This window comes from Caldicellulosiruptor morganii (assembly GCF_026810225.1).
In the GTDB taxonomy this organism is placed as follows: domain Bacteria; phylum Bacillota; class Thermoanaerobacteria; order Caldicellulosiruptorales; family Caldicellulosiruptoraceae; genus Caldicellulosiruptor; species Caldicellulosiruptor morganii.
Window position 1 is genome coordinate 2,410,515 of record NZ_CP113865.1, and the last position, 57,671, is coordinate 2,468,185.

General features: G+C 36.6%; 47 protein-coding genes, 2 tRNA genes and 1 pseudogene (2 of these 50 cut by a window edge). 9 read left to right on the forward strand and 41 right to left on the reverse strand.

Going from position 1 to position 57,671, the window contains the following annotated elements:
• The 11 genes from OTK00_RS11790 to OTK00_RS11840 all read right to left on the reverse strand — a co-directional run.
• On the reverse strand, positions 1–564 hold the start of the coding sequence (locus OTK00_RS11790; RefSeq protein WP_045168666.1) for a carbohydrate binding domain-containing protein. The gene continues 4,629 nt to the left of window position 1, outside the view; only the first 564 of its 5,193 coding nucleotides appear in the window; the start codon lies at positions 562–564; the stop codon falls past the left edge of the window.
• Between the two features lie 165 nt (positions 565–729).
• The gene (locus tag OTK00_RS11795) at positions 730–2,277 is read right to left on the reverse strand and encodes a response regulator (RefSeq protein WP_045168665.1); all 1,548 of its coding nucleotides are present in this window, start codon (positions 2,275–2,277) and stop codon (positions 730–732) included.
• Between the two features lie 38 nt (positions 2,278–2,315).
• Positions 2,316–4,139 carry a sensor histidine kinase gene (locus OTK00_RS11800; protein ID WP_045168664.1) on the reverse strand — a complete coding sequence of 608 codons (1,824 nt, stop codon included), beginning with the start codon at positions 4,137–4,139 and terminating at the stop codon, positions 2,316–2,318.
• A 137-nt stretch (positions 4,140–4,276) separates the two neighbouring features.
• Entirely contained in the window at positions 4,277–5,890 is a 1,614-nt protein-coding gene (locus OTK00_RS11805; RefSeq protein WP_045168663.1) for an extracellular solute-binding protein, read from the reverse strand.
• A 90-nt stretch (positions 5,891–5,980) separates the two neighbouring features.
• Positions 5,981–6,865: a carbohydrate ABC transporter permease gene (locus OTK00_RS11810; protein WP_045168662.1), complete on the reverse strand. Its 885-nt coding sequence runs from the start codon at positions 6,863–6,865 to the stop codon at positions 5,981–5,983.
• Positions 6,866–6,904: 39 nt separating this feature from the next.
• Positions 6,905–7,882, reverse strand: coding sequence for an ABC transporter permease (locus OTK00_RS11815; protein ID WP_045168661.1), 978 nt, complete (start codon positions 7,880–7,882; stop codon positions 6,905–6,907).
• 218 nt (positions 7,883–8,100) lie between these two features.
• Positions 8,101–8,829 (reverse strand): two-component system regulatory protein YycI, encoded by a 729-nt coding sequence (locus tag OTK00_RS11820; protein ID WP_045168660.1) that lies wholly within the window; start codon positions 8,827–8,829, stop codon positions 8,101–8,103.
• Between the two features lie 21 nt (positions 8,830–8,850).
• Positions 8,851–10,146, reverse strand: coding sequence for a hypothetical protein (locus OTK00_RS11825; protein WP_045168659.1), 1,296 nt, complete (start codon positions 10,144–10,146; stop codon positions 8,851–8,853).
• 15 nt (positions 10,147–10,161) lie between these two features.
• Positions 10,162–10,650, reverse strand: a complete 489-nt coding sequence (locus OTK00_RS11830; protein WP_052670800.1) for a hypothetical protein — start codon at positions 10,648–10,650, stop codon at positions 10,162–10,164.
• An 89-nt stretch (positions 10,651–10,739) separates the two neighbouring features.
• On the reverse strand, positions 10,740–12,452 hold the full coding sequence (locus OTK00_RS11835; protein ID WP_045168658.1) for an ATP-binding protein: 1,713 nt from the start codon (positions 12,450–12,452) through the stop codon (positions 10,740–10,742).
• Positions 12,453–12,518: 66 nt separating this feature from the next.
• Complete coding sequence (locus OTK00_RS11840; protein ID WP_045168657.1) at positions 12,519–13,211, reverse strand: response regulator; 693 nt, start codon at positions 13,209–13,211, stop codon at positions 12,519–12,521.
• Positions 13,212–13,374: 163 nt separating this feature from the next.
• Here OTK00_RS11840 and OTK00_RS11845 point away from each other — a divergent pair, with 163 nt between their 5' ends.
• Positions 13,375–13,869: a hypothetical protein gene (locus tag OTK00_RS11845; protein ID WP_045170052.1), complete on the forward strand. Its 495-nt coding sequence runs from the start codon at positions 13,375–13,377 to the stop codon at positions 13,867–13,869.
• Between the two features lie 52 nt (positions 13,870–13,921).
• On the opposite strand, the gene OTK00_RS11850 is transcribed toward OTK00_RS11845, so the two are convergent.
• From OTK00_RS11850 to OTK00_RS11870, 5 genes are all read right to left on the reverse strand, one after another.
• Positions 13,922–15,553, reverse strand: coding sequence for a CTP synthase (locus OTK00_RS11850; RefSeq protein ID WP_045168656.1), 1,632 nt, complete (start codon positions 15,551–15,553; stop codon positions 13,922–13,924).
• Between the two features lie 181 nt (positions 15,554–15,734).
• Positions 15,735–20,882, reverse strand: a complete 5,148-nt coding sequence (locus OTK00_RS11855) for an S-layer homology domain-containing protein (RefSeq protein WP_052670798.1) — start codon at positions 20,880–20,882, stop codon at positions 15,735–15,737.
• Positions 20,883–21,041: 159 nt separating this feature from the next.
• Positions 21,042–21,998 (reverse strand): CPBP family intramembrane glutamic endopeptidase, encoded by a 957-nt coding sequence (locus OTK00_RS11860; RefSeq protein ID WP_045168654.1) that lies wholly within the window; start codon positions 21,996–21,998, stop codon positions 21,042–21,044.
• A gap of 61 nt (positions 21,999–22,059) precedes the next feature.
• Entirely contained in the window at positions 22,060–23,046 is a 987-nt protein-coding gene (locus OTK00_RS11865) for a hypothetical protein (protein WP_241765429.1), read from the reverse strand.
• Between the two features lie 113 nt (positions 23,047–23,159).
• Positions 23,160–23,630 (reverse strand): hypothetical protein, encoded by a 471-nt coding sequence (locus tag OTK00_RS11870; protein ID WP_052670795.1) that lies wholly within the window; start codon positions 23,628–23,630, stop codon positions 23,160–23,162.
• Between the two features lie 391 nt (positions 23,631–24,021).
• On the opposite strand from OTK00_RS11870, the gene OTK00_RS11875 reads away from it, so the two are divergent.
• Entirely contained in the window at positions 24,022–24,570 is a 549-nt protein-coding gene (locus OTK00_RS11875; protein ID WP_045168653.1) for a macro domain-containing protein, read from the forward strand.
• Between the two features lie 80 nt (positions 24,571–24,650).
• On the opposite strand, the gene OTK00_RS11880 is transcribed toward OTK00_RS11875, so the two are convergent.
• From OTK00_RS11880 to OTK00_RS11920, 9 genes are all read right to left on the reverse strand, one after another.
• Positions 24,651–25,253 (reverse strand): coiled-coil domain-containing protein, encoded by a 603-nt coding sequence (locus OTK00_RS11880; protein WP_045168652.1) that lies wholly within the window; start codon positions 25,251–25,253, stop codon positions 24,651–24,653.
• Positions 25,254–25,333: 80 nt separating this feature from the next.
• Positions 25,334–26,710, reverse strand: coding sequence for an undecaprenyl-phosphate glucose phosphotransferase (locus tag OTK00_RS11885; RefSeq protein ID WP_045168651.1), 1,377 nt, complete (start codon positions 26,708–26,710; stop codon positions 25,334–25,336).
• A 62-nt stretch (positions 26,711–26,772) separates the two neighbouring features.
• Positions 26,773–27,867, reverse strand: a complete 1,095-nt coding sequence (locus OTK00_RS11890) for a glycosyltransferase (RefSeq protein ID WP_045168650.1) — start codon at positions 27,865–27,867, stop codon at positions 26,773–26,775.
• Positions 27,864–28,955 carry a glycosyltransferase family 4 protein gene (locus OTK00_RS11895; protein WP_045168649.1) on the reverse strand — a complete coding sequence of 364 codons (1,092 nt, stop codon included), beginning with the start codon at positions 28,953–28,955 and terminating at the stop codon, positions 27,864–27,866. Before OTK00_RS11895 ends, OTK00_RS11890 begins: the two co-directional genes overlap by 4 nt.
• On the reverse strand, positions 28,952–30,073 hold the full coding sequence (locus OTK00_RS11900) for a glycosyltransferase family 4 protein (RefSeq protein ID WP_045168648.1): 1,122 nt from the start codon (positions 30,071–30,073) through the stop codon (positions 28,952–28,954). The genes OTK00_RS11895 and OTK00_RS11900 overlap by 4 nt, the downstream gene beginning before the upstream one ends.
• 2 nt (positions 30,074–30,075) lie before the next feature.
• On the reverse strand, positions 30,076–31,401 hold the full coding sequence (locus OTK00_RS11905; protein WP_241765428.1) for a hypothetical protein: 1,326 nt from the start codon (positions 31,399–31,401) through the stop codon (positions 30,076–30,078).
• 44 nt (positions 31,402–31,445) lie between these two features.
• On the reverse strand, positions 31,446–32,522 hold the full coding sequence (locus tag OTK00_RS11910; RefSeq protein WP_045168647.1) for a glycosyltransferase family 4 protein: 1,077 nt from the start codon (positions 32,520–32,522) through the stop codon (positions 31,446–31,448).
• Between the two features lie 58 nt (positions 32,523–32,580).
• Positions 32,581–34,752 carry an O-antigen ligase family protein gene (locus tag OTK00_RS11915; protein ID WP_045168646.1) on the reverse strand — a complete coding sequence of 724 codons (2,172 nt, stop codon included), beginning with the start codon at positions 34,750–34,752 and terminating at the stop codon, positions 32,581–32,583.
• Between the two features lie 59 nt (positions 34,753–34,811).
• Entirely contained in the window at positions 34,812–35,444 is a 633-nt protein-coding gene (locus OTK00_RS11920; protein ID WP_045168645.1) for an MBL fold metallo-hydrolase, read from the reverse strand.
• Between the two features lie 172 nt (positions 35,445–35,616).
• Here OTK00_RS11920 and OTK00_RS11925 point away from each other — a divergent pair, with 172 nt between their 5' ends.
• The gene (locus OTK00_RS11925; protein WP_045168644.1) at positions 35,617–36,198 is read left to right on the forward strand and encodes a stage II sporulation protein M; all 582 of its coding nucleotides are present in this window, start codon (positions 35,617–35,619) and stop codon (positions 36,196–36,198) included.
• An 84-nt stretch (positions 36,199–36,282) separates the two neighbouring features.
• On the opposite strand, the gene OTK00_RS11930 is transcribed toward OTK00_RS11925, so the two are convergent.
• On the reverse strand, positions 36,283–37,416 hold the full coding sequence (locus OTK00_RS11930) for an aldo/keto reductase (RefSeq protein ID WP_045168643.1): 1,134 nt from the start codon (positions 37,414–37,416) through the stop codon (positions 36,283–36,285).
• Positions 37,417–37,810: 394 nt separating this feature from the next.
• On the opposite strand from OTK00_RS11930, the gene OTK00_RS11935 reads away from it, so the two are divergent.
• Positions 37,811–39,331 (forward strand): WG repeat-containing protein, encoded by a 1,521-nt coding sequence (locus OTK00_RS11935; RefSeq protein ID WP_045168642.1) that lies wholly within the window; start codon positions 37,811–37,813, stop codon positions 39,329–39,331.
• Positions 39,332–39,357: 26 nt separating this feature from the next.
• On the opposite strand, the gene OTK00_RS11940 is transcribed toward OTK00_RS11935, so the two are convergent.
• The 7 genes and pseudogenes from OTK00_RS11940 to OTK00_RS11965 all read right to left on the reverse strand — a co-directional run bounded on the left by OTK00_RS11940 (position 39,358) and on the right by OTK00_RS11965 (position 44,739).
• Positions 39,358–40,713, reverse strand: a complete 1,356-nt coding sequence (locus OTK00_RS11940; protein WP_045168641.1) for a TrpB-like pyridoxal phosphate-dependent enzyme — start codon at positions 40,711–40,713, stop codon at positions 39,358–39,360.
• Between the two features lie 277 nt (positions 40,714–40,990).
• Positions 40,991–41,149 (reverse strand): annotated as a pseudogene (locus OTK00_RS12270) (transposase); the annotation flags it as partial.
• A gap of 381 nt (positions 41,150–41,530) precedes the next feature.
• Positions 41,531–41,605, reverse strand: a tRNA-Glu gene (locus tag OTK00_RS11945).
• Positions 41,606–41,629: 24 nt separating this feature from the next.
• A tRNA-Lys gene (locus OTK00_RS11950) sits at positions 41,630–41,705 on the reverse strand.
• Positions 41,706–41,775: 70 nt separating this feature from the next.
• Positions 41,776–41,964, reverse strand: coding sequence for a hypothetical protein (locus OTK00_RS11955; protein WP_045168640.1), 189 nt, complete (start codon positions 41,962–41,964; stop codon positions 41,776–41,778).
• A 59-nt stretch (positions 41,965–42,023) separates the two neighbouring features.
• A complete protein-coding gene (locus OTK00_RS11960) occupies positions 42,024–43,307 on the reverse strand; it encodes an adenylosuccinate synthase (protein ID WP_045170048.1) in 1,284 nt (427 codons plus the stop codon).
• A 391-nt stretch (positions 43,308–43,698) separates the two neighbouring features.
• On the reverse strand, positions 43,699–44,739 hold the full coding sequence (locus OTK00_RS11965; RefSeq protein ID WP_052670792.1) for a WG repeat-containing protein: 1,041 nt from the start codon (positions 44,737–44,739) through the stop codon (positions 43,699–43,701).
• A 315-nt stretch (positions 44,740–45,054) separates the two neighbouring features.
• Here OTK00_RS11965 and OTK00_RS11970 point away from each other — a divergent pair, with 315 nt between their 5' ends.
• The 3 genes from OTK00_RS11970 (at position 45,055) to OTK00_RS11980 (ending at position 48,231) form a co-directional block, all read left to right on the forward strand.
• On the forward strand, positions 45,055–45,225 hold the full coding sequence (locus tag OTK00_RS11970) for a helix-turn-helix domain-containing protein (protein ID WP_241765427.1): 171 nt from the start codon (positions 45,055–45,057) through the stop codon (positions 45,223–45,225).
• Positions 45,226–46,371: 1,146 nt separating this feature from the next.
• Positions 46,372–47,019 carry an energy-coupled thiamine transporter ThiT gene (gene thiT / locus OTK00_RS11975; RefSeq protein ID WP_045168639.1) on the forward strand — a complete coding sequence of 216 codons (648 nt, stop codon included), beginning with the start codon at positions 46,372–46,374 and terminating at the stop codon, positions 47,017–47,019.
• 186 nt (positions 47,020–47,205) lie between these two features.
• Positions 47,206–48,231, forward strand: coding sequence for a CAP domain-containing protein (locus tag OTK00_RS11980; protein ID WP_045168638.1), 1,026 nt, complete (start codon positions 47,206–47,208; stop codon positions 48,229–48,231).
• On the opposite strand, the gene OTK00_RS11985 is transcribed toward OTK00_RS11980, so the two are convergent.
• The 7 genes from OTK00_RS11985 to OTK00_RS12015 all read right to left on the reverse strand — a co-directional run bounded on the left by OTK00_RS11985 (position 48,228) and on the right by OTK00_RS12015 (position 54,200).
• The gene (locus tag OTK00_RS11985) at positions 48,228–49,064 is read right to left on the reverse strand and encodes a fumarate hydratase (protein ID WP_045168637.1); all 837 of its coding nucleotides are present in this window, start codon (positions 49,062–49,064) and stop codon (positions 48,228–48,230) included. The two genes, OTK00_RS11980 and OTK00_RS11985, sit on opposite strands and share 4 nt — an antisense overlap.
• 39 nt (positions 49,065–49,103) lie before the next feature.
• On the reverse strand, positions 49,104–49,739 hold the full coding sequence (locus OTK00_RS11990) for a CvpA family protein (protein WP_045168636.1): 636 nt from the start codon (positions 49,737–49,739) through the stop codon (positions 49,104–49,106).
• 10 nt (positions 49,740–49,749) lie between these two features.
• Positions 49,750–50,790 carry a hypothetical protein gene (locus OTK00_RS11995; RefSeq protein WP_045168635.1) on the reverse strand — a complete coding sequence of 347 codons (1,041 nt, stop codon included), beginning with the start codon at positions 50,788–50,790 and terminating at the stop codon, positions 49,750–49,752.
• 23 nt (positions 50,791–50,813) lie between these two features.
• Complete coding sequence (locus OTK00_RS12000) at positions 50,814–51,911, reverse strand: PP2C family protein-serine/threonine phosphatase (protein WP_045168634.1); 1,098 nt, start codon at positions 51,909–51,911, stop codon at positions 50,814–50,816.
• Positions 51,912–51,998: 87 nt separating this feature from the next.
• Entirely contained in the window at positions 51,999–52,511 is a 513-nt protein-coding gene (locus OTK00_RS12005; protein WP_045168633.1) for a DUF4446 family protein, read from the reverse strand.
• Between the two features lie 45 nt (positions 52,512–52,556).
• Entirely contained in the window at positions 52,557–53,408 is an 852-nt protein-coding gene (locus OTK00_RS12010; protein WP_045168632.1) for a ParB/RepB/Spo0J family partition protein, read from the reverse strand.
• 6 nt (positions 53,409–53,414) lie between these two features.
• Entirely contained in the window at positions 53,415–54,200 is a 786-nt protein-coding gene (locus OTK00_RS12015; protein WP_045168631.1) for a ParA family protein, read from the reverse strand.
• 216 nt (positions 54,201–54,416) lie between these two features.
• On the opposite strand from OTK00_RS12015, the gene OTK00_RS12020 reads away from it, so the two are divergent.
• The gene (locus tag OTK00_RS12020) at positions 54,417–55,565 is read left to right on the forward strand and encodes a phosphate ABC transporter substrate-binding protein PstS family protein (RefSeq protein WP_052670789.1); all 1,149 of its coding nucleotides are present in this window, start codon (positions 54,417–54,419) and stop codon (positions 55,563–55,565) included.
• Between the two features lie 33 nt (positions 55,566–55,598).
• Complete coding sequence (locus OTK00_RS12025; protein ID WP_045168630.1) at positions 55,599–57,242, forward strand: alkaline phosphatase; 1,644 nt, start codon at positions 55,599–55,601, stop codon at positions 57,240–57,242.
• 356 nt (positions 57,243–57,598) lie between these two features.
• Here the strand turns inward: OTK00_RS12025 and rsmG are convergent, their stop codons facing one another.
• Positions 57,599–57,671 carry the 3' portion of a 16S rRNA (guanine(527)-N(7))-methyltransferase RsmG gene (gene rsmG, locus OTK00_RS12030; protein ID WP_045168629.1) on the reverse strand. The gene runs 641 nt beyond the window's last position, so the window shows 73 of its 714 coding nt (coding positions 642–714); the start codon falls outside the window, past its right edge; the stop codon is at positions 57,599–57,601.

Consider the following 57,671-nt stretch of genomic DNA (forward strand, 5'->3'; position numbering starts at 1 on the left):
AAAAGTCCCATCCGGATAGCCTTTTACAAATCCCAAACCTGTAAGTGCACTAACGCCCATTAAGTAATTCTTAGAGATTTCACTGGCATCTTTAAAATTGTTCAGCACATCAGGAGCAAAACCCTCAAGCTTTAAAGCAGTCGCCACAGCTGCAAATGCTTCCTGCCTTGTAACAGGTCTTGCAGGGTCAAGCCCACCATTTTCATTAACAAACACCTCCAAATACCCGGCTGCCTGAGCTTTCTTTAGCTCTGTAAAATACCACGCACGGGGGCTGATCTTCCAGCTTATATTAAGCATCCCTTCTGCAACAGCACCTGTATAGCTGTTCAGAATTTTACAAAACTCTGCAACAGAAATATTCCTGCCGGGTCTGAACATTCCATCAGGATACCCATTTACCAGTCCAAGTTCAAAAAATCTTTCTATATCCTCCTTTGCAAAATTGCCTTGAATATCCTTGAAGAGTGTGTTAGTCTCTGCCTTTGCCAGTCCTGCCGGCAAAATGCACATAATCAGAAACGCAAACAGCAAGACATTAGCAACAAGTCTTTTGATAAGCATAAAACTTTGCACCTCACAAAAATTTTAATTTTTTCATACTTTAGATTTATCAAACTCTTTGATCTAAAAAAAGGCTTCATTTTTTAGTTATAGTTACTATTTTTAAGTCTTTTAAAAATAAAAAATGCGTGCATATGTTATTATTACTGTTTTATAAACAATTCTCTATTCACTCAAATTTTTTTGGGCATCTCTGTATTCATTTGGAGTAAGTCCGGTGAGTTCTTTGAAAATCCTTGCAAAATGTTTGGGATTTTTATAGCCCACTTTTTCTGCTATTTCCCATATCTTCAAACTGGTGCCTGCAAGAAGTTGTTTTGCCTTTTCAACTCTCACCTTGTTCAGATAGTCCAGAAAACTCATTCCGGTTTTTTCTTTGAAAATGCTTGAAAAATAATAATAGTTCAGTGAAACGTGGTTTGCCACCATTGCCATATTTATGTCTTTATGATAGTTCTGGTTTATAAATTTTATAGCCTCATCAATCTCGTCTTTTACACTCAGGATTCCTTTGAGGGAGCTTACCATATCGGTTGCCTCATGCACAAACCTTTTGAAATGATCAATGTAATCATGTACTGTTTCAAAATTAAGAATGCTGTCAAGACTTTGATATTCATGAAATTCAAGCACTTTTTTGGGAATGTGGTGGCAAAACCAGTCTACAACATGAATATAGAGCCTTTCTGAAACTTCCAGTATGCTGTCTGCAGAATACCTTTCAAAAAATTCCGAATTGAATATACTATCCAAAACTGCAATTGCCTCTTTTTGTTTGCCGGCAAGAATGACTTCTTTCAATTTTTCAACCATATCAAGCCTTGTAAATTTTTCTTTTTCACGCCACGCAACCTGTGACCAGAACTCAATCTCTTTGCCCGAAATAAAGCCATAGAGTGCTGCTTTGTAAGCTCTTTCATATAAAAGCTTTAGGTTTTCAAAAGTCTTTTCTGCATCACAAACGCCCATATAAAACTTTCTACCGGTTAAAGATTCATAACTTTTCTTTATATCCTCAAAGCAAAAAGCTTCCTTTGTAAATACCAATATATCTTTTCTCTGGTTGTATATAGCACAAATATAACTTCCCTGCGGCAATATCTTCTCAAGTTTCAGTTTATCCTCTTCTGCCGAAAAATCATTCTGGTCAAAAGAGCTTCCTGCCCAGAGAAAGTATATAGATTTAACTTTTTCATCCGGAGAGATTTCTAAATCTTTAAGTCTTTCTTTAAATTTGCTCATATCAAGCCCTGAAAATATAATATTGTTAACTTCTGACTCAAACATCTTTGCCCTCATTATTCTCTGCAAAGAGACAAGCCTGAGATTATTTTCCTCCTTCTGAAGCTCACTTTTGACCCTTTCAACAATCTCAATTAACTCCTTTTTATCAATCGGCTTGAGTATGTATCCTTTTGCTCCATATTGCATACACTCTTTTGCATAGCTGAACTCATCATATCCACTGATTACAATAATCTTTGGTTTTTGAGGCAAATTTTGTATCTTTTTTAAAACAGAAATGCCATCAAGCTGAGGAAGTCTTATATCTATTATCAGAATGTCAAATTTTTTTGCAAAAAGAAGTTCCAGTGCTTCCTTGCCATTTGATGCCTCTTCAATCTGATCAATATCCGAAACATTTCTCTCCAGTATTGTCCTGATTCCTTTTCTAATAAGCTTTTCATCATCCACAACAAGTACTTTTCTCATGATACTCCCGCCTTTTATAAATTAAAGATAAAAAATCATTATCTTGCATATGGCAGTGTTATTGTCACCTTTGTAAATTCTCCAAACTTGCTCTCTACCTTGATTCCAAACTCCTTACCATAGGCAAGCTTTATTCTCTCGTTCACATTCTTCAAAGCTATCCCCTGTCCATGGTAGTACTCTGCTTCTGTGTCATTTTCAAGGGCTGCTTGCAGGGCTGAAAGCTTATCCTCTTCTATTCCCTGTCCATCATCTATTATCGAAATGACAGCAAAGTCACCAATTATACTCCCATCTATAAAAATATTTCCTCCACTGCCCTTTGGTTCTATTCCATAAGTTATCGAGTTTTCAATTATTGGCTGTAAAATTAATTTTGGAACTTCATAATTCAAAAGCTTTTCATTTACATTCACAAGCAGCTTTATCTCATTGTCATACCTGATATTCATAAGTGCTATATAGTTTTGAATATTTTCTATCTCTTCCTTCAATGTAACAAACTTTCTTTTCCAGTTCATATTGTATCTCATCATTTTGCCAAGTTTTGTGATTGCGTCTGAAACATCATAGTTCTCAGCATATTCAGCCATCATCTTTATATTCTCAAGAATGTTGTAAATGAAATGCGCATTTATCTGGGATTGCAGAGCCTTTATCTGGGCATCTTTCTGTGCAACCTCTCTTCTTACTGTTTCGCCTATTAATATCTTCAATTTCTCCACCATGTTCATAAAATGCATGGCAAGCTCATCTATTTCGTCATCACCTTTAACATCAATGGAAACATCAAAGTTGCCATTTTCAACAGCTCTCATACTTAAAATAACTTGTCTTAACCTTTTTAAAATCAGGGTTATAAGGATAAAAATGAGAATTGAGGATGCCAAAATCAAAATAAGTACCTGCAAAAGCATCTGAAAGGTTATTCTGTTTATTTTACCTGCCAGTTCATCAAACAGTATCAATTTGTAGACAGTTATACCCAGCACAGGAATACAGGTATAAACAAAGGCGGCAGAGTTTCTGTTAATTTTCAGGTAAGCTATTCCTTCCTGCTCATCATCTTTGCTTTTTTGTTTCAAAATCTGAACAAGCTTATTTTTATCTATACCAAGCCTTTTTAGAAAAATCGGGGTTTGATTGCTCAAAATAATCTCTCCGCTTTTTGATAAAATAATTGCAGCTGAATTGTTGCTTTCTCTTGAAAGCTCATTTGCAAAAAATTCATCCACCTTCATATTGACTTCAATTATTCCTATGAGATGTCCTGTCAAATCGGTTACTTTGGTATATAAAGATACCACTTTTTCTTCATTGTTAAGAGGCGGTCCCAGTAAATCAACATTGTCAATCTTCCACATTGATGTTTGCTTCTGGTCTGATAAAAACTGGTCTATAAATTTGAAATTCTTGAGTCTGTCTATCTGATATAATGTTGGCCAAACTTCGGGCAGTAAACCATTGTTTGTGAAAAATCTTATTCTGTTAATGTTGAAATTTACATACTGAAGATATTCTATCTTGTCAAGGACATTTACTTTGAATGAATATATATCCTCGATGTTTCTTTCCTGATACTGTGATACAAAATCAATAAAGTCCTGATTGTTCAGAATAAACTGTGTTGCTTTTATGTACTGCTCCACATTTTTATTAATGTCATTCCTGAACTTTTCTACTTCAAATGTGACGTTGCTTATATACTCTTTTTCTGTAAAAAGCCTTACCCTGTAAAATGCATTTACCTGAAGTATAGAAAGGGGTATGGCTACTATGAGAACATATGTAAGAATGAGTTTCTGACGAATATTTAACCTGAATATATTTTTAAACAAATTCGAAAAATTAACTTTAAACATCCAGATCTCATCCTCAATACTTTTTATTATTTTATTTACATTATAACAAACACAAAAAAACTTTTTAAAACAGCTTTAAATAATTGAAGATAAAGGGCTATCCTGTCGGACAGCCCTTTTTTAAGTTCAAAACCAAATCACTTTAGCCCAAGCTTCTTTTTATTCTCTTCCAGCTGCTTTTGCTGCCATGCAAGCAACTTGTCATATCCTACCTGCTTTAGATATTTATGATAGTCATTGAGTATTCTATCAAAGTCTGAAGATGACTTTGCCATAATGAGCTTTGGCAGTGTCTGGCCCCACTTCAAAGCAACCTTTCTTGCGATAATACCTTCAGGACTATCAGCCGGCGGATTTAGATTGTCATACTGTGCATAGCTCACAGTCTTGCCAAGTGTCCAGTCAGCCATCTGCTGCAGGTATGGTGGCATTGGAGGTTCCCATTGAGATACATATGGCCAGTCACCAAGCATCCAGTAGGTGAGCTCTGCACCGTACTTCTTGTCAAATGTTGGTCTGTCTGTTTGCATAAGTTTTACAACATCTGGTTTGAACTGCTCTTTACCATTGATTATATCCCATGTTACACCCTTTGGTCCAAGATAGAAGTCCTTCTGCCCTTCAGGGCTCAGCCAGTAGCTCATAAACCTGATTGCTCTCTTTGGATCTTTGTTGTTCTTTGAAATCATTGTCAAAGTCCAGCCTGCAATGCCTTGACCTGCAAGCTTTGGTTTTTCAAGTTTTGAATTTGCAGGACCATCAACTGCTATATAAATCATGTTTGGATTTTTCTTGTAAAGCTCCTGCTGCTGTGCAACAAAGTCTGTTCTCTGATAAATCATGCTAAAATATCTTCCCTGAGCAATCTTTTCTTCCATTTGTGCTCTTTTGTCAATGAAAACATCCTTTGCAATAAGTCCTCTTCTGTAGGCTTCATTGAATGTCTTGAGCCATCTGATATACTCAGGATTTGTTGTAATATCATAGAGCTTTCCGTTCTTCTCACGTGGTATAGCTAAGAAATTCCACAGATAGCTCTCCAGTGAATAGCAACCTGTATCGGTGAATTCATGGAATCCGATTGGGATAAGAGGCTGACCATTTACTGTTGGGAATTTCTTTTTTGCATCTGCCAGTGCTTTCAGGAATGTATCAGGTTTTCTCATATCTGGCTTACCAAGAGCTTCATACATATCCTTTCTTACAAGGAATGTCTGGTTGGAATAGATTTTAAGCTTTGGATTTTGATAATCGCTTGGTGTATACGATGCATTCGGATAGCCATAAACATGTCCGTCAGGCTCTGTATACCATCCAAGTCTTTGCTTGTTGGCAACTGTAAAGAAGTACGGGTCGTATTTCTTTGCAAGATCATCCAGAGCGTATACAAGCTTGCCTGCAATCATCTTCTTAACAGCTTCTTCCCACCAGCCAAGAGTAATAAAATCCGGCAATGTGTTTGATGCAATCATAACATTGAGTTTCTCATTTTCATTACCGGCAGGTACTATGAAGTTGATCTTTACACCTGTTTTCTTAGTAATGTAATCAGAAACCGCATTGCCGCCCCACTTTGTACCAAACCATGAAAAATTGATGTACCAGTCAAATGTTATTGGTTTTTTGGCATCTTCCTTCCAGCCCGGTTTTACTGAGCTTGCCGCACTGCCAATTGCAAATGGTATCAAGCCTGCTATAAACGCAATTGCCACCAGCATTGCAAAAAGCCTTTTGAGTTTGAGCTTTTTCATAAAACATACCTCCTCATCTTAAATTTTTATCTTTGATAAACTGCACAGCTTTGTGCAGTTTATGCCCAAAGAGGTTTTTTGATCAATTTATCATCCTTTGATAGCACCTATTAAAAGACCTTTTACAAAATACTTTTGCAAAAACGGATAAACACACACAATGGGCATTGTAGTTATAACCATTGTAGCCATCTTGAGTGACTGTGATGTCACATTTCTGGTTGCAATTCCCCCGGGTGCGTTTGCAAGCATCTGATTTGACGTAACCTGAGCTATAACCTTGTACAAAAATGTTTGTATTGGCTGAAGCTTTGGATTGTTTATGAATATTACTCCCATGAAATAGTCGTTCCAGTTATAAACACCAACAAACAGGGCTATCGTTGCCAGAACCGGAGTTGACAGGGGAAGTATTATTCGGGCAAATATTAAAAAGTCATTTGCTCCATCAATCTTTGCAGACTCCTCAAGTTCAACAGGAAGTTCTCTAAAGAAGGCTTGAAATATAATCAGATTATAGAAGTTGAACATTCCCGGTATTACGTAAACCCAGAATGTATTGTACAGCCCCAAACTTTTAATCAGCAGAAAGTATGGTATAAGTCCTCCTCCAAAAAAGAGTGTAATGGTTCCCATTGCCATGTAAATCTTTCTTCCCATGAGCTCTTTTCTCATAAAAGCATACGCAACCATTGCGGTGAAAAATACATGCAGCGTTGTTGTCAAAACCGTTCTTGCAACTGTCACCATGAATGCTGTTGTTATGTCACTGTTGCTAAAAACAGTTCTGTAGTTATCTAACGTAAACTTTCGAGGCCAGAAGTAAATGCCACCAAGCATTGCATCTTTACCCTCGTTAAATGAATACACTATGATGTACCATACAGGATACAAAGTAACAAAACATATAATAAGCATCAACGTTATATTGAGCACATCAAAAACCCTATCACCAAATGAAGACTTTATTTTCATTTTGCCGTGCACCTCTTTTCATACTTCAAACTTGCAAATCTAAAATAGTGACTTTTCAGTAAGCTTTTTGGTCACACCATTTGCAACAAAAAGCAATATCAGTGCTATTACTGACTTGAAAAGTCCTATTGCGGTTGCATATGAAAATCTGAAGGCTTCAATTCCCATACGGTAAACGTAAATATCAATCACATCCGAAGCATCTGCATTGAGCGGATTTCTCAGAACAAATATCTGGTCAAAGTTTGAATTCATAAGTCCGCTCACTGCCAGTATGAACATAATAGCAATTGTACCTGAAATACACGGTATGGTTATCCTGAACATCTTTGTAAATCTTCCTGCTCCATCAACCGTTGCAGCCTCATAAAGCTCCGGGTCAATCCCGGCAATTGCAGCTAAGTATATTATCGCATTCCAGCCGAGCTCTTTCCAAACCTCAGAAATAACCGCAATGCCCCAGAAATATCTTGGTTCTGCTAAAAAGGTTATGGGCTGCTTCAATATTCCTATTTTTGTCAACACTATATTTATAAGCCCTGTCTCTGAAAGCCAGTTCATAAGTATTCCACCGAGCACAACCCATGATATAAAATGGGGCAGGTATGATATGGTCTGGACAGTCCTTTTAAAACGCACCGATGCAAGCTCATTTAAGAGCACAGCAAACAGTATTGGCAGAGGAAACCCTACAAGAAGTTTGAAAAAACTTATTCCTATGGTGTTTTTCATTATCAGCCAGAATCTCTCATCAGAAAAGAACTCCTGGAAATTGGCAAGACCCACCCATGGTGATCTATTGAAACCCAGCGTAATGTCGTATTCCTTAAATGCTATTATTATTCCATACATTGGTATGTAGCAAAAAATAATCATCCAAATTACACCGGGTATTGCCATTGCCTGAAGGTATTTTTGTTCATTTAACCTGTGCAAAAATTTTCTAAAACTTTTTTTAAATTTCATAAAACTCTTCTGACGGCCACTGTGCCTGCCATTTGAAATAGCTGATTCCATAAACAATCGCCTTCCTTCTTTGTCAGGTTATATTTTTATATTACATAAGCTACAATTTCTTTTTCTGTTTTTATTATAAAATGGGGCAAAGTCTATAAAAAAGATGGGTTTTTTAAGAAGTGGTATCTAAATTTAAGGTGTTTTGAAAAAAAATAAGCAGGGGATTATTAATTTCTCCCAAAATCCCCTGCCAGATAGCCATTTTTTCTTATCATTTTTCACTCCAGCATCCCTGTAAAGGCATTTATATAGTAAACCTCACCGTCTGCAACAATTCGCCAGACAGGCACTGCCTGACCCTGGATGACATTGAAGTCTTTGAGGTAAAAACCAAACCTTATATTCTGTATCTCTCTTATATTTTTCTGCTGGTTTAGCAGGTTGAATATAGCCTCTGTTGCTGAAATTGCCCTGTTTTTCTTCAATTCAAACCCCTGCGGAATGACCCTTGTGAAGATATAAAGAACTCTGTCACCCTGATTTTGCACTTTTAATCTGCTGTCAAATATCGGATAATTTTTATATACCTGAACATAACTGCCATCGTAGTCTTTCATATAGTCGTTTCTGTTCAAATCAAAAAGTTCAAATGGGTCCTGCTTGAACTTTGACTCCAAAAAAAGTGTCTGGTTCACTATCTTCAAATGATAGATGCTGTTTTCAAATTCATTTTGATATCTGTCCACTCTTTTGCCAAAAAGCTTGTTTAAAATACTGTCATATGCAAATTCTGTTTTTACATTGAGTTTGGAAACATAGTAAATCTTTCTATCAATTGTGCAGGAAAGCTCTATTGAGTTTTGAGAAAGTATATTTTGCGCTGTCTTGATTTGCCTGTCTGTCAGAAACTCTTCTCTTGGAAGCAGGTTCAAATACTTTACTGTCAAAAACAAAACCACAATAGAAAACACGCTGATTGCTATCGTCTTGACCCTTGACCAGTTCATCTTCAAAACAAAACTCCTTTTTTATTTAATTGTTTCCACATACACCGTGCCACTGTCTGTGCTGATTTCCCAGTAAGGATAGGAAGGCTTTTCACCTGCGATGTATCTAAGGCTCAAATCTTTTATAAAGATGTCGCCTTTTCTCTCCTTTATGGTATCAATTGCGCTCATCCCGTCAACCTTTATTCTGGATGTCCTGACAGCTACCACATCAAAGATGTGCCCCTCCACTTTTTTAAGCTTTCCGCCCGAGATTTCTATATACACACACCAGTTGCCATCCTGTGGTAATATGTCAATACCACCAGATCTGCTTATAAGGTAAATTCTTGTTGCATCTCTGGTATTTTCAATTTTGCATATTCTTATGTCCTCGTTTGTGTAAAAATTTTTCATATAACCTATCAATGCTTCTGTGATTGATTCTATTCTGTCACAAAAAATGTCTTTTGTAAACCTAAAAATATAACCACCATCGGGCTTTATCACAAACTCGCGCCTCTCATCTGTTATCACAATTTCTCCATTTTTGAAAACATTTTTTTTGGTAAGTATTGTATCAGGGAAAAGCCGCCTGATTATCAGGTCTTTTTTGTAATCACTTTCCTTTATCCTGATTTCAGAAAATTGCACATTTGAAAATTCAACAGGAATAAGAGCATCTTTGCTCACAAGATCTGTAAAACCAAGCCCATCTGACCATGAAAACACAAAAGATGGCTTTTGCTCAATCCTGTCCTCAAGCTGAGAAAATGCATCTCCTCCAAAGCTCATTACTGCCGCCTCTTCTGCTATGGAGCTGAAAAAGTAAACTTCTGTATCTGAACCATTCTCTTTTATGAAAACTCTATCAAACCTGAAATCTTTTCTTGATGGCAGAACATTTCTTTTTGTAAGTTCATATACAAATGTGTTAAAATCAATAAAGTAGCCATAGTCAAAAATCAAACCCCTGTTTGACTTAAAATAATCAATCTTTACCTTCATGAACTTCAGACTGTAATTCTTTTTCACAACAACCTCTTTTATCTTTTTCACAAACTTTGAGAGCACATCAAAGTATTCTTTCTGCGTACTCAAAATGCCAATAACCACATTCTTAGAAATATTCAGGTACATATTCTCTGGAGTTGCAAGGACTATATGGGCTTTTGCTATCAAGTCATCCTCAGAGAGCCTGCTATAGCTACCATTTAGCGCAATTGCAAAATCTTTCAGGTCATAATTAAAATACACCTTATAATACAAATAAATGCTGAGTATAACAAGTATACCCAGCACTATGCTCTTTACAGCTTCTTTTTTGTTTTTCTCCATCGAGCCTACCCTCTTTTATTTTGTAATTGAGTTTATCAGATTGGAAATAGCCTTTTCTACTTTTGTCAAAAAGCTTTCTTTCTTTTCATAGTAAACTTTAAGCAGTGCAAGCTGTGTATCTTTGTCTTTGACTGCAACCACCAGAATAAAGGTATTGCCATCAGAGACATCTATCTTCTTTGCAAAATAGCCCGACCTGCCCACTGTTATTTTATCAACCAGATTATCCTTACCAAAAGCTTCTTTTTTACTTTTCTTTGCGTAGATGGCAATTTCTGTGCCCTCTGTGCTTTTGCCTGATAGCACAAAGGCAGATGTGCTTAAGTTTTGATCATAATCTGTAATCTCCATAAGTGTCTTTGTGGTAGAGCTTACCTTCCCACCATCTATTTCAATAGAATCTATATATTTTGCCTTCTGAAGACTCTTTTCCTCTGCAAAAACAGTAAAAAAGCTCCCTACAATAAAAACCGCGGTCAGCAAAACCATCAGTATCCGTTTCATCTTTTATCACCAGCAAAAAATATATTTCACCTACTTATCATTATACAATCAAATTATTACAAACGTGTTACAAAGCAATTAAGAGCATATTACAAAAGTTTTCTGTCTTTTTGCACTGGAAGCACAACTGTAAATGTGGTGCCAGATCCCACCTTGCTTTCAACCAGTATCCTGCCGCCATGAGCCCTTACAATCTCATCGGCAATTGAAAGCCCCAGCCCGGACCCTCCAAGCTCCCGCGAGCGTGCTTTGTCAACCCTGTAAAATCTTTCGAATATCCGTGGCAGATCCTCCTGTGGAATGCCCGGTCCGTTGTCCTTTACAATTATCTTTGTGCTATCCTCTTCTTTTTGCAAAATAACTTCTATCCTCCCACCTTCCTGAACGTAGGTAATGGCATTGCCAATAAGGTTTATAAGAACCTGCTCCATCTTGTCCCTGTCAACCATTGCAACTACATCCTGCAAAATACTGCAGCTTAAAGTCTGGTTTTTCCTCTCTGCATGAATTTTTAGCTTTTCACATACAAACCTTACAAGCTCGCTAAGACTCACCTCTTCTGTATTCAAAATATTCTCACCACTGTCAAGTCTTGATAGGTATAAAAGGTCACTTACAAGCCTTGTCATTCTGTCACATTCTTTTATAATAACACTCAAAAATTGCCTTTTTGTCTCCTCATCATGAACATCAAGAAGTGTTTCGGAATATGTCTTTATAGTTGTAATTGGAGTCCTGAGCTCATGTGAGACGTTTGCAACAAACTGTTTTCTCATGCTATCAAGCCTTGCCTGCTGTGTTATGTCATGGATTATGAAAATATACCCCTGCGCAGAGTATGAATCTATAAATATCGCTTTGCTGACCTCCAAGGTATAATCCTCTTTTTCGTAGATTGACACTCCATTTTCATCTTCTCTGTTCTCTTTAAGCATTCTTTCTACAAAATCCTGTATATCCCCGTTTAAAAATTTTCTTGCACTTTCATTTATATGGATTATTTCTTTCTTTGAATTTATCGCAACAACACCATCTGACATGTTCTGAAGGATTCTCTCAAGCTTTTGCTTCTCAAATTCAAGCTCTGATATATACATTTTGATATTCTTTGCCATCCTGGCAAACGCATCGGCAAGCTTGCCTATCTCATCTTTGGAAGCTATATCTATGGCAACATCAAGGTCACCCTCTGCCATCTTCAGCGCCTTCTCAGTAAGTCTCCTGAGCGGATTTGAAAGGGTCTTTGCAAAAAGAAGACCTATCAAAAGCGAAAATGCTATTGATATAAGATACGCCATAAGGAGGATGTCTTTGATGTCCTTTACCGTGCCAAGGACATTCTGGGTTGAAACTTCCAGATAAAGTGCTCTTGAGACTGCCTTCCCATCTCTTATAGGGTATGAAAAAATCAAAACCTGCTTTTCACCATCCTGTTTTACAACCCTGTAACCCGACAGGCTATTCAAAATCTCGTCGGATGGGAAAAAGCTGCTATTTAACCTCGGGAATGAAGCAATTACCCTGCCCTGTGAGTCTGTGACAATCAGCTTATTTATCATAAAACCATACTGGCTTTCTTTCATTGTCTGGTCAATTATATCCTGAAGATCTTCCTTTTTCAAATTTCTGTCCTGCAAAAGCTGAAGCAAAGAAGAGCTTACCATAAAATCTATCTTCTTTTGCACATCCTGGTAAAAATAGTTTTTCACTCTGTCTATTATGAAAAAGCTTGATACAAACATCACCATCAATATCAAAAGCCCAAAAACAATGATAAGCCTGCTTTCTATGCTTTTTGTCATCTTCTACAATATTCCCCTTTAACCTTTTTTAATTTAGAAACTCCTCTTGTTTACAAAATTTTTCTCTCAGATATTCGGATTGAAATAGTATCCTATTCCTCTTTTGGTAAGAATAAAAACAGGCTCGGATGGATTGTCTTCTATCTTCTCGCGAAGCCTTCGGACAGTCACATCAACCGTTCTCACATCTCCATAGTATTCATAGTCCCACACCTTTTCCAGAAGCTCTTCTCTTGAAAAAACCTGCCCTTTTTGAGACATCAAAAACTTCAAAAGCTCGTATTCCCTGACAGTAAGATTAATAACCTCACCGCTTTTTTTAACCTCAAATGTCTCAGGGTTAAGAACAAGGCTGCCGGCTTTAAGCAACCGTGTATCACTGTTTGATTGCTGGGATGTTCTTCTCAGATTTGCTCTGATTCTTGCAATCAGCTCTCTTATGCCAAATGGTTTTGTAATGTAATCATCAGCGCCAAGCTCCAAACCCAAAACCTTGTCCACCTCTTCTGCCTTGGCTGTTATCATAATAATTGGCACATCTGAAAACTCTCTTACCTTTTTGCAAACAGTAAAGCCATCTAATCTTGGTAGCATCACATCAAGCAAAACCATGTCAAAGTTTTCATTTTTTATCCTGTTCAGTGCATCCTCTCCATCATATGAGGTTGTAACCCTATACCCTTCCTTCTCTAAGTTAAACTTTATTATATCAACAATGGGTTTTTCATCATCAACAACCAGAATATGTGCTTTTGGCATCTTTCAAAAGCTTCCCCCTTTGTTTTTGCTTTGCTCTGTGATAATTTAATTATACACCAACTGCACTTTTTATTGTATAATTGTTTTAGGTTGCAGAAAAACAAAAGTGCAAAAAAGGAGGGTAAAAGCTCTTAAAAATACATTTTTTAAGAGCAAAAATGCTATGGAAAACAGAAACTTAGCCCTTGAAATTTTTTTATGGCTTGTTATATATCTTTTCTTCTTTGCTGGCGTGAACCTGTTTTCATCCGACAAATTGCTTCTTTTTGTATGGTCGATTGTATGCACACTTGCAGTATTTCTGATTAGCACTTTGCTGAGGTTTTACATAACATCCACATTGCTGCTTCTGCCCGGCTTTTTGATTTCGTGCCTTCTTGCAATCTTTTTTATGTTCAACATAAAATATTCAGCTTTCTACAACCTGCTTCTTCAGATTTTTTCCATCCATTTTATGGGATTTGTAGAATATGCAAGAGAGGCTTTCCCGAAGACGGTTCTGCAAAGACCGGTTTATATATATGTGCATGTTGGGCTCAATCTCTCCATTTTTCTTATCCATATTGTTGTTCTGTATCTTGTTTCAGAGCTGTCGCAGTCAAAAAAACTATCATCACGAAAGCTTGACCTTACATATACCCCGCGTCGCAGAAGATAGTTTTGTCGATGGACTTATACAAAAAGAAAGGGAACTCTTTTTTATCGACTTTTTAAGAAAGAGTTCCCTCTTTTTTCTTTTTATTTTCCAGAGATGCTCTTATAAAATCTGTAAAGATTGGATGAGGTCTTTGCGGACGTGACTTGAACTCCGGATGAAACTGCACGCCCACAAACCATGGATGGTCTTTTAGCTCTATTATCTCAACAAGCCTTCTGTCAGGCGAAATTCCCGAAAACACCATTCCAGCCTGCCTGAATCTTTCCCTGAACTCGTTGTTGAACTCATATCTGTGTCTGTGGCGCTCATATACAAGCTCATCGTTGTAAATCCTGTGCGCAAGCGTCCCTTCTTCAAGCTTGCACGGATAAAGTCCAAGGCGCATTGTGCCGCCTTTTGTAAAGATGTCTTTCTGCTCTGGCATGATGTCAATCACAGGATATGGAGTAGTCTCGTCAAACTCTGTTGAGTTTGCACCTTTCAGGTTCAACACATTTCTTGCAAACTCTATCACCGCACACTGCATTCCCAGGCATATTCCAAAAAATGGGATTCTGTTCTCACGGGCATACTTAATAGCTGCAATCTTGCCTTCAATTCCCCTATCACCAAAGCCGCCGGGGACAAGTATGCCATCTGCATCTTTCAAAAACTCATGAGCGCTCTTATCGGTTACATGCTCAGCGTTTATCCACAAAATGTTCACATATGCATCATTTGCAATCCCTGCATGCTTGAGCGCTTCTGCAACAGACAGATATGCATCGTGAAGCTCAACATACTTGCCAACAAGGGCAATGCTGACAGTATTTTTGAGGTTCTTTTCTTTGTTTACTATCTCTATCCAGTCAGAAAGGTCGGGTTTTGTGCATGCAAAACCCAGCTTTTCGCAGATAATCTCACCAAGCCCCTCCTGCTCCAGCATAAGTGGCACTTCATAAAGGCTTTCTGCGTCTAAATTCTGAATTACATACTCGGGCTTGAGATTGCAAAACAGGGCAATCTTCGCCTTGAGATCAGGCGAAAGCGGCTTTTCGGTTCTGCAGACAATTATATCCGGCTGAATACCAATTGACCTGAGCTCTTTTACAGAGTGCTGTGTCGGCTTTGTTTTGAGCTCACCTGACTTTGAAAGATATGGAACAAGTGTCACATGAACATACAGAACATTTTCCTTGCCAATGTCAGTTGCAACCTGCCTTATCGCCTCCAGAAACGGAAGGCTTTCGATGTCCCCAACTGTTCCGCCAATCTCTGTTATCACAACATCTGTTGAGTTGCTCTTGCCAAGCCTGTAGATTCTCTCTTTTATCTCATTTGTAATATGTGGTATTACCTGAACAGTCCCGCCCAAAAAATCGCCCCGGCGTTCTCTTTGAATTACCGACCAGTAAATCTTTCCTGTTGTGACATTGCTGTTTTTTGTAAGGTTTTCATCAATAAACCTCTCATAGTGACCAAGGTCAAGATCGGTCTCAGCACCATCGTCTGTAACAAACACCTCTCCGTGCTGATAGGGGCTCATGGTCCCGGGGTCAACGTTTATATACGGGTCAAACTTTTGCATTGTGACTTTCAAACCACGTGCTTTCAAAAGCCTTCCTATTGATGCTGCTGTTATGCCTTTGCCAAGCCCGGACACTACCCCGCCTGTGACAAAGATGTATTTTACCTGCTTTTCCATCTTTAAAGTAACCTCCGGTTATCTATGGTAATTTATTCGGTTCAGTTTTATCTTCATTTTAAAATGTTAACTTTAATATTTTAATTTATTTGCCCCTGCTTATCAATGGGGTTATTTTGTTTGAAAAACAAAAGTATAAAGGGGCTATCCCCTCTCTGTTAACAGGATAACCCCTTTTTCATTACTTTTTTATCTCTTTGAAGCGCTGTGTTTTTATTACCTGATTAAAAATCTTGACCTTTTGAATATATATCTCTCTTCTTGTACCGCCCAAACCCGTTGAGACCGGGTAAATTACAATCTCCCTGTCAATTGTAACATCAAAGTCATACGGCACAAATGGCAGGTAGATTCTAAAGATTGAATTCTGGCTTCCCTCAACATCCAGCACAACTATTCTCCAGCTATTGGTAGTATTAACAAAACCAATGTGTCCTGTAAATAGCTCATTTTGTGTATTATTTGAAATAGTAAAGGTTCTGATTGGATATATACCAGGTGTTGATACCCAAATGATATACATATCGCCGTTATCTTCAATATACTCCTGTGGCACAATTTGTCCGCCTACAATGTAATTCTCGCTCTTAGTAGGAATATAAATATCAATCAAAAGATCGTCCTTTTCATATACAGCATCAAGTGTGGTAGGTACAGAATCCCAGCTTCCCTCTGGACGGCGCTTAGCATTTAAAACAATGTTGCTTCTGTCAACCCTTAAGTCTACAGTATACTGGTTTTTATCTTCGGGAATAATAAGTTTTTGTAAAGGTTTATATTCCATTGAAAAACCAAGGTCATATTCATCATAATATGGATTGTGTGCCACAACCCATACCCATCCATAATCACCGGGCGCAAAGTAAGCTCTTCTTGACTTTCCAATTGAAGATACAGCAAAGTATCCGTCATAGTCAAAGTCAAAACCAAGCAGTAGCTTGTCCCCCATACCAATGCCGCCTTCGGTAAATCCAGGAATATATTGAACTTCACTGAATTGCGAAAGATCAAGTTGTATTTGTGTATCCTGTTCTACTTTCAGGGTTGAATAATAATAGTCATAATTATCATAATCCGGATTATAATAAGCAATCTTTAAAATATAGTTTCCATTTGTGAGAACAAGTGGCAGTTCGCCATTTGAATCAGTTCTACCAACAAAAAGCTCTTTGTAAGTATTCTTGTCTATGACATAAACATCAGCATCTGCAGCTGCATATGTGGAATTATAAACACTCAAAAGCACGTGAGAATCGTATGTGTCGTTATAAACTGTGAGTGTTTCGGGGTCATAACTATCAAATGCAAGGCTCTTTTTCAGAACAAAGCCTTCTCCCCAGAAGATAAGGTTGTTCTCATGCCATCTGCTAAGCTCAACCTGGCGAACACCACCAGCCACTTTCAAAAAGTTCAACCCGTCTGAGATGTAAAAATTATCAATTGGTTGATCGTCAATATTCAAACCCAATGTCACCGGTTTTGGTTTTTCAACAACACCAATATAGCCTTTGTTTTCCATACAAGAGGTTAAGTATATACGGTATGAGCTCATATCGACAGGTTTAACATTAAATGCTACAGTGCCATCCGAAGAAGTATACCCTGTGAATACAACTTCTTCATCCCCTGCTGCATTTGATTTTGTTATGGTAACAAGCTTCCCGCTCTGAAGTTCACCTTTATAGTTTTTAACAGTTAGTGTTACAGTGTTGTCCTCATTGTAATAAACCTGCTTTGGCACAACTTCAACCCTGTAGTAGTTACCATAGCTGTAATCTGTGGCAGTAGCAGCAGGATAAAGGCTCCTGTCCCAATAATGGTCAAATTCAATTTCTGTATCAGGCACATTGAAATAATAATGCTCAACTGTATTGTAATAATCATCATCATCCCATGTCACATCCAGGTGATACCAGTTGTCTTCCAGGTATACCATATTCCATGCATGATACTCTTTTGAACTGCCAATGCCTGCCATGCCATAAATCTCAATAGTTTCAACATCGGCATCTTCAAGCAGTGCAAGCATTCCTGTTGCATAACCGTTGCAAACTGCCACACCATTAATCAGTGCCCCATAAGCTGTATGAGACTCATACGGTACATCGTTGTTAAGATACCCTTCTAAATCATACCGGGTGTGCAAAGCAAGCCAGTCATGCAAAGCCAAAACTTTGTCATAGTCATTGTAAGTCTGATCTATTACTGTTGAGACTACCTGCCAAGCCTTTTGCTCAACAGCCTGTCTTCTTGCAAAACCTTCTTCTTTGCTGTAAATGTAAACAGGAAGTATTATAAAGAGGTTTTGGTTTTTGAGGTTAAAGCTAAGTCCAAACATGTCATAATATCCATATTCAAATGCAAGTGGTCTTTGTGTCATAAGTTCAAAGGCTACTTCATCTCCAAGCTCATTCAGGTCACAATCTACATTTGCCGGAAGACTAAATGCCACAAAGTCACTTGCCCGGGTATCTATGCTGTCACATACAAAGTATACCGCATCCGAAATAGTATTCTGAGCATACACATAACCCTTATCATCACCATTTTGACTGTCTATAGAAAGTGCGATATTGCCTGTTAAAGAATTTGCATAAAGCGGACCCATATCAATTGTATACTTTAGACTAACACTGCCATCCCGAAGCTCTCGTGGCAAATAAGCAATTGTACTGGAGATATTGTCATCATCTATCCACATGAACAGAGTTTCTATTGCTGTGCAATTATCCCCATCTGTCAGTATGGTTGCAGATACATTGCTTGCTCCGAAAAGCTGCTTGCTATCTTTTTTCATTTCATCTGGCTTTGATACAGACAAATTAAAACCGCTTTTTGTCCTGAGCAATGCATTCAGAACAATAAGTGAACCTGCCTTTATTGAAGAGATTTCAGATCCTTGCACATTGACAGCATACACACTGCTTGAAACATCATCTATTGAAAGATCTACATTTGCCTCATACTCTTCATTCCCACCTGTTGCATCTATCACAATGGGGCTATTTGCTGCTGGTATTTTATATGAATAATCAATTTCCTTATTATCACTATCATATGCCTTTATTAAGACTTCTTCAAGGTTATAAACTCCTCTTTGCAGGTATACTTCATTTTCACTTGAGAGTTCAATCCAGTTACCATTTAACTTTGCGTATACACTCTTTTGTACGCTGTCTATCCCTGCAAAATTAAATTTTACTTTTTTAGAAGAGCTAAAGTTAAATGAAAAACTCTGCCCTGATTGCTGAAGAGTTAAATTTCTCATAAAATACAGTTTCCCGTCCTGTGTATCTGTTGCTACCTTGAATGAATAGCTACCCGCATCTGCTGTAATTCTGATCTGATTGGACAAGATATTTATTTTTACATCATCAATTGCAAAGGTATCCATGTTCAAACTGTTGGCAATAGCAAACTCATAGTTTGAAAGCGGCTGTGAATTCAAGCTAAAATTCAATGTTGCCTGTATATACTGTGGCAGTGAAGTATCCGCAACAAGCCTTACAACACCATTTCCAACCGAGAGATTATCCAAGATGGTGTATATCAACCCATTTTGATTGTCATATGACCATATCAGAGCTTTATATCCACCTACTGCAGGTACAATAAATGAAACCTGATCTGACGCTACTGATTTAGATTCTGAAAACTGTTTTTCCTGATTTACCAGTTTGACATTAAAACCACTTAAAAAACTACCGTTTGTTGATTTTAATTTAAAGGTAAGTACCCCTTCGGTTGGTTTAATCGCATACAAAAGCCCATAATATTCCTTCCCATCCACGTTTATAACTATTTCCTTGCTATCCTGAACTGACAAAGTAAATGTTGCTGCGCCAAGCGCATTGGTATAGGCAGTTTGTCCTTCAACCATTACACGTTTGTTGGGTATGAAATTCCCTGCAGCGTCTTTTACTGTAACTGTTATCTGAGTACTTTGCCCAACAGGAATGGTTTCCTTATCAACCAGCACTACGCTCACAGGTCCATATTGAACACCTGCCCCCGAACCCGAAGAACCTCCTGAACTTGTACTTCCACCACCTGTATAGCCACCTGTTGAAAAGCCTGAAGAAACATTGCTGTTTGCTGTGCCGCTTGATGTACCTGTATTTGTTTGTGCACCCGAACCATTGGATGTAGCAGATGCTTGTGATGCTGTATCTTTCTGTGTTAATTGCTGTGAAGTATTATTATTTGTAGACTGAGTATTTCCATTACTTTCACTGTCATTACCAACTGCAATTTCAGAGCCTTCTTTAACTTCCTTGTTATTTACAACAACATCTTTGGCATTTACTTCTACCTTTTCTATCTTGCCTTCTGCCTGCAAAACGGTTCTGTCAGCCCTGATATTCACTGTATTTACACTGGCTTTTTCTGCAACAAGTATACTGGCTGGTTTTTCCACCACAATCCTTTCTATTTTAGAATTTCCGCTGATCTCTATTCTTGTGGTTGCCTGTTTGTTTACAACTACAATCGAAGAAGCCTTTACATCTTTCAAAACAACACTGTGCTCGCCTCCACCACGAACAATGATGCTGCCATTTACCTGTGTGCCGGCAATTGTAACATCACCATCTTTTACACCCTCTGTTATCAAGCAGTTTTTATCTATACTAAACCCTGATACACTGACACCCGGCGAATTTATGACCAAATTGCCTCTGACTTCTCTTCCCACATAAACACCTTTTTTAAACAGCAAAAGCCCAACAATGTTATCCAGAATGGTCAATGCTACAGCTCTTGTAATGTAGTTCTTGGGCTTTAATGAATTGTCAGCATAGCCCTGCATATACCCGTTTTCAACCATTGCTGTTAAATATTCTTTTGCCCATGAGGAAACTTGGTTATAATCAGAGAATTTTGAAAGAATATTGCTCTGTAATTTGTCAATACCAAACACTTTTGCCAGAAGACATGCTGCTTCTTCTCTGGTGATATTATTTTTAGGTTTAAATGTCCCATCAGGATACCCGTTTATATAATCGGCAAGGTTTCTGACAGCAGAGTAAAACCAATCGTTCTCTTTCACGTCTTTAAAATTGATTTCAGGTTTGACCAAAGCATCACCTGTAACTTTGCTCACAAGCTGAGCAAATTCAGCTCTTGTAATCATACCTGATGGCTTAAAAGTCCCATCAAGATAACCATTTGCCACATTGTATGTATTTGCCCACCTGTCAATTACACCTTTTGCCCAGTGATTTGAAGTGTCTTTAAAGCTTTTTGCAAAAACAGCCGGATTAACAAAGCCAATTAAAAAAGATAGAATTACCACCCATGAGAAAATTCTAAAAGTTTTCTTTGAACTCAACATACTCCACCTTCCTTCAGACATACAATTTCATCAATTCTATCTATAATAACCATACTTAGTAAATATTATAAAACTACAAGCTTTCTGCGTCAACTACTTTCATGGCATTATTTATTGCGCAAACCCAGTACTTTCGCATAGTTATATTTATAAATGTTAGCTCAGGCATTCAACAGTCATTTCTTCTTCTACTCTTTCTCTCTTATCTTTTAATTGACTTTCTAGTAAATTACCATTTTGCTCTTTTTTGCTGAAATACCATTGAATTAAATAATCTAAAATCATGTAAGCTGAAAATACTATTATAATTCCAATTGCCAGCTGTGTCTGCCCCTCAACTTGTGAAATCCTATCAAACAAGAAAACATTCAATCCAAAATGCATACCAACCGACCACCATATTGTTCCGGTTTTCTCCAGCATGTAGATAAGAATAAGCGAAATTACAATGTTTCTTATTATAAAAAGCGGTGGATTCGAAGGATACACGTGATAGGCTGAAAATGTTAAAGATGTTACAACTGCAGACCATATCTTTGTTGTTGCTTTTGAAAGACCTCTGTAAATTACCCCTCTGAATATTGTTTCTTCCATTATAGCAACAATAAAGTATTGTATTAAATAAAATATATTTATATAACCCGTCACTTTGCTCCAAAAATAATAACGCTGAAACTTTCCAAATTCCACTTTTATAGCACTCTTCACAGGGAACATTACAACTGTGTAGCTCAAAAGCAGCATTATGAGTATCCCTTCCAAAAAAAGAAAAAAGAAAAGCTTGGAACTGTAAATCTTAACCAAATTTTTGAAATATTCCTTTAATGTTTCTTTGCCTTTAAATAAGAATACAGTTAAACTTAAAATAACAAAAGACCATATAAAATGAGAAACATAATCCAGCAAGCTTCCCATAACAATTTTAAAATTTGTGGTTAAATCCACTGTAAAATTTTCTGATGGCATTCTGAGAATTTTTTCATGAAATTTATCTATATTGTTTTTGTAAATTTCCCAAAATTCCAAAATAAGAAAACCAACTATAATTCCTATTAAAACATTTTTTATAATTTTTATGATGCTATTTTTAATCCCCATCTTGTTTTCTGACATAATTTATCCCCTTTCAGATTTATTTTAAAATTTCATATTATGTTATAATTTTTAATAGTTTTTATCTGGCAATTTTGTTGCGCAGATTTTCAGCACTCCTTTCAATTGCCCTGTATAAGTCTGAACCGGTACGCGTTGACTGATATATTACTTTAATACCCTTTTTGCCCTCTTCTTTATAGAGTATTCTGGGTGATAACATTATAATATGATATGATTCAGAATAATCCTTGGGTATGAAAACCCTAAATTGAATTTTATCCCCTGGCTTTAGTAAATAACCATCTGAAGGTATATCGGGCTCTGTCCAACATTTGACCAATGGATATATCTGCCGTGGCACATCTATTTTCATAACTCTCAAATTCTTTCTTGACATATTTTCATATACAAACTCCCATTCATCACCTATGTATCCATTTTCGTTGCCTGCCAATATATCCTCTATGCTTCTATTATTCCCATATTTTTGCTGTGAATAGCCTCCAACCCCCAAAAAATCATAGTTGTTTTTTTCTTTTAAAACTTCCATATAACATAAAATTTCCTTTGCATATGTTTTCCCATTAAATGTGTATTTAATCCTGTCAAATAAATAAATTCCTTTTGGCAGCTTATCCACCGATAAATAAAGTTCAAATTGGTAATAATTAAAACCACCTATTAAAAGTGGAGTTTTAGATTCGATTTTTGCATTGTTTATTCTGACTTTGCAATTATTTGCACCTTCTAAGTCTGTAAATTTTAGTTTTTTTATAATCTCATCAGTTGCCAAAACGCCAACTTCTATTGATGGATATTCATACCTTGGTTTTAAAACTTCATGTGCTCCTTCATATATTGATATATTACTTGAACTTGCTATATAGTCTTTATCTCCCCCAATATTGGCTATTGTTCTCAATATATATGGTGTATTTTTATCCAGATAGAAAAAATCAACTTTCTCCAAAGACATCCCTTTTATGCAAGATATACCCGCGTTAATTAAAAGCACTATTGAAAATATGAAGAGTGTTAATCTCTGTTTTAAAAATGTCTTTATCATTCAATACTTCTCCTCTCCCAGAATATATTTATCAGTGTCAATAAAAACAGGGGCTGCCTGTTTTAGTTTTGGCAGCAGCCCGTAAAAATCAACATTTTATTTAAAGAAGAATGTTAAAAATGTGCCCAAAATGCAATCCCTGTATAGTTTTTCACCCAGCCAGGGTAGATGTCATAACCAGAGTCAAACGGGTGTGGAACATATACATCAAAGTAAATATTTACCCCCACACCTGCAGCCTCAAGGTAAAATGTTTTGTAGGCAGGTACTTTTTCATTACTTTTGTATATTCTTATTACGGTATTTGTAAAGCTAACTCCTAAGCTCGCTTCAACAAAATCTTTCTTTACGCCACCACCTACCGAATACGTATTTGTAGCTTGGAATTGCTGAGTTACCTCTATTGTTTTTGTATAAGGTGTATCATTTTTGTAAGAATAAATAAGCCTCCATGGATCTTGAAAAGAAACTGTCCTTGTTTTTACAACCTTAGGCTTGTCCCAAAGATATTTATAGTCACTTATATTATAAGCATTACTGACAACCGTCTCACCCAGAGTTACCTGTTTTAACTGGGAAATCATTTTTGTTTTTTATTGCAACCCCTCTGCTCCCTATTAGCGCTAATAGTTTGTTAACCGAGGGTTGTTGCCCCCCTCTCAATTCTGATTTTTTCTTAAATGGTTATTTACATAATTCTTAAGTTTTTATTTGTTTTAATTTAAAAACAAACCAATTTTAGAAGTCAATTTACATGTATATATATACCATTATACTTTTGAGCATGTCATTTTTTTTTTTTTTTTTTTTTTCAAAAATCGCGACTTTTTTGATAAGATTTTTTTGTTTTCTTAAATTTTCTTCTTTTATCTCTGTTTTTCTGCTTGAATTGTTTATGTGAAATAAAATTGTGACTTATATGCTTTCTCTGGTAAAATTAAATTAAGAATGTTAAAAGGGAGAGATCTATTAAAAATGAACAATTTTTTGAGATCGGCGCTTAAAAAAATTGTCATTAAAAAAGGGGATATTACAAAAGAGCAGGTTGACGCAATTGTAAATGCGGCAAATAGCCACCTGCGTCACGGTGGCGGGGTTGCTCTTGCCATTGTAAAAGCTGGCGGGGTTGAAATACAAAGAGAGTCTGATGAGATTATAAAAAAGATTGGGATATTGCCAACCGGACATGCTGTTATTACAAACGCATACAATCTTCCCTGCAAGTTTGTAATTCACACTGTCGGTCCGGTTTATGGCGAAGGAGATGAGGATGAAAAGCTATACAGAGCAATCTATAATAGCCTGTATCTTGCTCACCTTTACAATTTAAAAAGCATTGCCTTCCCTGCTGTATCAAGCGGAATCTTTGGATTTCCAAAAGACAGGTGTGCTAGGATTTTGATTGACACAGCAATTGAATTTTTAGAAAACATTCAGACAGGCATTGAAAAGGTTGTATTTTGCCTGTTCGATGATGAGACTTATGGGTATTTTGAAGAGTATTATAATAAATTACAAAAATAATAAAAAGGGGCTTTTAAAACAATTCTACCATTTCATTGCCCCTTTTTTTATGCAAAGCAAAAATGGACTATTTATGTAGCTTATATCAAAATCCCTATTTTTTCTTTCATAATCCTAAGATCAATATCATGTCTGCCGTATTCCTCTTTTATTTTATTGGTAACCTCAACAAGGTTTTCTAACTTGGTTGAAGCTTCTTCTTTAAATTTATTCATATCTGCCCTAAAATGCTCTACATCTGTTTTAAATTGCATAACTCCACCAAATGCATTGTACAGTGTATCTATACAGCCTGTATTTTCTAATATTGCCTGCTTTAGACTTTGCATTTCTGTCTGCATATTCCTGATGTCATTTTTAAGAGTTGAAACCTCTTTCTCCAGAGCATCAACCCTTTGCTCAAGAACAGAAACTGCCCTCTCAAGCTCGCCAACTCTCACCTCAAGCCTATCAAACCTCTCTTCAAGTCTGTCAAGCCTCTCTTCAAACCTGTCAAGTCTTTCTTCTACCCTGTCAAGTCTTTCTTCTACTCTGTCAAGTCTTTCTTCTACTCTGTCAAGTCTCTCTTCAACCCTATCAAGCCTTTCTTCCACTCTGTCAAGCCCTTCTTTTACCTCTTTTACATCGCTTTTTAGTTCCTCAATACCTAAGGCAATTTTCTCTAACAGTTCTCTTTCTGACATAGAACAAACCTCCAAAAAATTTCCCTTTTCCTATTGTACCAAACTAAATTGCAAAAATTCAATCAACACTTTATAACAGCTCAGTATGCATTTTCCATAAACTTGCCCCCAAAGATGGTTGCCAGAATAATTTTTATATCAAGCCAGAAAGACCAGTTTTCTATGTACCAGATATCGTATTTTATCCTCTCTTCAATCGAGGTATCCCCTCGAAGCCCATGAATCTGTGCCCAGCCGGTAATCCCCGGACGCACACGGTGCTTTATCATGTACTTTGGAATTTCCTCTTTGAACTTTTCCACAAAGTACGGCCTTTCTGGCCTTGGCCCCACCAAGCTCATATTGCCCACAAGAACATCCCAGAGCTGTGGAAGCTCATCCAGAGAAAGCTTTCTTAAAATCCTGCCAATTGGAGTTCTTCTCGGGTCGTCTTTTGTTGTCCATTTTACCTTTTCCTCATTTGGGTCCTGGACATACATTGTACGGAATTTGTGCATCCTGAAAATGCGCCTGTTATAGCCCACCCTTTCCTGGGTAAAGAATACCGGACCCTCTGATGTCAGTTTTATTAAAGTAGCTATGATTACAAATAAAGGCAGGCAGAGGATTAAACCAATCAGAGAAACAGCAATGTCAAAGCTTCTTTTTATGAATCTGTTTGTCCACTCATCAAGCGGAGAGTATCGGATGTTTATAAGAGGAATTCCTTCAATTTTTTCTATTTCTGCTTTTGATGGTATAAATTTGAAGTAATCTGGAACCAAATATGTTCTTATACCATACTTTTCACAAATGTCAACTATATAATTTATTTCCCTTTCCTGATTAAGAGGAAGAACTATTATTATTTCATCAACATGGTTATTGCTTACAATACATTCCAAGTCTTCAATTTTTCCTATAACTCCATCATTTTTCAGATCACTTTCATTAACTACAAACCCTATAATATGGTAGTTATTCTTTTCAAAAATCTGACTTAATGTTTTTGAAATTTCATTTTGTCCGACAAAAAGTACTTTCTCTTTTGAAATTATTTTTGATTTTGGCGAAAATAGGATTTTTCTTAAAATGAGCCTTTGAAGTACTGACATAAGAAAGTTTAAAACAAGAAAAATGAAAAGAAAAATTCTTGAAAAATCAATAAGTTTCAGAGTGTAGAAAATCATCACTACAATCAGCAGAGCAAATATGTTTGATTGTAATATCCTTGTAATATCTGAAAATAAATCTAAATTACCTCTCTTGCTTTCCTTCTCGAATACTTTTAGGAAAAACAAATACAAAGGTATATGTAAAGCTACAATCAATAAATATGTCTGTAAATCCAATGACGCTGGTTTATTAAATAAACCACTGCTGAACTTTATAAACCATGACAAAGCAAATGAAAATAAAATCACAGCAACATCAATTGTCTTTGCTACCTTTGCATAAACTCTCAACAGATTATGCATATTTCCCATCATCCTTTTCGCTTGTATATTTTCATAGATGCCATTCTATGTTATTATAATAATTATTGATTTATAATTCTGCTTATAAAATCGTTGAATTCACTTCTAAATCTTTCAGCCCCAAACTTTTCAGCATGAATTCTGATATAATTCCGGTCGAATTTATCAACATCTTTTTCAAATTTATAAACAGCTTCTATCAAACTTTCGGCATCCTGTCGCTCAAAAAACACCCCCGTTTTACCATCCTCGATTGTTTCCAGAGCTCCCCCTTTTTTTAAAGCAATCACTGGTCTTCCACACGCCTGCACCTCGACCGGAACTATTCCGAAATCTTCTATGCCCGGAAAAATCAGAGCTTTACATCTTCGATATAAATCTCTTACAATTTCATCCGGTTGATAACCCAAAAATTCAATATTCGGCTTAGCAATTGATTTAAGTTTTTTGTACTCCGGTCCATCTCCTACAATTACCAATCTTTTAGATATCTTATTAAAAGCTTCAACTGCTAAATCAATTTTTTTATACGGGACAAGCCTGGATACAATAAGATAATAATCCTCTATATTTTCGTCATTTGCAGGTGTGAAATATTCTGTATCAACTGGTGGATAAATAACCTTGCAATCTCTTTTATAAAACTTCTTTATTCTGTTTGCCACATAATTTGAGTTCGCAACAAAATAGTCAACTCTGTTTGCTGCAACGGTATCCCATATTCTAAGGTAATGAAAGTTCCTCTCCAAGTATTTTTTTATTATGATGTTATAGTCTTTCAAATACTCATGTGTCAAATCCCAAATATACCTTGGCGGTGTGTGACAGTAACATATATGTATACAGCTTGGCGAAGTTATAACCCCCTTAGCAAAAGCAGACGAAGAGCTTATCACCAAATCAAAATCACTCAAATCGAAACTTTCAAAAGCCCTTGGCATGTATTTGAAAAATAGTTGATGCTTGATTTGAGCCAAAGGATTTTTTTGTAAATTAGAGGTAATTATGGTGTAGTTATTAAAATACTTGCCCAACCTTTTTTGGTTGTAGACAAGTGTAAAAATTGGTGCATCAGGGAAGAGCTTTTTAAGTTCTAATATTACCTTTTCAGAACCTCCCATAGTAGTTAGCCACTCGTGAACTATCGCTACTTTCATTGAAGTCCTCCACTCATTTCATAAATTTTGTATGTATTTTCAGCAATCCTCTCCCAGTTATACACTCTTAAAATCTCCTGTTTTAGCATCTCCAATTTTTTTTGCAATTCATTGGTTTTCTTATCTTTTAAAATGACCAACATTTTTTCTTTAATATCATCAATATTATCTGGATTTATATATAAAGCATAATCTTTGAAATATTCTCGTGTGGCACCGCCAGTTGTAACGATAAGTCTGCAGCCGCAAAAAGCAGCTTCCAGCGAAGCCAAACCCGGTGTTTCAAATAAACCTGGCATTATATGAGCAAAAGCACATTTATAGGCAATCCATAGTTTCTTATCATCATGTTTTAAAGCCGGTATAAAAATTATTCTTCCCCCGCTTTTTAAAGCCTCTTTTTTGCATTGATTATAATACTCTGTGCTGTCGGGATTTGGCGAACCTATTAAAACAAGTTTTACATTGTTTTCCAATTTTATTAATTTATTAAATGCTTTTATAAGATTCAATTGATTCTTTCTCCTATCAAATCGGGCAACATAAAGAAAATAGAGAGCATCAATATTGTATTCTTTTTTGAAAACCTCTTCATCTTCCTGTGTTATTGCATTTAAACAGTTATTTATCTCTTCAACATCTATTCCATTCGGTATTACATGAATTTTTTCTGGAAGAACACCAAAAGCTTTTCTCAAATATTCAGCTTCTGCATAAGAATTTGGTAATACAAAATCAGCAAGCTTTAGCAGTTCTAACCTATCCAGCACAGAAGTTCTAAAAGGTAATCTTTTACTAATAAATGCGGCTATCCTGTAGGTAAAAAAATGTTTATTATCAAAGAAAATACTCGATATTATTACTTTCTTTTTTAAACTTCTGGCAGCACTCACAAGAGGAAAGAGAATGTATTCTGATCCAAAAAAATGAATTATGTCATAATCATTAAGTCTTGTATTTACAACGTCAAATATTTCTATCTCTAATTTGAATAACTTTTCAAGATACTTCTTTGTTTTTAACATCTGTATTTCTCCACCACCCAAATTTTGAAAAGCCAACGGTGGAGTGACAAACAATATTTTCACAGCTTTGCACCATCCCCCAAACTATAAAATAATTCAATATATTTTTCTATTACTTGCTCATTGTCAAATTTTGAAGCTAACTCATTGCAACTTTTTTTTAATTCAGCATATTCCTTGCTATTGGTATACAAATTCATTATCTTTTTCTTAAGCTGTGTGCAATCCAAAGGATTAAACTTAAGTTCATCTACGTTTATCAGCTCTTTCAAAGATGATGTATCTGACACAAGTACCAGCGCCCCGTTTTTGAGTGCTTCAACAACAGGCAACCCAAAGCCTTCATAAAAAGAAGGGAACACAAAGACAAAACAGTTTTTCATCAGTAAGTTTTTTTCCACATCATTTATATAATCTAAATATTTTAGACAGCCTTTTTTAGAAAGCTCTTTTATGCTTTGAATAACCTTACCACTTTTCCAGCCCATTTTGCCTGCCAGGACAGTTTTCATGCCTGTTTTAGCATAAATCTCTTCACATATTTTAAGCAAAATCTCTACATTTTTTCGCGGCTCAATAGTACCCACGTATAAAATGTATTTATTTTTCTCAAGATCATATTTTGATAAGTATTCAATCTCATCAATATCATCAACATCACAAACAATCACAGGATTATAAATAACACATATCTTTTCGGGTTCAATATTAAAATATCTTAGTATATCCTCTTTTGTCGAATTAGAAACAGCAACAATACTATCAGCACTTTTAATTGAATAAGGTATGAATATCCTGTTAATAAAATAGTTCAATTTTTCCATAGTCTGTGGGTATTTATAACATACCAAATCATGAACTGTTAAAACCTTTTTTACACTTTTGCTCCTTATAATCGGCAAAACATTCTGGGTACCCCAGAACATATCAATTTTATATTTCTTTATTAAATAATATACTCTCCACATATACCATAAAGTGCCTTTGAGAGTTTTATAATTATTATCAATAATGGTTATTACATTTGGATAATCAAAATCCAAGTATACTTCTCTGTCAGAGAAAAGGAAAAAGTTTATGTTGCTGCATTTTGCAGGCAATTCTTTCAGTAAGTTGTAAAGATAAAAACCTATTCCTGTTTTAATTTTATTTAAGGGTCTTGCATCTATACCAATATTCATATCTATCCCTTTCTTCCGTAATCTATTACAAAATAATAATACGGCAAAAACAATACCAGCCAAAACTGGTAAAACAGAAGATTATTAAACCAGCTTATTACAAAGTATGTAACAAGTAAAGAGCAAAAATTTATAAAATGCAGTCTAATATCTGACTCATCATATCTTACATTTTTGTATACACTGTATATCTTTTTAAACAGCCATATCAAGAAAAAAGCGGTCCCTGCTAAGCCACAGTACAAAATTAAATTCAAAAAAGAAGAATCAAAGCCAATAAACGGCAAACCATATTTTACATTCAAAAAGCCAAAGCCGTCTCCTATCAATAACTTAATCGGATTGCTGCAAATAAAATTTTTTGCATTACTCCAGCTTTGCATTCGTGCTTGAGCAGAATTATCTACCGGAATACTTTTTATTCGTTCAAAGATTTTGTAAAAATCTTTATCCAATAGCGTTGTAAATAGCAAAACGCTATCTACCAATATAAGCTTTTTAAAAAGCACAATCTTTTTCTTAATAAAACTCCAGCTCCCAACCAGAAGAGTATTGATAAGTACCACCAGAAATAAACCCAAAATTGAACTTCGAGATATAGTCTTTAACAATGTAATATTGAAAAAAATTAATAAAATGATTTTCTGTATAAATCTTTTTCTGTCCTGCAAACTCTGTCTGAGAAAACTTATCATTGCAATGCCAATAAACATAACCAGTATATTGCCAAAAAAATTTGGATCAAAAATATTGCCAATTAACCTAAACTTATGAGGATCAAGGTTAAGATAAATTCCCTTTTTTTCAAAGAATTTATTTAATCTTTCTGTGTCCGGCTCAATAAAGTAGATAATCCATCCAATTATACAGAGTAAAAACCCAATCTTAACATAGAACCCTTCTATTCTATTAATATTTCTCTGGAAATTTAAAAACAAATAAATCATGAATGCAAAATAAACCAGAGAAAAAAATCTCAGATAATAAAGCACCGGTAATATGTTGAACCCGTAAATTATGTAATTGACCAGAATAGAAAGTAACATTAAACTTAGCAGTACTTCAATTGAGTCCAAATGGTTCAAGTTCATTTTTTTGAACAAATATATGTTTTTTTTGAGAAGAATCAATTCATAAAAGCAAAATATTGCAATAAAAACCAATATACCAACTTCTATCAAAGATATTGTACGAGGGAAAAAGGGTAACTTTATTATTCTTGAAAAATTGCCTGTTAATATATAGAATAAATATAATATAACACCTGCCGAGCTAAATATGATTTTTATTTTACCTTCGTACCACAATTCTTCTGTTAATTGTTGCAATATTATCAACCCCCACAATTGCTAAAAATATAACATCAAATAGCTTATGAAAATATAAAGTCAAATATTTTTCTGCTCAATACCTGCCAGCTAAATCTGGAAACATATTGCTTAACAACTTCAAACTCATGATTTTGCCCATTGAGCTTTTTAACCACCTCAAAGACATTCTCTTCAGGAGATTTATATACATCTATATAAATCGCATATTCACCTAAAACCTCCGGTAAAGACGCACATTTCGAAGCTATAACCTTTGCACCGCATGCTAATGCCTCCAAAGGTGGCAATCCAAAGCCCTCATACAAGGACGGATATAAAAATGCTTCGCATCTGTTATATAAAAAACAGAGTAAACTGTCATCAAGCTTTTCCAATCTAACAATCTCTTTGTCACTTTCATTATCCCACACATTCGACACAAATTTATGTGCTGGATAAAACCTTTTCAAACTCCTGTAAAGCTCATAAGCATACGAAAAATTCTTGTGCCTCTTGTTATTTCCTATAAATAAGAAAAATTTCTCAGGCAGATAAGAGTACATACTTTTAAAGTGTTCAATTTCTTCACTTCCCAGCTTTCTAAAAGTGTTCATATCAATTCCGGGATATATTACCTTTATTTTATTTGAATTGCCATAGTATTTAATTATCTTTTCTTTTGAATAGTTCGAAACAGTAAATACAAAAACAGCTGTGTTAATATAGTGCTTTACTAACGTTGAATAATATATCCTGTTTTTTAAACTTGAGTAAAAGTCAAGGTGCATCAGGTCATGAATAGTTATAAACTTTTTAATTCTTTTATCCTCTATTGGCGGCGAAGAAAATGAAGGTGAAAAATAAGCCATCTGTTCTTTTGTCTCTTTTTGAATCTTCCTCAAAACATTTGGAATTTCTATATTCTCCAATGGATGCAAAAAAGGCGATCTAATTTTCACAATTTCCCTTACTTCTTGATTGAATGCCCTGTGCAATACATTGAAGTTTCTGGTATCAGAGAGAAGTATCAGATGCTGCTTGATGTTTCCGGGTGCATTTCTAATAATCTCATATGTATACCTGCTTATACCATGATTTTTTTCCAAATTAATACTCCGGCAGTCAACAACACATAGCATTAAGTTTCCCCCCATATCATAAATTTACTTTTTTGTTGCATTATATAAGTTTTTTAAATCACATTTTCTTTTTGACTTCATTTACTATTTGCAAAGTTCTATCTGTGATCGAAAATTTACGAGAATTAGGATCTTCCCTGATAATATCAGGCATTCTTTCCCTCTCCCTTTTCACTCTCTCAACCTCCTGGGGAATCCTCAGCACAACTTCATAGTATTTTTTCGCCTTTTCCTTATCACCTTTTCCCAGGTAATAATCTCCAACCTTTGCATATGCATCTGCTTTTACTTCATAGTTTGCTGGCAAAAGTGGCTGAAGCTTTATGCCCTCTTCTATTTGCTTCAAGCCCTCGTCTATCGCACCGTGAGCGAGCAGATATACAGCGTACCTGAACCTTATCTTTGCACTGAACCTGTCATTTTCTATTGCCTGCTTGAAGTAGTCATTTGCCTTTGCAATCAAATTTGCATCTCTGTTCTGATCACCAATCTTGTAAAGCACCGTCGCATAGTCGCTCAGAGCAGAAGAAGAAAGTGAGTCATACTCCACTGCCTTTGATAAAAATGAATATGCAGCACTCAGGTTATTCATCTGCAGCGCCTGCTGACCGAGGTTTGCATTGTAGTTTCCTATTCTGAAGTTTATTGAAATAATCATCACAAAAAGATAGAACGCCAAAAGCGCTGGTGCCAGCAACTTTGTTCTTCTCTGGACAATTAACTTCTCATCCTCTTTGGTTTTTTGAAGCACCTCAGAGACAATTGCAAACAAAACACCCAGACTTGCAAAAAGCAGAACCTGAACAGATGCAAGTGAAAAGTCAAAGTCCAGGATTGAATGAAGATAAAGCTGCAAAGCCCCTGCAAATATGCCCGCAATTAATATATTCTTCTCCCTATCCTTTTTACTCCATGCTTTCAGAGCGGTTGAAAAGATCATGTACAAAAACACCATTAAAATTGCAAAGCCAAAAAGCCCTGTGTCAAGCAGCACCTGCAAAAAGTAGTTATGTGACTGTGTTGTGAAATAAAGGTAAGACTGATACATAAAGTAAAGCGATACCCACGTGCCGCCACCATAGCCAAAGATAGGGCTTCTTAAGAAAATTTTTAGCCCGTCTTTGTAAAATACAAGCCTTTCCACAAAATTTCTATCTCTAAAGTTAATAGACATCACCCTATCAACAATTGACGAAGGAAGAAGATGCATATTTATAGCAATTACAAATCCTATTACACCAAGTGCAGCAACCGTAAGTGCCGAAATTATGTAAACCTCATCTTTGAGCGCATAAAGTCTATTTTCAACAAAGCCAAATGCATACACAGCTGCCCACACAATGGCAAACTGGAAAAGCAAAATCACCCACAGTTTCTCTTTTCCATTTGGATTTAGCTGAGCCCCCACCCTGTTTAAAAATGCCAAAACAACTGCAGCCACTATTGCAAGGTTGAAAACAATAGATATTCTCTTTTCTCTTGGCAAAAGTAAAAAGAATGCTAAGAGTGCAAGCAGTAATGTCACATAGCAGCCTCTTGAGTATGTAAAGAAAAAGGCTGTCAGAATAAACGAAGACGCAGCAAAATAAAACGCTTTTAGAAATCTATTTTCAGTGTACAGCCCGAGCATAAGCGAAATTATAAACCCAAAGGCAAGCACAGTGCCCGCTGTGTTGTGGTACTGCAAGGTTGAGTTTATCATGTTCCCTGCCCACAGCCCATTCATTGGCATACCCAGAGGTCGGGCAGTCTCAGGTATCAATCCCACCGCCGCCTGATACCCGAAAAATGCAACACCCACTGTTGAGATAAAAAGAGCATTCAGGATGGTTAGCCTTTCAAATTTGTCTGTTGCAAGCCTTATCGCCATTGCAAAGATTGCAAAGTAGAACGCATATTTTAAAAACTCACCTATCGCAAGCCTTCTGTTTGCTGCAAAGAAAAACGGCACAATATATGCCACCATAAAAAGCAAAAGGATATATTCAAGCTTGTATTTGATTTCAAACCCATTTTTTGTTGCATAAAGGTAGATTGCAAACAGGATGAAGATTGCAGAGGCTACTGCCTGAAAGACCGTCAGCTCATAGTCAAAGTAAAGCCCTCTGTAGTAAGGTGTCATTAGCACAAGGAGTGAAAAGGCAAAGAGAAAAACATACTTTATGGGATAAAGATTTAAAACTTCCTGCCTATCTGTAAAAGAAGAAGTTTGCTTTTTATTTTTTGCCATTGCGTTTTCTCCTTTTTTGCAAGTTTAGTTTTTATAAGCTCTATATTTTTAAAATAATTTTAACCCCTATGTGAAAGTACAATTACTTTTTGAGCCTCAGGAAGCTTATTTATCTCAAGCTCAAAAGAGTTTGCATACTCTACATTTTCAAAAAGTTTTGTAAATTCTTCAAGTCTGCCCAAATCAAATTTAAGCTTTTCTGTTTTATAGTGCATAGGGATTATAATCTTTGGATTTATAGCCTTTGCAACGTTGTAAGCTGCTTTTGCGTCAATTGTATAAACTCCACCAACAGGGATAAGCAGAATATCCACCCTGCCAATTCTGTCAAGATGATCTTTTTCAAGCTCATGCCCCAAATCGCCAAGGTGTGCAACCGAAAACTCATCTTCTATCACAAACACAATGTTTTCTCCTCTTTTTTGCCCACCTTCACTGTCATGAAATGTCTTTATGCCTTTTATCTTTACACCTTTTAAATTGTATTCCTGAGGCTTGTCCAAGACAGTAAAATCTCCTTTTAAAGCCCCAGTATAGCCGTGGTCAAAGTGTTTATGAGATGTCAAAACAATATCAGGTGAAAGTTCAAACACTTCATATCCCACAGAAGAATCGTACGGGTCTGTTAAAATCATGACTTTATTTTTTGTCTCTATCAAAAAGCTTGCATGCGCAAGATAGGTTATTTTCATTATCCAGTTTTCCCCCTTTTCTTTTACTATCAACATTATTATATACCAATTTAAAGAAATGTTAATTAAAAATTTGTGAAAATCTTTTGCTTACACCTGTTTACAAAAAAGAGGTTATCTGTTATGATTTAAATTAGCTCTTTTTGATACAAAGCAAAAGGGGAGTTGTAAGATGGGGCTTGGTTTTCTGGTTGATACACTTAAAAAAGAAAAAAGACTCATTTTGATTTGTCTTTTAATATTTCTTCTTTTTTTGACTCTGGGAATTGTTACAGGTGCATACTTTTCTGATTTGCTTGAAAAGCTCACAGATACCTATCTCAAAAAGATGTTTGGCGAAATTTTAAAAAACGCCAATAGCAAATTTGACCTTTTTCTTGCCATTCTTAAAAACAATATGAAAGTATATATAATAGTGCTTGTGGCAGGGACTCTCACATTCGGTCTTGTTTCTCTTTTTGTGTTGATGACAAACGGAGCAGTTGTTGGAGCTGTGGCAGCACTTTCTGCCAAGAAGACTTCAATCGCCAAGACACTGCTTTTGCTTTTGCCACACGGTGTGATTGAAATCTTTGCGTTTTTGATTGGCACAGCAGCTTCTGCAATCTTTCTTGAAAATCTTATTAACGAAAAGCAAAGAGAAAACACAAAGGTTTTGCTGAAAAGATTTCTGGCTTTGAGCTTACTTGGTGCAATTTTGATTGTAATAGCTGCGTTCATTGAAGCTTATGTCACATTAAGCTTTGCTGCTTAAAAGCTCCATCAATTCCAAAAACAAAAAGGGACTGATAAATAAACTTTTCAGTCCCTTTTTAGCTGGTATCTTGCAGTTTTTTCGCTACTTTCCACCAAGTGTTGCTGCTGTTTCCTTTAACTGCTTGCGAATCTGAATCTTTTGCGGGCACTTTTCTTCGCAAATCCCACATTCAATACACTCTTCTGCTTTCTTGCCTGAAAGCCACTGCACAGTGCCAATTCTCTGATATTCACTCTTGGCAAACTCAACAAGCCCATAAACTCTGTAATAGTTCATTATCTGGAAGTTAAGAGGAATATTTACCCCCTGCGGACATGGCATACAGTAATTACAGCCTGTGCAGTAAAGGTCTGCAAGCTTTTTATTCTCCTCCATGGCTTTTTTAATTCTTTCTATCTCCTCAGGACTCAGCGGATCTGGATTTGAAGCAACTTTGCAGTTTTCCTCAACCATTTCAATTGTGCTCATGCCAGAAAGCGCACAGGATACATTTGGATTTGCCAGAACAAACCTCAATGCTATCTCTGCAGAAGAACTTACTTTACCTGGAAGCAGGCTCTGAATAACCGGTGATGGACTGCCAAGCCTGCCACCACCCACAGGTCCCATCACAACAACGCCAAGCCCTTTCCCTGCCGCATAAGCCATCGCCTCTTCATTGCTCCTGTCAAGAAGGTTGTACTGGCACAGCACACTCTCAAATACCTCTCCCCGGTCAATTATTTTTATCATATTCTCCGGCCTGTCATGAAAAGAAAAAGAAATATGTCCAATCATTCCCTCTTCCTTTGCCCTTTTTGCAGCATCCAAAGGTCCACCCTTTTTGATTATCCTTTCTTTAAATGTTTCATAGTTTATTCCCCACATATGATAAAAGTCTATCCTGTCAATATCAAGCTTTTTTAACGAATTTTCAAGCCTCTTTAAGAAATTATCCCCCGAGTCATCCTCAATAGGATTTTTTGTAGAAACGTAAACCCTATCTCTAAAACCCTTCAATGCCTTGCCAACTATAACCTCGCTCTGAGAGTCACAGTAATATGGTGCTGTGTCTATGTAGTTAACTCCAAGCTCAAAAGCCCTGTGAATAATCCTTATACTTTCATCTTCGTCATATACCAGTTTGCCGTTTATCTCTTTTTGAGGAAGCCTCATGGCTCCAAATCCAAGCGCTGAAATCAAAACCCCTGTGTTCCCAAACTTTCGATAAAGCATGCCTTTAAAGTCCCCTTTCATTTTTTTGTGTAATCGTTTACTTTTTTAATTTTATAATTTTTCAAAGTATTTTGCAAGACATTAGTATTGATAGGGTGGTTTCAAGAGTTTGTAGAAAAAATCTTTATTAATATCCCTGAGTTATAGAAATCACAAAAACTCAAATGCTTTTAGAGTTCTTTTTTTATCTGGTTTGTTTTACCAATATGAGGGATCTTTTTGCCATCCAAAGTCCTATAAATATTTTACACCAACCTTTCTGATTGAATGTATTTGAAAAATTGCTTATAATGTTTTAAGAGTAATTTTTTGCTTTTATAGTTTAATTTAATTAGATTAAATTGTTATGGAAAAATGTTTATTCAAGAAAATTTACAATAAGGAGGAATTTTTGGTGAAAAGAATTAAAAGTTTTGTTTGCAAAATACTGGTATGTATTTATTTTATTGGCAGTCTGACTCTGGCATATGCTCAGCAGCCGTCCTCTCAAAATATTGTATTTATAAAACCACAGTTTGAAAATGTTATGTTCTGGGAAAATGGTTGGATTTCTTATCTTCAGAGTGGAAAATGGGGAATTACGAACTCTTCTGGTCAAGTTCTTTTAAAGCCTCAGTTTGACAAAATTGAACCTGTATTTTTTGACGGACCTGCAATAATGGGAATTGAGGATAAGTTCTACAAAGATATATTTATCTTCTGGCAAAACAAAAAAGCAGGCTTTATTGATTCAAATCTTAAAATCTTTACAAAGCCAGAGATAGACTCATTTGAAGTTTTAAATCCATGGCTTAATTTATATATTTGCAAAAAAGAGAACAAATATGGTTTTTTTAATCTGGATAAAAAAGTCTACATCACACCTCAGTTTGACAAAATATACTTTGTTGTTGCGGTTTCATATAACCCAGGTGTGAAATATCAAAACCCCTATGTTAAGTGTACCTTACCAGATGAAAATAATAAGGAGTTTTGTCTTTATGCCCTTGACTTGAAGGATGGTGTTTGGCCAGACTCTTATTTGGATTACGTTCTTGTCTCAAAAGATGGAAAGTGCGGTGCTGTTGATGTTTCGGGGAATATATTTATAGATTTTAGGTATGATTCTTTTGAAGAGGTTCTGGCAGATAGTAAATTTGCAGAGGCACTGAAAGCTACGCTGAATAAGAAAAAGACAATATCATCCTCAGATAGTTCGGATGCAAAAGCACAATCAGAATGTGATATTTCTTATGAACAGCTCGGCAAAAATTATGTTATTGTATTCTATAAATATTCGGCTAAAGGCTTTGTTCAAACAAGAAGCAAAGAAACCTATGAAAACGTGAAACATTTGGGCGTGAATAACTTAATTGCGGTCTGCAAAAACAAAAAGTGGGGAATTTTAGATGCAAACGGCAAATATGCAGTAAAACCTCAATTTGATGATATAAAGGAATTCAGCGAAGGTTTATGCGCTTTCAAGCAAAATGGTAAGTGGGGATTTATGGACAAAAATTGTAAAGTGATCATAAAGCCTCAATTTGATAGGGCAGAAAACTTCTCAGAAGGATACGCAGCAGTAAATAAGTCAGGTTTGTGGGGCTATATAAATTCTTCTGGAAAGTTTGTCATAAAACCTCAATTTATCTTTGCAGGTGCATTTTTTGCTAAGTTAGCTTCTGCCTCCACAAAGGATTATGTGGGACTGATAGATACAAAAGGCAGTTTTGTTTTGAAATTTTCAGCAAAGAACCCCCGGTATACGTTTGTTGATACCGAAACCTACAGGTTTAGATATACACAAGATTCTGTATTGAATTCTTACAGTTACTCGATTTATAAATATTCACTTATCTTCCCCAAATTCGGCTATGTTGTAATTGACAAAAAATCAAACAGGGTAGGACTTGTATTAAGAGGGCAAGGAAAATAGCCTCGCCCTCTTATTTTTCTTGCTGTTTATGGCAATTTGCTCAATGTTTTTTTAATGTCCTCATCAGAAATTTCAATATCCTCAAGCCTGCCGCTGAGGTAATCTTCATATGCAGCAAGATCAAAGTGACCATGTCCGCTCAGTGAAATTAAAATTGTCTTATTAACACCCTCTTCACGTGCCTGGATTGCTTCATCTATCGCAGATTTGACAGCGTGAGCAGACTCAGGTGCTGGAATTATGCCTTCCGATTTTGCGAATAAAGTGGCTGCCTCAAAAACTTCTCTTTGTTTGTATGCTCTTGCCTCAATTATCCCATCTTTGTAAAGTCTGCTAACAATCGGCGAATCACCATGATATCGCAGCCCACCTGCATGAATACTTGGTGGAATAAATTGGCTTCCTACAGTGTACATTTTAAGAAGGGGAGTAAGCCCTGCAACATCTCCAAAGTCATATGCAAACTCACCTTTAGTTAAAGACGGACATGCCGCAGGTTCAACTGCTATGGCTCTTATCTTCCTCCCATTTCTCAATTTATCCCTCAAGAAAGGAAAGCTAATTCCTGCAAAATTGCTGCCACCACCGTTGCATCCTATAACTATATCAGGATACTCATCTATCTTTTCCATTTGAAGTTTTGCTTCTTCTCCAATTATGGTTTGATGCAAAATAACATGATTTAAAACACTCCCTAAGGAGTAGTTTGTATCAGGGTGAGTTGCAGCATCCTCCACTGCCTCGCTTATTGCAATTCCAAGGCTTCCGGGTGAGTCTGGATCCTTTGCAAGAATTCTTCTCCCTGCCTCTGTAAACTCACTTGGGCTTGGTATTACCTTTGCCCCAAACGTTTCCATTAATATCCTTCTGTAAGGCTTTTGATTATAGCTTACCTTTACCATGTACACTGTGCAATCAAGTCCAAAAAAATTGCAGGCAATTGCCAGAGCAGACCCCCACTGCCCCGCACCTGTTTCTGTCGCAAGCCTTTTTATTCCCTCTTTTTTGTTATAATATGCCTGCGGTATTGCAGTATTTAACTTGTGGCTTCCAGATGGAGTTGCACCTTCATACTTATAGAATATTTTGGCAGGTGTATCAAGAATTTTTTCTAATCGCTTTGCTCTGATTAAGGGAGTTGGTCTGTACTGCTTATAAAACTCCAACACTTCCTCTGGAATTGGCACAAATGCTTCAGTTGCCATCTCCTGCTTTATCAACTCTTCAGGGAAAATTACTTTGAGTTTACCTGGATCAATCAACTCTTTTGTTGATGGGTCAAGTGGCGGATCAAGTGGAGCTTTTAAATCAGCAGTAATGTTATACCAGCTGTGCGGTATCTCATCTTCGTTCAAAAAAACTTTGTAAAACTCTTCTCTCATCTTATCTTTCTCCTCTCATCTTGATTTTTGTTAGATAGTTTTATTTTATATTAAGTTATAAAGGTTGTAAATGTTTTATTTTGTTATTATTCTAAGTTCTTTGTCAAGCAGTGAGGTTGGTACAATGAATGCCCACCTTTTTATCTTTCCCAGGCACGCATTAAATGTTATACATGCCTATTATAGGTAAACCAGTCCAAAAAAACCAATACCACACCCGCCCACTCATATAGTGGTTTTTTAAATATTCAGCTTTTTCAACTTATCTACTAAAGCTTTACAAAATCCTCTTCCTGAATATCTCAAAATTCCTGTATCCAAATCCATTCCTCTTAAGTAACCCTTTATTTTGTTGTTAAAACCTTCTGTCGTACTATTCGTATACGGAACATCAAATGCATTTTACTGTTTTTGAAAACCAGCTTCTAAAAAGCTTTTAAAAAATTGTGTAATCGTTTACTATGCTGTTTCAGGGTTATGCATTATTTTTTTAATATGGGGGCATTCATGAAGGAAAATACCAGATATAGCTATTTTAACTGTAGAACAGAAAAAGCAATTTCCCGGAAAAGCAAAATAAAAAGGCAAGGATCTTTCCCGCCTTTTTGATTTGTAAAGTGTTCCTTCTTCTAATTTGTGAAACATTCAGCACATTCCAGTTGCCCTATGCAAGGCAAGAAGAATATGCTTAGAGCTTTTCATCTCCCGCATGCGCGGAAGGTACTCAGCTCCTCTCACAATATCATACATTTTATATTATGATGTAATATTCTTTGAAAAAAGTCAATGATATTTCATGATGAAGAGTATATTTAAATGGTGACCCCGAGGGGATTCGAACCCCTGTTACAGGCGTGAAAGGCCTGTGTCTTAACCACTTGACCACGGGGCCACCTTTAGAATTTTTAATTTTAAATGGTGAGCCATCCGCGACTCGAACGCGGGACACCCAGCTTAAAAGGCTGGTGCTCTGCCTGCTGAGCTAATGGCCCACACAATAATAAACACGGTTTAATATTATAAAGCATAAAGTCATGTCTGTAAATAGCAAAAATTTGTTTGCTATTTTGCTATCACCCCGCCTTTACAAACTTTATCTGGCTTGTGCAAAGGTCTTGAGTCCGCAGCTTTTTTAGAAATCAATTTATCATGCGTTCCCATCTCAATTATTCTGCCCCCGTCAAGAACAATTATCAAATCTGCATCTTTGATGGTAGAAAGCCTGTGGAGAGTAACTACTGCACAACACAAAAAGCCACCCGTTTCAATGCCATGCCACGGGTGGCTCTTTCATTTTTTAGCCAAAGTACCTAAGCCTCTTTTACAATGATGTCTTCTCTTCCTGCACCTGTTCCAATCAAAAATACTTTTGCACCTGTTTCTTTTTCTATAAACTCAATATACTTCTGTGCACTTTTTGGTAGCTGATCATATTCCTTTGCTCTTTTTATTTCTTCCTCGTTCCAGCCGTCAAACTCTTCATAAACAGGCTCACATTCGGTTGCCACCTTCAGGGATGCCGGGAACAAATCGAGGATTTTGCCATTATGCCTGTAACCAACACACACCTTCACTTTTGGGAGATTTGAAAGAGTATCAAGCTTGGTGAGTGCAATCCTGTCAATTCCGTTAATCAAAACTGCATATCTTACAACCACAAGGTCAAGCCAGCCACAGCGCCTTGGTCTGCCGGTGGTTGTTCCATACTCATTGCCTTTCTGGCGAATTGTATTGCCTATTTCGTCAAAAAGCTCTGTTGGAAAGGGACCTTTACCAACCCTTGTTGTATATGATTTGACAACACCTATAACCTGCTGGATGTACTTTGGTGCAATCCCGGCACCAATGCAAAATCCGCCGGCTGTGGGGTGTGACGATGTAACGTACGGATATGTGCCATAGTCAAGGTCCAGCATTGTTGCCTGTGCACCTTCCAGTAGAACCTTCTTGCCCTCTTTTATGGCATCATTCAGAAGCTTTATTGTATCGGTTATATACGGCTTTAGAATCTCTCCATATCGCATAAACTGCTCTAAAAGCTCCCCGAACTTCATGGGTGTTTTATGATACACCTGTGTAAGTATTCTATTCTTTCGTTCATACACAATTCTCAGCTTGTGAATGAATTCTTCCTCGTCAAGCATATCACATACTCTCAAATTTGTTCGCTCTGTTTTGTCAGTGTATGCAGGACCTATTCCTCTTTTTGTTGTGCCAAGCTCTTCTTCCCCTCTTTGCTTTTCCTGCTCTTCGTCAAGTACTTTATGATACGGCATAACAAGATGTGCCCTGTCACTTATCCGGAGATTTTCTGTTGAGATTCCTTCTTTTTGCAGACTCTCTATCTCTTCAATCAGTGACTGTGGGTCGATTACAACACCATTGCCTATGATGTTTATCTTGTCTTTGTAAAGTATCCCGGATGGTATCAGGTGGAGTTTAAACACCCTGCCAAATGCTTCAACAGTGTGACCTGCATTATTGCCGCCCTGGGCACGCACAACAACATCAGCTTCTTTTGCCAGAAAGTCAACAATTTTGCCTTTGCCCTCGTCGCCCCACTGGGTACCAACTATTGCACGGATTTGTGACATCTCATCATACTCCTTTTTAAAAGCTATTTTCATAAAAATCCTTATATCAGAATAAAGCATGTTTTTTAAATACACAAACTTTCATTTATTTTTGGTAAGCCTTTTTTTTCTTTATATCACAAATAAATATACATTAACTATTTCAATTATGTTAATATGATTTATTAAACAGGCTAAATATTTTGTTTGAAAAGGAGTTTTTCAAAGTATTTTACAATTTTCAGCTCCCAAAATGCTGTCTTGGTATCATACAACAATTAAAATAAGCCATAGCTTCACATCTAACATATCTGATTCTCTTTTCTTCAACACAAGCGTTTACATCTTCCACTTGAAGCTATGGCTCAAATCATTTGTTTCTCTTGTAAAAAGAAGTTTTAAAAATTTTTAATTATTTGTTTTTCGTTGATTTGCTGGTCTTAAGTGGATTTGAAATAATACCCCACTTACCATCTTTTTTAACCCAGGCAAGTCCCTCAGAAAAAGCACTTACATTCTCAAATAAAATAGGAACAACTATTTTACCGGTTTTGTCAACAAAACCCCATTTCATTCCCTTATTCACTGCAGCAAGTCCTTCTGAAAACTTACCTGCACCATCGTATTGAGTGGGAATAACTATTTTACCGGAGCTGTTCACAAAGCCCCATTTGTTTTCTTTTTGAACCGCTGCTAATCCTTCTGAAAAATCACCCACTTCATCATATTGAACAGGAACAACAACTTTACCTGTCCTGTTTACAAAACCATATTTATTGTCTTTTTCCACTGCTATAAATCCTTCAGAAAAATCTCCTTCACAGCTAAACTTTATCGCTGTAACAACTTTTCCTGTTTTGTTTATGAAACTCCATTTTCCATTTTTTAATACCTCGGCAAGCCCTCCTGAGAATTTACCTGCATAATCGTAAACTAAAGAAACAACTGTTTTACCTGATTTATTAATATAACCCCATTTTCCATTTTTAGAAACTGCTGCAAGTTCTTCAGAAAACATACCAGCATAGTCATAGCTAAGTGAAATAACTATTTTTCCTTTTTTATCAATATAGCCCCATTTTTCGTTTTTCTTAACAGCTGCAAGTCCTTCAGAAAAGTTTAATGCATCATCATAATTGAAGGGAACCACAACTTTGCCTTTTTTATCAATAAAACCCCACTTCCCGTTTTTGGATGCCCTTGCAAATCCTTCCGAAAAAATATCTACAAAATCATACATTATTGGAATAACAACTTTACCTGTTTTATCTACAAAACCCCATTTACCATTTTTCTTAACTGGTGAAAGTCCATCGGAAAAATTTCCAACAAATTCAAAATCCAATGTTGGCTTTACAACAAAATTTTGAGTTCCACCACTTTTTGCCCAAGTTACAGGCAAAATGCTTATAATTAAAAGTCCAATAATGAAAATTGATAATAGCTTTTTCATCCTGTATCCTCCTCCATATTCTTTTCAATTTTCTCACCTATTGCACATACATTCAAAAAAGTGTTGTCAACATCTCAAAAGCCTAAAAATCTACCTTTCTTATTTCTACATTTTGGAAAACAAAGATTCGAAATCATAAGCTTGTATTTCTATTATAATTTAAAATTATACAATTGTAAATGGTTAGTTATAAGAGAATAGTGTCAGTCTGTTGTAAAATTAATGCAGCAGAGGCAATAAATATCGAAGCCATGGTTTCAAACTGTGTATGATATTAGTTGAAAATACAAAACCATACACAGGAGGTTTGAAGCTATGGCTTGTAATAATCATAGCACAAAGAGAAGAACATTTTTAAAACACTTAAGTAAAGTAGAAAGAGGAATTATACAGAAGCTGCTAAAATTAGGGTATTGTATAAGAGAAATAGCCATAGAATCAGGCAGAAGTGCAAGTACAATTTCACGCAATGCAAAAAAGACATAGTAACTCAAATAAAGAGTGCCCTGGGCACATTTGAAAAATACTTTTTTAAAGCTGTCTGGCTGTGTATGAAAAAAACAAAGCAAAATGCGGTAGAAAGAGTAAATTTTTAAAGCTTTAAAGGTTTTTAAAGTTTGCAGAAGAAAAGATGCTGAAAGATAAATGGTCACCGGATGCAGTAGTTGGATATTGTAAACAGGAACTTGGATTTAGGAAAGATGAGATGGTTTGTACAAAGACGCTATACAATTCGGATAGAAGGAGGAGAGTTTAAGAGTAAAGAACATAGATTTGCCTATTAAAGTTAGATTAAAGCCAAGAAAAGTAAAACACAAAAGAGCAAAGATTAAATCCAAGAGCAAAAGTATAGAAGAAAGACCGAAAGCCTGTAAACAACAGAGAAGAATTTGGCTATTTAGAGATTGATACTTTGATAGAAAGAAACTTAGTTTGGAAGGATATTTGTTATACCAGGCGGGGAAAGTTCATATGTCAAAAATCTGTTTATAAAGCTTCAAAAGATATTGGGAGACAAATTTAACAAAGTTTTCAGATAGTAGGACAAGTGATAATGGTAGTGAATTTAGAAAGCTTAGTAAGGTTTTAAATGAATTGGGTTTCTTGAGGATATTGCTACATCTGTATTCATCGTATAAGAAGCAAACAAATGAGCGCATGAATGGATTGATAAGGCGTTTTTACCTAAGGGTAAAGAGACAAGAGAAAATATCGAAAGAGGCAATAAAGAGGATACAAGACTTGGTACAACAGGCTTCTTAAGGAGAATATTCAACTACAAGAGCAGTATGGAAAAGTTTTTAGTGGAGATGAAGGAAATATGCAAAGCAGAGATAATAGAAAAGTTTTTAGCAGAAGCATAGGAAGTGGCGTATATATAGAGGGAAATATAGTATAAAATGGCAGCCGCCAACTTTCCTACAGGAAAGATAGTATATATTGGCAACTAATATCATACACAGTTGTTGCTTTAATCAACTTATAATTTCCAGCTTCATCAAAAAAAGCGTTGCATTTAATATTGCAATTTATATATTTTCCTTTTTGTATTGAAGAAATAAACATTGAGTGCTATTATTTTGAATAATAAGTTTAAATCCTAAAAATTCTGAAATGGAGAGAGATCCTAAAATGAGTGAATATTTATTCAGCGTCTTTAAGGATATTACAAAGCTGAAATGGTATTCAATAGCTATTGTATCTTTGCTGTTTTTGATCTCTTTATTTTTGATGGGCAGCAGAAGGCGTCAAACTCTTTCCACAAAAGCCATTGTATATGGCGGGCTTTGCATTGCACTTTCGTTTACTCTTTCCTTTATTAAACTTTACAGAATGCCACAGGGTGGTACCATAACACCGGCAAGCATGCTCCCACTTTTTGTATACAGTTATATTTTCGGACCTTTTGCGGGTGTTATTGCCGGGGTGGCCTATGGCATCCTGCAGCTGATACAGGACCCTTATGTTGTGCACTGGGCACAGCTTCTTTTGGACTATCCACTTGCGTTCGGCGCGCTCGGGGTTGCAGGATGTTTCAAAAAGAGCCTGCCAGCTGGAATTGTATTTGGCGGGCTTGGCAGGTTTTTTATGCATTTTGTATCAGGGTTTTTGTTTTTTGCATCCTATGCACCAAAAGGGACAAATCCTGTGTGGTACTCTGCCATTTATAACGCAACATACCTTGGTCCTGATTTAATTTTGTGTCTGATTGTTGCTCTGATACCGGGGGTAAGTAAAGCTATACAGCAGCTAAAAAAAGAAATTGTTCTAAAGCCATAACTTTCAGATTCTTTCTTAGCAGGTTTAAAAAAATAAGGGGATAGGAAATCGTTCTATCCCTTTTTTTGTTTTTACAATCAATTTAAGCTATAAATACCAGTAGCCCATTTTGGCTATGGTAAATGATTGTTAAGATGTGTTATAATGTTCATAGAATCCAATTAGAATTTCACCCGGGAGAAGGATATGAAATCCATCAGGAATTTTAAAGCTTTTATAAAGGTTATTGCTTTTGCTGTTATAATTTTGCTTGTTTCTGGATGTGCTTTTTCTGATCCAAATACCATTTTTCGGGGTAGCTTTACCGGCTTTGCTGCAATGCTCCAGACAAAGAGAAATGTCACTCTGTTTTGCTCAAAAGCATATTTTGATAAGATGTATGCGGATATAAAAAAAGAGACTTTGAAAAGTCCTTTTCAATTTGATTTTTATGCATCGCAAAATCCTGACGATTTTTTTGTCGCCGGCTTTGAAAATAACAGGCTTGTGCTTTTTTATACAAACTCAAAAAAATTTGCGGGAGTTCAGGGCATAAAAATTGGAAGTACTCTTAAAAGTATAAAAAGCTTGAAACTAAAGCCTTTAACCCAATTTGAAATAAAAGGTGAAGGGCATATATACACGTTCACAGATGAGAGACTGGGGAAAGATTATGATGCGCTGCTTTTTAGCAATGCTTATTATGTATTTATATTTTACGACAGGCTTGCAAACCCTTCGGTTGTGAATGGAATCTTTATGGTCAAAAAGAGTATCTGGGATGATTTTCTCATATCAGACTCTGTGCTTTTAAAACAAAAAACCCCGGGTGCTCTTGTATATTCTTTTGAGAGACTGAGCTATCTTCATCTAAACTCAGTAAGGGCTTCTCTAAAAAAGTCACTTTTTAAATACTCAGAGAAAATATCATCCTGTGCAAGGCTGCACTCACAAAACATGGCAAAGTACAATTTCTTCGGGCACACCGACGTGTTCGGGCAAAGCCCTGCAGACAGGTTTAAAAAACAGGGTATACTTTTCAAAAGGATGGGAGAAAACATAGCAATGGGAGAAAAGCTTCTTCCATTTTTCGCAAACCATCTTCTTTTAAATTCACCGGGGCACAGAGAAAATATCGAAGAAAATTTTGAATATGCGGGCATCGGCTGCGCAATTGACAGCAAAACTGAAAATGTCTACTATACACAGAACTTTGCAAACCTTCTAAATTAAATCTCAATCTTTATATGCCTTGCAACGTGGCAGCAGATGTTCACCGCAACAGGAAGCCCTGCTATGTGCGTTGGATATTCCTCAACAAAAACGTCAAGCGCGGTTGTTCTGCCACCAAACCCCTCAGGTCCTATTCCAAGCGCATTGATTTTATCAAGAAGCCTTGTTTCAAGCTCTGCAATGTATGGCTTTGCGCTGCGCTGACCGATGCTTCTCAAAAGTGCCCTTTTTGAAAGAATAGCTGCTTTTTCAAACGTCCCACCTATGCCAACACCAACAACTACAGGCGGGCATGGATCAGACCCCGCCTTTTTCACTGTCTCTACTACAAATCTCTCAATCCCTTCTATGCCATCTGCCGGGGTTAGCATGCAAAGTGCACTTTTGTTCTCGCTGCCAAATCCTTTGGGCATAAAATGAATTGTGATTCTGCTACCTTTTACAAAGTCAAAATGAATTATTGCAGGTGTGTTATCACCGGTGTTTATTCTCTCAATTGGACTTTTTACCATTGACTTTCGAAGGTAAAAGTCTTTGTATCCTCTTGCAACTGCCCTGTCAATTGCCTCTTTTATTGACCCCTCAACATACACATCCTCACCAATGTCAACAAAAAATACACATGCGCCTGTGTCCTGGCAAACGGGGCGCATTTTTTCCCCTGCCATCCGGATATTTTCAAGAAGATTTTCCAGGGTGTATTTTGCAATTCCTTCTTCATTTTCACAGGCATTTTGCAAAGCACACACAACATCTTCCGGAAGTTTGCAGTTTGCCTCATTTATCGCTTCATAAACCATTTTTTCGATTGTATCCGCTTTGACAACTCTCATAATTTTCATTCCCCCCTTTGTTCCTGTTCTTTTTAAAGCCTAAATTTTTAAACCAAGATACTGTTTCATCATCATTATAAGAATGTTATTTTCATACAAAAACTCGGCAAACATTGATGTCCTGATGAACTTCTGTGCTGTTTTGAAAAGCTCTGCATTTGGAAAGAAGTATATTATACTGAAGGCTATGTAGATTATTATAAGTGAAGCAGCAATGCCTGCTAAGAGCCCGGCAAAGCCGTCAACTGTACCTATCACAGGCACTTTTCGCATAAACCCGAGCGCATTTTTAATAGCCAAAATAGCAATCTTTGCCGCAATGAAGGTTGCTATCATCGCAATGAAGTTAATCAGCACAGCTGTTGCAGCATCCTGAAGGCTTTTGTTAAGTGCCTGGTGCGCCTGCACTGTGGCAGACCTGAAAAGCTCGGGCACAGCAGGCGAGATGGTATCCTTTAGTACCACCTTGTCCTTTACAAAGCTTTCTATTGCACCTTTCAAAGCAGAGGAGCTTTCAATTGCCCTGCTGACATACCTGTATCCCCAAACTGCTACAAACCACGAAATTATATATGACCCTAAGTCGAATGCCATTCGCAAAAGCCCTTTTCTGTAGCCCACCCACGCACCGGCAATCAAAACTATCAGAACAATCAAATCTGCTGAGTTTAACATTCTTTATCTTTTACCACCTTTCCTGGTAAAGCTTTATTCTATCATTATATATATAGTACAGCCTGTCTCTATTTATTACTGCCTTTACAAAACCAGAAGAATTTACTCTTAAAGTCTTTAACCTGTTCAAATTCAAAGAGTAAATTCTTATTTCATTCCCTCTTGATGTAACAATCTTTTCTGCATCCGCACACATCCAGTCAAACTCTTCTATCTGCTTTAACACAAAACTTTTTCTGAGCTTGCTGTAAACAAGAACTTTATTCTTTGCTAAAAGTATGTTTGGATTTCCCATAGCGTACTCGGGTGGTGCAGAGAACTCAAAAGCATTTATTCTGGTTTTGAGCTTGCTATCAAACACCTCTAACCTCTTCTGATTGTACAGAAGTATATTGTCTTCAATTGCATAGCATCTTCTTGCACTCTGAAGGTTTGCAGAAAGAAGCTTTGTCATGTAGATTCCTCTTTTGTCGGCAAGAGAAATTGCTATCTGGTTTGAATCTCTTGGCTTTAAAATGGCAACCGCAAAGGTGCCATTGAAGTCACAATCTATCACCTTTTCTTTGTATTTTACCGAAAAGATTATATTCTGATTTCTGTCGTACATTATAAGGTAGTCTTCACTTTTGCCCGACAGAAGCACCAGCACTTTGCCATTTTTCACCCTCACCTTTTCTATATTTGCAGGATACAGTATATCCTTTTGATCTTTGGATGATATTATGTGAAGATATCTTCCCCCCTGAACCCAGGCTACTGCAATCTCCCCGTCGGAGTATGCTCTGTGGTTTTGATAGGCAACCCTGTTCCATGTTATGCTATCCCCTGAAGATATTATCCCAATCCTGCCTCTGTATATCACAGCAATGCCACCTTTAATTGGAACAATGTCCTCATAATATTTTATACCTTGATACGTTTTTTTATATTCATAGCGCAAAAACATATACGGATGTATAAATTCCACTCCAAATATGTTGAGGCTCAGCAGGGTGGAAATTATCAGGGCAAAAAGTAGAATCAATTTATAAAAAGATTTGATTACTTTCATTGTTTTTCACGCCTTTTATGTTTTTAAATCCTTTCTATCATTAATATGGCTATGTCATCATCAAGGTCGGAAGCAAAATTTCTCAGGTCTCTTATCAAAAGCTCTGTGTTGATGTTTTTGATGCTCAAAATCCTTTTTATAAGTCTTTTTTTGCCATACATCTCACCCTGCTTGTTTCTGCTCTCAATAAGCCCATCAGAATAAAAGATGAGCTTATCACGCTTTTCCAGAACAGTTTCTTTTATCTCAAACCCCTGCTCAAGGTCAACCGATGCAATTGGCTGACCTTTCATTGAAAACATCTTTATTTTCTTGTTTGCTTTGAGAAGTACTGGCTCTGTGACATGCCCTGCAGAAATCATGCTGACCTTTCCTGTGCTTTTCTCAAGTATCCCCAGCACAACTGTTATGTACACCTCGCTCGGAAAGTTCATCTCAATGAAATCCAGAAGAACACCCTTCATAATTTCCTGTGCACTTTCTTCTATGTAGGTATGAGCATTTTTTATAATGCTCTGCTTTACAAACACTGTTACCATTGAAGCTAAAAGCCCATGCCCTGCCACATCTGCAACATAGAACACTATTCTGTCGTCAATGTTTATAACATCCAGAAAATCTCCTCCGAGCCTCTCGCATGGCTTGTAGGTATATGTAATTCTGTAGCCTTCTATTCTGGGAACAACCGGCAGAAGGGACTGTTGAAGCCTTTTTGCAAACTCCAAGTCCCTTTTTAGAATCTCGTTCTGTCGTCTTAGCCTTTCTTCAATCTTCCTCTGATCTGTGACATCCCTGAAAACCTCAACAGTGCCAATTACATTTCCCATTTCATCATGAATTGGAGAGCTTATGACATAGTAGATTTTGTCTTTGTGTGTGGCATATTTCATTGCCCTTGTATTTTCTTTCATCGCCCGCACGGCAATGCAATCTTCACATCGCTCATTTTTGCAAAAAAGTTCATAGCACTTCTGTCCGGTCTGATCGCCAAATACCTCTTTCAACATCGAGTTGCAAAATATAACAGTCCCATTTTTATCAATGACCCTGACAAGATCCAGCATTCCATTCAATACGCTTTCGTAAAAGCTCTTTGTAAAATACATTTTTTCAAACTCCATTTACTTTCTCCTGCCAGTGAGAAAATTTATTTTTGTTCTCACCGGCAGCAAGCCCCCTTTCTTTTGTGATATTTCAAGCAGCGTTTTTTATTCCTTTATCTCTTTTGCAAGGTAGTTTTTTCTTGCAAGGTCAATCGCCTGCATCTCTTCAGCAGAAAGCGGATATTTAGAAAGCCCATTTTCAACAGGCTTTGCATATATACTTGACCCCTCTCTTGAATATATGCTGTTTAAAACAACACCGTTGTCATACTCATCAAGCAGTGCTATTGCAAAGCTGAGTCTGCTGCCAACATTCTCAAATGCGTCATATCTGACAACCCCGAGCTTTTTGATGTTCAGCTTTGAATTTTCGCTGAGAATTCTGTAGCTTCTATGCAAAGCCTTTAAAACCTCTTCAAAGTATTCTATTTTCTCATTTGTTCTTTTCAATGTCTCCTCAATTGTTTTAAAATCCTCACTTTTAACAAGTGCCAGAAAGCACTTCTTCAGATTCTTATTCTTTGCTGATTGAATAAGCAGCGCAATAAAAAGTATCATATCTATTGCAAGAAGTGCAATTATAATCTGGTTTGAGTAGCTGCCAAGAAAATCTTTCATTTTGTTTTTGCCTCCTTTTTTGCAATGTTCCACGTGGAACATTTTCTACGGCATCAGAATTGAGATAATTTTCTCAAGCTCCTCATCACTTGTAAATTCAATCTCAACCTTCCCCTTCTTTTTCTTCCTGTAAATCTTCACTCTGAGCCCAAATATCTTCATGAGATTTTCCTCAAGTTCTTTTAGCACTTCATCTTGAACTTTTTCCCTTTCCTGTTCCTTCTTTACCTTTATAATCTCCTCAAGTTCTCTCACACTCAAATTCCTGTCAACAACAAGCCTTGCTAAGTTTTCTCGCTCATTTTCATCTTCAACCGACAGAAGTACCTTCGCATGCCCTTCTGAAATCTTCCCTTCAATAATCATCTGCAATATATTCTCACCAATGTTCAATATTCTAAGCAGATTTGCAATCTTTGACCTTGAAATTCCAAGTTTTCTGGCAAGCTGATCCTGGGTATAACCGTATTGATCAATAAGCTTTTTGTAAGCAAGTGCTTCTTCGTATGGGTTTAAATCCTTTCGCTGAATATTTTCAATAAGTGCAATTTCGGTTGTATTTGAATAATCTCTCACAATACACGGAACTTTTTTAAGCCCGGCAAGCCTGCAGGCTCTAAGCCTTCTTTCACCGGCTATCAAAACAAACTTTTCCCCTTCTTTTCTCACAATAAGTGGCTGGATAAGTCCAACACTTCTGATTGACTGTGCAAGCTCTTCTATTTTGTCCTCATCAAAAATCTTTCTTGGCTGTTTTTCTGAAGGGAAGATTTTATCAATCTCTATCTCTTCTATTGTTTCACCCGCATCTTTTTGCACATTTTCAATGTTATCTTCTATACCTTTGCTACTGTCTTCAAAAAGCGCATCAAGCCCTTTTCCAAGCCTTTTTTTCATGAAAAATTACACCTCTTTTGAATTTTTCTTTTCAACCCTCATCATGTACTCTTCAGCAAGCTCCATGTACGCCCTTGCCCCTTTTGAATCAGGGTCATAAAAGATTCCCGGAAGTCCAAATGAAGGCGCCTCGGAAAGTCTAACATTTCTTGGAATTATGCTAAAAAAAACCTTCTCGCCAAAATATCTTCTTACCTCTTCCACCACCTCAACTGAAAGGTTGGTTCGCGAATCAAACATTGTAAGAACAACACCGTCAATCTCAAGGTGTCTGTTTAAATGTTTTCTAACAAGATTTATTGTATTTGAAAGCTGTGAAAGCCCTTCTAAAGCATAGTACTCACACTGAATTGGTATTATAACAGAATCGGATGCAGCCAGAGCATTCAGCGTTAACAATCCCAAAGACGGCGGACAGTCAATAAATATGTAATCATATTCATCTTTTACAGATTCAATAGCATCTTTCAACCTGTATTCCCTTGCAATCATAGAAACAAGTTCAATCTCACTTCCTGCCAGATTCACATTTGCAGGGCACACATCAAGGTTCTCAAACCTGTTCTTTATTATAGTCTCTTTTATATCTGCGCTTCCTATCAAAACCTCGTATGTAGTTTTATTCAGAATTTTTTTGTCAATTCCAAAACCACTTGTGAGATTGCCCTGGGGGTCACAGTCAATAGCCAGAACTTTTCTGCCTTTTGAACTTATAGCAGCAGACAGATTCACACAGGTTGTTGTTTTTCCAACCCCGCCTTTTTGATTTACAACTGCCACAACTCTTGCCATAGCCTCTGCCTTTCTCCACTACTTTTTAATTAGATTATATCACAAGAATGTTCCACGTGGAACATTTTGTATCTATGATTTAACATTTTTTTTACATTCTTTAAACATAAGTTTAACCCAAACTAAACAAAAATTTAACATAAGCTTAATATAAAATAAACAAAACTTTAATATACTTAAAACTGAAAAAAACAGACTTGAGGAGGGGTTTTAAAGATGAAAAGCTTCAAGGTTTCAAACAAACTGCTCTTAGCTGTGGTTTTAACTTGCTTTGCAATGTCAATTTTGCTAACAGGTATCTTTGCATTTGGACAGTCACTTGTTGTCAAGTCAAAATCACTTCCAGCAACTGTATTGCAAAAACAGATTGTAATCACATTTTCAGAAGAGATCTCAAAAGGTCCAAATTTCAAAAAGATAGCACTTCTAAAAAATAAAAAGACGAAAGTTCCAATTTCAGCATCTATATCTGCCAACAAGCTTGTTGTGGCAATCAAACAATCACTTGTTGCAAAAGCACAGTACCAGCTTACAATTCCCGCAAATGCCGTTAAAGGCTCAAAAGGAGGTTCCAACTCAGAGCTGAAATTTTCTTTTATTCCACAGTCAACATCGGCAAACCTTTCTGGAAGGATACTCATTGCAGGCTCAACATCCGTTCAGCCCATTGCCGATGAGCTTGCAAGGTATTTCATGCAGCAAAATCCAAAGGTTTCTATTGAGGTTCAGGGCGGTGGATCTTCTGTTGGAATAAAATCAGCAATTCAGGGGATTGTTGACATTGGGACATCATCAAGAGAGCTTACAGAGGATGAATCAAAACAGCTCTCTTCAAAGGGCTGGCAGGAAATAAAGATTGCAGCAGATGGAATAGCAGTAATTGTTCACAGGACAAATCCGGTTCCAAATCTTACAATTGATCAGATAAGAGACATATTCTCGGGCAAAATTAAGAACTGGAAAGATGTTGGTGGCAAAAACTCTCCCATTGTGGTTGTCACACGTGAGGAAGGCTCAGGCACAAGAGGAGCTTTTGAAGAGATAGTTATGGGGAAAAATGCAAGGATAACCGATTCTGCAATAGTGCAGCCATCAACAGGTGCTGTCAAAACAACAGTGTCACAGGATGAAAATGCAATAGGATTTATATCAATAGGTGCCATGGACAGCACAGTAAAAGGGATAAAAGTTGACGGAGTTGAACCAACAGAGAAAAATGTTAAGCTTGGAAAGTACAAGATCAAAAGACCATTCCTGTTTTTAGTATCAAAGAGTCCAAGCAAAGTGACAAAAGCATTTGTGGATTTTGTCCTCTCTGATGAAGGTCAGGCAATTGTCGCAAAGAATTATATTTCAGTTAAATAAAACATGACATAAAAACAAAAGGGGGTAATTTGTGTGAAGAATTTTTTAAAGTTTAAAAAGACTGCAATAATCTCACTGCTTCTTATTCTGTGCCTTGTTCTCAGCAGCTTTGTGTTTGCCACAGGTGAAACTGATGAAAATTCTAACAAAGTAAAAAATGTCATTCTTATGATTCCGGATGGCATGACAATAGCCCATACAACTTTAGCAAGGTGGTATCAGGGCGGCGAACCACTTGCAATGGATGAGTTAGCCTGCGGACTTGTGAGAACATATTCAGCAAACAACCCAATAACAGACTCTGCACCGGCTGGAACTGCATATGCAACAGGATACAAAACACAAAACAGATACCTTTCAATCTTCCCCGAAATCTCTTCAATGCCAGGCGTTGGTCAGGTTGAAGAAAAAGACTTTTACAAACCAATTGTGACAATCTTAGAAGCAGCAAAAAAATCTGGAAAGTCAACAGGGCTTGTTGTGACATGCCAGTTTCCTCATGCAACACCTGCAGCATTCGCATCACATTCAGATAACAGAAACGACTATGAAAACATAGCCGAACAGATGGTGTATAACAGGGTGGATGTCGTCTTTGGCGGTGGATGGAAATATATCGGCAAAAATTCGCGCAAGGACAAAGAAGACCTTGTAAGCTATCTCAAACAAAACGGTTTTGAAGTGACAAACAGCTGGGAGGTTGCAAAAAACTATTATGGTAGCAAAATCTGGGGGCTTTTTGCACAGGATTATATGCACTACGACATTGACAGAAATGGCACAGGTGAACCCTCCTTGGCTGAGATGACACAAAAAGCACTTCAGATTCTTTCAAAAAATAGAAATGGATTTTTCCTTATGGTTGAAGGAAGTGAGATAGACTGGGCATCACACGCAAATGACCCGGTTGGTGTTGTATCGGATGTGCTGGCATTTGACAGGGCAGTAAAAGTAGCCTTAGATTTTGCAAAATCAAGAAATGACACAGCGGTGATAATTGCACCTGATCACACCAATGGCGGAATGACACTTGGCAACTATTCAGCTTCAGCAGATTCTGTTCTTTTGAACAACTTTTTAAAATACATCAGAAAAGCAACAAGGACAGGCGCAGGAGTTGAAGAAATTCTTGGAAATAACAGGACAGATGAGAACATCAAAAAGGTAGTCTCAAAGTACTATGGAATTGATAATCTGACACAGGATGAGATAAATGCAATCAAAAACGCACCTGCAGGAAGGCTAAATTACGTTCTGGGTCCAATGATAAGCAAACGCTCGTATATAGGCTGGACCTCAAATGATCACACAGGTGAAGAGGTTGTTCTATATGCATATCATCCAAACGGATATGTTCCACATGGTGTTATAGACAACACAGAAGTGTGCGATTACATGGCTGAGATTATGGGAATAGACCTTGGAAGCTTTAACGAAAATGCATATATCTCAAATGCAGATTTAGAAGAAAAAGGTTATGATGTTTTTATTGATACAGGCAATCCATATAATATTCAGCTTGTTATCAATAGTAAAGGAAAGACATATACCATACCACAGAACAAGAATGTGTTGATTGAAGGAAATAAACAGTATACTTTGAAATATGTAAGTGTTTACATTCCAGGTGCAAAGAAGTTCTTTGTCTCAAGCGAAGTAGAAGACTTACTGAAGTAAAAAAAGACCATTTTAAAATGCCCTCACAAAAAACTGTGAGGGCATTTTTTTACATAAAAAAAGTACCTCCTCACTTTTTATGAGGAGGTCTGCGGGGATTTTTTATTTATTCTAACGATTATTTAGTAGTATGCCTCGGTTTTATTTTCTCTTATATCATAATTTATATCAGTTTTTTGAAAAATTTTCAATGCCTTTTTTATTGTATTGTAATAAACATCCCCTCGCTACTCTTTCCCCTTATTCTTTTGTCCTATTTCTGTTTATTAAAATTCTATATCAATTTAAAATTCTATTCCTTTTATTTTAAGATTTTTCAGACATTTTCAGATAAGTTTTGACAAATTTTTTCCAATTTACAGCGGTTTTTTTAAAATTTGTTTTGTATTTCTTGGGAAATTCATCGGAGTTTGTCGCAATTTTCTTATG

Coding starts and splice junctions, on each gene's coding strand:
- OTK00_RS11830 (WP_052670800.1), bottom strand. CDS start 10,650: ATGAAACGGATACTGATGGTTTTGCTGACCGCGGTTTTTATTGTAGGG.
- OTK00_RS12020 (WP_052670789.1), top strand. CDS start 54,417: ATGAAAAGCTTCAAGGTTTCAAACAAACTGCTCTTAGCTGTGGTTTTA.
- OTK00_RS11900 (WP_045168648.1), bottom strand. CDS start 30,073: ATGAATATTGGTATAGATGCAAGACCCTTAAATAAAATTAAAACAGGA.
- OTK00_RS11805 (WP_045168663.1), bottom strand. CDS start 5,890: ATGAAAAAGCTCAAACTCAAAAGGCTTTTTGCAATGCTGGTGGCAATT.
- OTK00_RS11965 (WP_052670792.1), bottom strand. CDS start 44,739: ATGAAAAAGCTATTATCAATTTTCATTATTGGACTTTTAATTATAAGC.
- OTK00_RS11880 (WP_045168652.1), bottom strand. CDS start 25,253: ATGTCAGAAAGAGAACTGTTAGAGAAAATTGCCTTAGGTATTGAGGAA.
- OTK00_RS11865 (WP_241765429.1), bottom strand. CDS start 23,046: ATGATAAAGACATTTTTAAAACAGAGATTAACACTCTTCATATTTTCA.
- OTK00_RS11985 (WP_045168637.1), bottom strand. CDS start 49,064: ATGAGAGTTGTCAAAGCGGATACAATCGAAAAAATGGTTTATGAAGCG.
- OTK00_RS12010 (WP_045168632.1), bottom strand. CDS start 53,408: ATGAAAAAAAGGCTTGGAAAAGGGCTTGATGCGCTTTTTGAAGACAGT.
- OTK00_RS11870 (WP_052670795.1), bottom strand. CDS start 23,630: ATGATTTCCCAGTTAAAACAGGTAACTCTGGGTGAGACGGTTGTCAGT.
- OTK00_RS11850 (WP_045168656.1), bottom strand. CDS start 15,553: ATGGAAAAGCAGGTAAAATACATCTTTGTCACAGGCGGGGTAGTGTCC.
- OTK00_RS11930 (WP_045168643.1), bottom strand. CDS start 37,416: ATGCTTTATCGAAAGTTTGGGAACACAGGGGTTTTGATTTCAGCGCTT.
- OTK00_RS11815 (WP_045168661.1), bottom strand. CDS start 7,882: ATGGAATCAGCTATTTCAAATGGCAGGCACAGTGGCCGTCAGAAGAGT.
- OTK00_RS12015 (WP_045168631.1), bottom strand. CDS start 54,200: ATGGCAAGAGTTGTGGCAGTTGTAAATCAAAAAGGCGGGGTTGGAAAA.
- OTK00_RS11910 (WP_045168647.1), bottom strand. CDS start 32,522: ATGCTATGTGTTGTTGACTGCCGGAGTATTAATTTGGAAAAAAATCAT.
- OTK00_RS11845 (WP_045170052.1), top strand. CDS start 13,375: ATGGAAAACAGAAACTTAGCCCTTGAAATTTTTTTATGGCTTGTTATA.
- OTK00_RS11970 (WP_241765427.1), top strand. CDS start 45,055: ATGGCTTGTAATAATCATAGCACAAAGAGAAGAACATTTTTAAAACAC.
- OTK00_RS11890 (WP_045168650.1), bottom strand. CDS start 27,867: ATGAAAGTAGCGATAGTTCACGAGTGGCTAACTACTATGGGAGGTTCT.
- OTK00_RS11840 (WP_045168657.1), bottom strand. CDS start 13,211: ATGCCAAAAGCACATATTCTGGTTGTTGATGATGAAAAACCCATTGTT.
- OTK00_RS11885 (WP_045168651.1), bottom strand. CDS start 26,710: ATGCATAATCTGTTGAGAGTTTATGCAAAGGTAGCAAAGACAATTGAT.
- OTK00_RS11920 (WP_045168645.1), bottom strand. CDS start 35,444: ATGAAAATAACCTATCTTGCGCATGCAAGCTTTTTGATAGAGACAAAA.
- OTK00_RS11820 (WP_045168660.1), bottom strand. CDS start 8,829: ATGAACTGGTCAAGGGTCAAGACGATAGCAATCAGCGTGTTTTCTATT.
- OTK00_RS11995 (WP_045168635.1), bottom strand. CDS start 50,790: ATGAAAGTAATCAAATCTTTTTATAAATTGATTCTACTTTTTGCCCTG.
- OTK00_RS11925 (WP_045168644.1), top strand. CDS start 35,617: ATGGGGCTTGGTTTTCTGGTTGATACACTTAAAAAAGAAAAAAGACTC.
- OTK00_RS11990 (WP_045168636.1), bottom strand. CDS start 49,739: ATGTTAAACTCAGCAGATTTGATTGTTCTGATAGTTTTGATTGCCGGT.
- OTK00_RS11800 (WP_045168664.1), bottom strand. CDS start 4,139: ATGTTTAAAGTTAATTTTTCGAATTTGTTTAAAAATATATTCAGGTTA.
- OTK00_RS12000 (WP_045168634.1), bottom strand. CDS start 51,911: ATGGAGTTTGAAAAAATGTATTTTACAAAGAGCTTTTACGAAAGCGTA.
- OTK00_RS11915 (WP_045168646.1), bottom strand. CDS start 34,752: ATGGCAAAAAATAAAAAGCAAACTTCTTCTTTTACAGATAGGCAGGAA.
- OTK00_RS11835 (WP_045168658.1), bottom strand. CDS start 12,452: ATGACAAAAAGCATAGAAAGCAGGCTTATCATTGTTTTTGGGCTTTTG.
- OTK00_RS11875 (WP_045168653.1), top strand. CDS start 24,022: ATGAACAATTTTTTGAGATCGGCGCTTAAAAAAATTGTCATTAAAAAA.
- OTK00_RS11940 (WP_045168641.1), bottom strand. CDS start 40,713: ATGAGAGAAGAGTTTTACAAAGTTTTTTTGAACGAAGATGAGATACCG.
- OTK00_RS11860 (WP_045168654.1), bottom strand. CDS start 21,998: ATGTCAGAAAACAAGATGGGGATTAAAAATAGCATCATAAAAATTATA.
- OTK00_RS11825 (WP_045168659.1), bottom strand. CDS start 10,146: ATGGAGAAAAACAAAAAAGAAGCTGTAAAGAGCATAGTGCTGGGTATA.
- OTK00_RS11960 (WP_045170048.1), bottom strand. CDS start 43,307: ATGTCACAAATCCGTGCAATAGTTGGTACCCAGTGGGGCGACGAGGGC.
- OTK00_RS11810 (WP_045168662.1), bottom strand. CDS start 6,865: ATGAAAATAAAGTCTTCATTTGGTGATAGGGTTTTTGATGTGCTCAAT.
- OTK00_RS11980 (WP_045168638.1), top strand. CDS start 47,206: ATGAAATCCATCAGGAATTTTAAAGCTTTTATAAAGGTTATTGCTTTT.
- OTK00_RS12005 (WP_045168633.1), bottom strand. CDS start 52,511: ATGAAAGATTTTCTTGGCAGCTACTCAAACCAGATTATAATTGCACTT.
- thiT (WP_045168639.1), top strand. CDS start 46,372: ATGAGTGAATATTTATTCAGCGTCTTTAAGGATATTACAAAGCTGAAA.
- OTK00_RS11795 (WP_045168665.1), bottom strand. CDS start 2,277: ATGAGAAAAGTACTTGTTGTGGATGATGAAAAGCTTATTAGAAAAGGA.